The following is a 57,671-nucleotide window of genomic DNA, read 5'->3' as shown; positions in this document are numbered from 1 at the left end:
GAAGACCGTCGGGCGGTCGACTCCCTTGTGCAGCACGGTGATCCGCTGCTGGAAGGTGCCCTTCGACGGATCGCGGTGGTCGACCGGCTGGGTGTAGTTGAGGACGAAGTAGCGGTAGCCGGCGTAGGGCTTCTCCTGGATCAGGCTCATGCCCGGAATGGCCAGGAGCTGGTTCAGGATGTCGGCTTCCGTGCTGCTTGCGGGGCCGTTCGTGGCCTCCGGCTGGGCCGCGGTAGCCACCCCCGCCGTGCTCAGCGTGCCGATGGACACTGTGAGCGCGAGCAGCCATCTGAGCGCCTTGCGCATGCACCCTCCCAATGAGACAGATGTTCGCCGGAAGCTATCGGAGCAACTCGGGTGCACACCAGGGCAGCAGGGAAAATACCTGAACGCGTTTCAGGAGTTCAGCACAGGATCCAGTCCGTGTGCACCGACTTCGACCCCACCGATCCGGCGACCCGCACGCACCGGTGGCCCGCGTGCACGGTGACCGGGCCGGCGTGCCGGGAGTAGCGGCCCTTGTCGGTGACCGGACGGTTGCCGCGGGCCTGCACCGTCACCGACATCGGCCGCTTGGGGCCGGGGTACCTGGCGACGGTGAGGGCGCAGACGTAGCCGTCGCGCTTGTGGACGTGGACGGTGCCGGTGGCGAAGGAGAGCGTTCTGACCTCGCGGCCCGCGCAGGCGGTGGCCGCCTGGGCGGTGCCGGGCGCGGCGAACGCCAGCAGCACCGCCCCGGTCAGCACGGCCACGAGCGCCAGCGGCCTCCGGCGTGTCACACCACTGTCCACAGTCCCCCCTGACGCGAGCGTACAAGTGTACGGATGTACGGACGCGGCCCGTGGGCGGGGTGGTTGCGCCCGCGGACTCAGCGGGACGCGCTGACCGGCTCCTCCGGTTCGGCCGCGCCGACGAACGTCCGCCACAGCTCGGCGTACCGCCCGTCGCGGGCCAGCAGTTCCTCGTGCGTGCCGTCCTCGGCGACCCGGCCGTGGTCCATCACCACCACCCGGTCGGCGCGGGCGGCCGTCGTCAGCCGGTGGGCGACCACCAGTGTCGTACGGCGGCCCGCGAGCCGGTCGGTGGCCTGGTTGACCTGTGCCTCGGTGGCGAGGTCGAGCGCGGCGGTCGCCTCGTCGAGCAACAGCACGTCGGGATCGACGAGTTCGGCGCGGGCCAGCGCGATCAACTGACGCTGACCGGCCGACAGATTGCGTCCGCGCTCGGCGACCTCGTGCAGATAGCCGCCCTCAAGGGTGGCGATCATCTCGTGCGCGCCGACCGCCCGCGCGGCGGCCTCCACCTCGGCGTCGGTGGCGTCGGGGCGGCCGTAGGCGATGGCGTCGCGGACGGTGCCCGGGAAGAGGTACGCCTCCTGCGGCACGACCCCGAGCCGGTGCCGGTACGCGGTGAGGTCCAGCGCCCTGAGGTCCGTGCCGTCGACGGTCACCCGGCCGCCGGTCGGGTCGTAGAACCGGGCCACCAGCTTCACCAGGGTCGACTTGCCCGCGCCGGTCTCGCCGACGAAGGCGACGGTCTGTCCGGCCGGGACGCGCAGGTCGACGCCGGTGAGTGCCGCCTCGCCCGCGTCGGCGGCGCCGTACCGGAAGTGCACGTCCTCGAAGGCGATCTCGCCGCGCAGGGCGGGCACGTCGAGGGGCTCGGCGGCGGACTTCGTGGACGTCGGCTCCCGGAGCAGCTCCCGGATGCGGCCCAGGGAGACGGTGGCCTGCTGGTAGCCGTCGAAGACCTGGGAGAGCTGCTGGACGGGAGCGAAGAACAGGTCGATGTAGAGCAGGTACGCCACCAGGGCGCCCGTGGTCAGGGTGGCCGCCTCCACCCGGCCCGCGCCCGCGATCAGCACCGAGGCCGCGGCGACCGAGGACAGGAGCTGCACGAACGGGAAGTAGACCGAGATCAGCCACTGGCCGCGGATACGCGCCTGGCGGTAGCTGTCGCTGCGCCCGGCGAACCGCCGCCCGCCGTCCCGCTCGCGCCGGAAGGCCTGCACGATCCGCAGCCCGGCCACCGACTCCTGGAGGTCGGCGTTGACCACCGACACCCGCTCCCGGGCGAGCTCGTACGCCTTCACGCTCGCCCGGCGGAAGAAGAACGTGCCGACGACCAGCGGCGGCAGCGTCGCGAAGACGACCAGCGCCAGCTGTACGTCGATCACCAGCAGAGCGACCATGATGCCGAAGAAGGTGACGACCGAGACGAACGCCGTGACCAGACCGGTCTGGAGGAACGTCGACAGCGCGTCCACGTCCGTCGTCATCCGGGTCATGATCCGGCCGGTCAGCTCGCGCTCGTAGTAGTCCAGGCCGAGCCGCTGGAGCTGGGCGAAGATCTTCAGGCGCAGCGAGTACAGCACCCGCTCGCCGGTCCGCCCGGTCATCCGGGTCTCGCCGATCTGCGCCGACCACTGCACCAGCACGGCGAGCAGGGCGAGCAGCGAGGCCCCCCAGACGGCGCCCAGGGCCATCTGCGTGACGCCCTGGTCGATGCCGTGCCGGATCATGACCGGCAGCAGCAGGCCCATGCCGGCGTCCACGGCGACCAGGCCCAGGCTGACCAGGAGCGGCAGGCCGAAGCCGCGCAGCAGGCGGCGCAGGCCGTAGGAGTCCTCCGGGCTGACGGCCCGCCGCTCGTCGATGTCGGGGATGTCGTTCGCGGGCGGCAGCGCCGCGACCTGGGCGAGCAGTTCCGGGGTGGCGGGCATGCCGGCCATCGCCGCGTCCCGGGGCTCGCGGTCCCCCGCCCACAGCGTGGGCGTGATGCCCCGCTCGGCGTCGAACTCGGCGTCCAGCTCCTCTCTTACGGAGACGTCCTCCGGGGGAGCGGCGGGCTGGGCGTGGCCGGGCGAGACGCCGCCGAGCTCGTCGGGGTCGGTGAGCAGGCGCCGGTAGAGGGGGGACCGCTCCTGGAGTTCGTCGTGGGTACCGATGTCGGCGAGGCGGCCCTGGTCGAGGACGGCGATGCGGTCGGCGAGGTTCAGGGTGGAGCGGCGGTGGGCGATGAGGAGGGTGGTGCGGCCCTCCATGACCTGGGCCAGGGCCTCGTGGATCTCGTGCTCGACTCGGGCGTCCACGGCGGAGGTGGCGTCGTCCAGGACGAGCAGGCGCGGGTCGGTGAGGATCGCGCGGGCCAGTGCGACGCGCTGGCGCTGGCCGCCGGAGAGGGTCAGACCGTGCTCGCCGACCTTGGTGTCGTAGCCCTCGGGCAGCTCCGAGATGAAGCGGTCGGCCTGGGCGGCGCGGGCGGCGGCCTCGATCTGCTCGCGGGTGGCGTCGGGGCGGCCGTAGGCGATGTTGGCGCGGACGGTGTCGGAGAACAGGAAGGAGTCCTCGGGCACCAGGCCGATCGCGGCCCTGAGCGAGTCCAGGGTCAGCTCGCGCACGTCGTGGCCGCCGACGAGGACGGCGCCGTGGGTGACGTCGTAGAAGCGGGGCAGCAGCAGCGAGACGGTGGACTTGCCGGAGCCGGAGGAGCCGACGACGGCCAGGGTCTCGCCGGGGCGGATCTCGAAGGACAGCCCCTGGAGGACGGGGCGGCCGTCCTCGTAGCCGAAGGAGACGTCGTCGAACTCGACGGTGGCGGGCGCGTCGGCGGGCAGCTCCTTGGTGCCCCCGGTCAGGGTGGGTTCGGTGTCGATCAGCTCCAGGACGCGTTCGGTGCCGGCCCGGGCCTGCTGCCCGACCGTGAGCACCATGGCGAGCATGCGGACCGGGCCGACGAGCTGGGCGAGGTAGGCGGAGAAGGCGACGAACGTACCCAGCGTGATGTGCCCGCGCACGGCGAGCCAGCCGCCGAGGGCCAGCATGGCGACCTGGCCGAGTGCGGGCACGGCCTGGAGGGCGGGGGTGAACCTGGAGTTCAGCCGGATGGTGCGCAGCCGCCCGGCGAACAGCCTGCGGCCGACCTCGCGCAGCTTGGCGGTCTCCTGCTCCTCCTGTCCGAAGCCCTTCACCACGCGTACGCCGCTCACCGCGCCGTCGACCACGCCGGCCACGGCGGCGGCCTGTGCCTGGGCGTACCAGGTGGCGGGATGGAGCTTGGTGCGGCTGCGCCGGGCGATCCAGCCGAGGGCCGGGGCGACGGCGAGGGCAACCAGGGTCAGCGGCAGCGACAGCCAGGCCATGATCACCAGGGAGATCAGGAACAGCAGTACGTTGCCGATGGTCATCGGCAGCATGAAGAGCAGGCCCTGGATCAGCTGGAGGTCGCTGGTGGCGCGGCCGACCACCTGGCCGGTGGACAGCTCGTCCTGGCGTCTGCCGTCGAGCCGGGTGATCGTCTCGTACATCTCCGTCCGAAGGTCGTGCTGGACGTCGAGGGCGAGCCGGCCGCCGTAGTAGCGGCGGATGTAGGTGAGGACGTAGACGACCAGCGCGGCGGCGACCAGGGCGCCCGCCCAGGCGGTCATACGGCGGCTGTGGTCGCCGATCACGTCGTCGATGATCACCTTGGTGATCAGCGGCACGAGCGCCGTGACGGCCATGCCGGCGAGCGAGGCGCCGAGGGCGAGGACGACGTCCTTGGGGTAACGCCAGGCGTACCCGGCCAGTCTCCGCGCCCACCCCGGCTGCGCTGCCACGTCGGTGCCTCCCTCAAGAGCTGATCTTCCGGAAGACACCAACGCGGGCGGCGGCGGATTTCATCCCTCCGTAACAAACGCGCCCGCCGACGCGGGGGTCACCCGCCGGAGGGGACCGCCACGAACGCCTCCTTCGGTGTGGTGGTCGGCGCGTAGCGCACCGTGTTCGTCGTCGTGGGGACGAGGTCCTTGTGGATGGCCTTGGCGATGTTCTGGATGGTGGTGACGCCGTAGTTCATGGTGCTGTTGTCCTGGGTGAGCACCGTGATCATGTAATCGCGGCCGGCGCCGTCGAAGGTGCCGACGCTGTGTACCCGCCAGCCGTGGGTCGAGCGCGACAGCCAGCCGTTCTTGACGTGCACGGCGACGGATGACGGCGCCCCGGCGGGCGTGCCCCAGCGCTGGGAGGAGACGACCTGGCCCATGAGCTTGAGGAGGTAGGCGCGGGAGTTGTCGCTCAGCACGGAGTTCTTCGCCGTGATCAGGGCGAGCAGCTTCTGCTCGTCGCGCACGGTGATCTGGGTCAGTCCCCAGTAGCCGTTCGCGCCGGGCTTGGTCTGGGTCATGCCGGCCGCGGTCAGGAAGCCCTTCACCTTCGTCACGCCCAGCTGCTTCCACAGGGTGGAGGTGGCGTTGTTGTCCGACTTGGTGATCATGGCCTTCGCGAGCGCGGTCTCGCGGGCGGTGAGGTAGCGGTTGTGTTTCTTGGCGTCCCACAGCAGGGTGGCGAGGACGGTGACCTTGACCACGCTCGCGGAGTCGTAGGCGGTCGACTGGCGCAGCGTGCAGGTCGTGTTGGTGCCGCGGTCGCGCAGACCGACGGCGATGGTGCCCTTGCGGCTCTTCATGGCCGCGGTGATGTCCTTCTCCAACTTGGCTGCCAGGCCCGCCTTGCCGGACGTGCAGCTGACCGTGGGTGCGGCGGCCGCGGCAGGCGTCGCGGCGGCGATGCAGGGAATCAGCATCCCGGCGCCCACGCCCGCCGCGAGCACTCTGGCGCGTCGGGTTGTCGAGTGAGTCATGCACCCTTGACATACGGACTGCGGGGCATGGTTGCGCGAGTTGGTCGAAATTTGACCGGCCGTTACCCGAATACAGTCAGGGACTCGCGCACACGAGCACGAGCCCCTTTCCGGTTTGGCCGCGGCCTCAGTCCAGATGCGTGGGCGCGAACATCCGCAGGACGGCGGGGAGGACGACGACCGAAGGGCCCGGTTCGGCAAGGGCGTTCGACAGGTCGGCCGCCAGGGTCTCGGAGGTCGTGCGGACGCCGGGGACGCCGAAGGACTCGGCGAGGGCCACGTAGTCGGGGCGGGTCAGTTCCGTCGCCGTGGCCTGGCCGAAGGCGTCGGTCATGTACTCGCGGAGGATGCCGTAGCCGCCGTCGTCGACGATCAGCCAGGTGACGTTCAGGTCGTACTGGCGGGCAGTGGCCAGTTCCGCGATCGAGTACAGCGCGCCGCCGTCGCCCGACACCGCCAGGACCGGGCGGGTGCGGTCCGCGGCCGCCGCCCCCAGCGCCGCCGGGAAGCCGTAGCCGAGGCCGCCCGCGCCCTGGGCCGAGTGCATGGTGTTGGGGGACTTCGCGTCGAAGGCCGACCAGGCCCAGTACGCCAGGATCGTCATGTCCCAGAAGGACGGCGAGCCGGCGGGCAGGGCGCGGCGGACGGACGCCAGCACGTTCTGCTCCAGGGTGAGTTCCTGGGCGGCGATCCGGTCGCGGACCTTGCCCAGCACCTCGCTTACGCGGTCGGCGGCGCCCTCGTCGGCGCGCTCGTCCACGGTCTCCAGCAGGGCCTGGAGCGCCAGGCGGGCGTCGGCGTGGATGCCGAGGGCCGGGTGGTTGGACTCCAGTTTGCCGAGGTCGGCCTCGATCTGGATGACCCGGCCGCGCGGCTTGAACGTGTGGTAGTTGGAGGAGAGTTCACCGAGGCCGGAGCCGACCACCAGCAGGACGTCGGCGTCCTCCAGGAAGTCCGTGGTGTGCCGGTCCTCCAACCAGGACTGGAGGGACAGCGGGTGCTCCCAGGGGAAGGCTCCCTTGCCGCCGAAGGTCGTGACGACGGGGGCGTTCAGCCGCTCCGCGAGCGCCAGCAGCTTGCCGGACGCGTCGGCGCGGACCGCTCCCCCGCCCGCGACGACCGCCGGGCGAGCCGCCTTCGACAGCAGGTCGGCCGCCACCGCGGTGAGCTCGGGACGCGGGACCAGCTCCTCCGGGGTCGCGTCCAGCGCCGTCACCACCGGCAGGCTCGTCGCGTCCAGCAGCACGTCCTGCGGGATCTCCACCCACACGGGCCCGTGCGGGACCGTGAGCGCCGACTTCCAGGCGGCCGCGATGGCGGAGGGGATCTGGGACTGGGCACGGACCGTGTGGACCGACTTCACCACGCCACGGAACGAGGCGGCCTGGTCGGGCAGTTCGTGCAGGTAGCCGTGGCGGCCGCCGCCGAGCCCCGCCCTCGGGATCTGGCTGCTGATGGCCAGGACGGGGGCCGAGGCCGCCGCCGCCTCCTGGAGCGCGGCCAGCGAGGTCAGCGCTCCAGGGCCGGTCGACAGCAGCAGCGGTGCCGCCTCGCCGGTGATCCGGCCGAACGCGTCGGCGGCGAAGCCCGCGTTGTTCTCCACCCGCAGGCCCACGTACGTGAGGTCCGAGCGGCGCAGCGCGTCGAACATGCCGAGGGCGTGCTGGCCGGGCAGGCCGAAGACGGTCGTCGCGCCCAGCCCGGCCAGGGTCTCCACGACCAGGTCTCCGCCGTTGCGGCCGGGGGGAGAGTTGAGGGCGGCCTCCGTCTGCGCGGGTGTCGGGCGAAGTACCAGGTCGTGGTCGTGCGTCACGTCGCTTACGCGTCCTTCCGGGCCGCCGCGATCTGGCGGGTCATGATCGTGGTCAGTTCGTACGCCGTGTGGGAGGCGGCCACCGAGGTGATCTCGGCGTGGTCGTACGCCGGGGCCACCTCGACGACGTCGGCGGAGACCAGGTTGCAGGAGGCCAGGCCGCGCAGGATCTCCAGCAGTTCGCGGGAGGTCATGCCGCCCGCCTCGGGGGTGCCGGTGCCGGGCGCGTGCGCCGGGTCGAGGCAGTCGATGTCGATGGAGATGTACAGCGGGCGGTCGCCGATGCGCTGCCGCAGCTGGTCGGCCACCTCGTCGGCGCCGCGGCGGTAGACGTCGGCGGAGGTGACGATGCCGAAGCCCATCTTCTCGTCGTCGGTGAGGTCCTGCTTGCCGTACAGCGGGCCGCGGGTGCCGACGTGGGAGAGCGCCTCGGTGTCGAGGATGCCCTCCTCCACCGCCCGCCGGAACGGGGTGCCGTGCGTGTACTCGGCGCCGAAGTAGGTGTCCCAGGTGTCGAGGTGGGCGTCGAAGTGGAGCAGCGCGACCGGGCCGTGCTTCTTGGCGACGGACCGCAGCAGCGGCAGCGCGATGGTGTGGTCGCCACCGAGGGTCATCAACCGGGCGCCGGTGCCGAGGAGTTCGTCGGCGGCGGCCTCCATGGTCTCGACGGCCTCGTTGATGTTGAACGGGTTCACGGCGATGTCGCCGCCGTCCGCGACCTGGGCGAGGGCGAACGGGGAGGCGTCCTGTGCCGGGTTGTAGGGGCGCAGCAGCCGGGACGCCTCACGGATGGCGTTGCCGCCGAAGCGGGCGCCCGGCCGGTACGAGACGCCGGAGTCGAACGGCACACCCACGACGGCGACGTCGGCGGTGCCCACCTCGTCGAGGCGCGGCAGCCGGGCGAAGGTCGCGGGGCCGGCGTACCGCGGGACGCGGGAGGAGTCGACGGGACCGCGGGGCGTCTCGGTGCTGCTCATGCTGAAATGCCTTCTTTCTTGCGCTTCGTCGCGTATGTGATGGCTCGTGATCGACTCTACTGGTGAGCGGGGGCCGGTTCGGACGCGAGTTCGGAGGTGCGCCCGGCGAGCCGCTCGCGCCAGGCGGCGAGGACGGCCGCGTCGGTCGGCTTGGTCGCCAGGGAGACGATGACATAGGCGGCCAGGGAGGACAGCAGGCCGTAGTAGACGGGCTCATTGGCGAGGATGCCGAAGGTCGCCATGAGGCCGATGACCGCGGCGCCGCCGACGATCACGGAGGCGAGGGCGCCGTGCGCGGTGCCGCGCTTCCACAGCAGTCCGCCGAGGATCGGCACGAGCAGCCCGCCGACGAGCAGGTTGTAGGCGACGGTCAGCGCCTCGACGACGTTGTTGAGCGCGATGGCGGTGCAGATCACGCCGACGCCCATGATCAGGATGAAGACGCGGTTGCCCTTGACCTCGTCGTGCTCCTCCCCGTCGCGGCGGACGGCGCCGCGCAGCCGGGACCAGATGTCGTTGTTGGCGACGGTGGCGCAGGCGATCAGCGCGCCGGAGGAGGTGGACATCACCGCGGCCAGCGCGGCGGCGAGCACAAGGCCGCGGACACCGACGGGCAGGTCCGCCTTGACGATGGTGGCGAAGGCGTCGTCGGCGCTGCCGAGGTTGGGGTACAGCACCTTGGCGGCGGTGCCGATGACCGCGCCGGCGATCGCGTAGACCAGGCAGTAGGTGCCGGCGACGGTGCCGCCCCACTTGGCGGTGGTGTCGCTGCGGGCGGTGAACACGCGCTGCCAGATGTCCTGGCCGATCAGCATGCCGAAGGTGTAGATCAGGACGTACGTGAAGATCGTCTCGCCGCCGATGCCCAGCGGGTCGAAGTAGGAGGTCGGCAGCTTGGCCTTCATCTCGCTGAAGCCGCCCGCCTTGACGACGGCGATGGGCAGCAGCAGGAGCAGCACGCCGATCGTCTTCACCACGAACTGCACCATGTCGGTCAGCGTGATGGACCACATGCCGCCGAGGGTGGAGTAGGCCACGACGATCGTGCCGCCGAGGATGATCGCGACGGTGCGGTTCAGGTCGAACAGCACGTCGAAGATCGTGGCGTACGCGATGGTGGAGGTCACCGCCAGCATCAGGGTGTACGCCCACATCACGACGCCCGAGATGATGCCGGCCTTGCCGCCGTAGCGCAGGTCGAGCATCTCGGAGACGGTGTAGACCTTCAGCCGGGCGATGCGGGCGGAGAAGAAGACCGAGAGGGCGAGGATTCCGAGGCCGATGGTGAAGACCATCCAGGCACCGGAGAGGCCGTACTTGTAGCCGAGGCCCACGCCGCCGATGGTGGACGCGCCGCCGAGGACGATCGCCGCCATGGTGCCGGAGTACATCGCGGGGCCCAGGCGGCGGCCCGCGACCAGGAACTCGCTCTTGGACTTGGCGCGGCGCATGCCCCACCAGCCCATGGCCAGCATGCCGGCGAGATAGACGACGATCACTGTGTAGTCGACGGCCATGTGGGGCCCTCCTTCGCGCACATCCGGGTGGCGGTGTCGTGCAGATGTATGGGGTCGTGCAGATATGTGGGGGTGGACGTCGGCAAGGGCTCGCGGGGACATCGCCCGTACCCGTGGCTGCCGGTCCCCTAGACACTAGGTGGCCGAAAAGCGACTGCGAAGTGTACTTTTCATCCATTCGAGTCGCGGTCGTATGGAGGGAATGCACATCATGCCGGACGCATCCGTGTCACTGGCCCCGGCGGTCCCACCGACCCCACCGATCCCGCTGTCCGCGCTGCTGGCCCGGGAGGACCTCGCGCTGCGCCTGATCGCCGGCCCGGCCGACCGGGGCACCGTGATCCACTGGGCGCACACCTCCGAGATGGCCGACCCCTACCCGTACCTGCTGGGCGGCGAGCTGCTGCTGACGGCCGGCGTGCACGTCACCCCCGCGGACGCCACCGGCCCGTACTTCGACACGTATGTCTCCCGGGTGGCCGCGGCGGGCGGCGCGGCCATCGGCTTCGGCCTGGCGCCGGTGCACGACTCGGTGCCGCGCACGCTGGTGGCGGCCTGCGAGGCCCACGGCCTGCCGCTCCTGGAGGTCCCGACGCAGACCACCTTCTCCGGCGTCGCCCGCGCCGTCTGGCAGCTGATGGCGCAGGCCCGACTGGCGGAACTGCGCCGCGTCACGGAGGCGCAGCAGAGGCTCGCGGCCGCCGCCTCCCGCCCCGACCCCGTCCCCTCCGTCCTGCGCCAGCTGGCCCAGCGCCTGACCGGGTGGGCGGCCCTGTACGGCCCGGACGGCGCGGAGATCGCCTCGGCGGGCCGCGCCCCGCACGACGCCGCCCGCCAGGCGCTCGCCCATCTGACGGACGTGGTCCGCCCGGCCCCGGCGACCACGGCGCCCGCGGGCACGACCCCGCCGGGCACGCCCGTCCGGACGCCCACGACCCCGGCTCCGGCCCCGACCGGCCGGCCCGCCCCGGCAGCCGCCCCCGTGGGCCGGCCCGCGCCCTCCTCCGCCACCGACACCGTGGCCGGCAGCCATCTCGCCGCCTACGCCCTCGGGACCGGGCAGGGCTTCGTGCTCGGGGTGTCCTCGCCGCGCCGTGAACCCGGGGACCACACCATCGCGTCCGTGGCCGCCGTGCTGCTCTCGCTGCTCACCGGGGAGCACCGCAGCGGTACGGGGGCGGCCCGATCCTCGGCGCTGGTACGGGTGCTGCTGGGCGCGGCGCCCGAGGAGGTGGCACCGCTGCTCGGGACCGGACTGTGGGTCGTCGTGCACGCGCGGCCGGAGACCCAGGCGGCCGACGCCGTGGCCGCCGCCGCGCTCGGCGCCGCGCTGGGCTCGGCCCTGGTCGACCTCGCCGACGGGGTCGTACGGGTCCTCCTGCCCGCCGAGCGGGAGCCCGGCCCCCAGCCCGGCTGGGCCCTCGGGGTGAGCACCGCCGTGGGCCCCGGCGACTGGACGACGGCCGACGCCCAGGCGGCCCGCGCCCTGGCCCGCGCCCGCGCCACCCGCGCCGCCCTGGTCGGCCACGGCACCCGCCCCGGCCTGACCGACCTGCTCCCGCGGGACGAGGCAGACGCCCACGCCCAGGCGCTGCTCGCCCCGCTCGGCGAGGCTCCCGCGCTCATCGAGACGCTGCGCACCTGGCTGTCCCTGCACGGCAGTTGGGACCGCACCGCGGTCGCCCTGTCCGTGCACCGCAACACCGTCCGCCAGCGCATCGCCCGGTGCGCCGCCCTCCTCGGCACCGACCTGGACGACCCCGACGTCCGCATGGAACTGTGGTTCGCCCTGCGGCGGGCGTGACCCGCGTCCCAGCGGCCGGGACACCGGCGACGCGGGCAGTGCGCTGCACCACAATGGGAGCCATGCCGATATCCGGGACACCCAGCCGCGCCGAGCTCGTCGACCACCTCGTGAGGACCCGTATCGCAGGGGACGTCGCCACCCCTCGCGAGAACAACCTCTCCCACTACCGCAAGCTCGCGAACGGCGACCGCCACTTCTGGCTCGGTCTGGAGCTCGGCGACCGCTGGAGCGACGAGCAGGACGTGCTGGCGGTGATGGCGGAGCGCGTCGGCGTCAACGACGACCCGGAGCACCGCTACGGCCAGGACACCATCGACCCCGAGCTGACCGTCGACGCCCTGGAGCGGATGGCCGGCCGGCTGCGCAAGGCGGCCGACAGCCGTCAGCGGGTCCTGTTCGCCACCGGTCACCCCGGCGGCCTGCTCGACGTGCACCGCGCCACCGCCGCCGCCCTGCGCGCCGCCGGCTGCGAGATCGTGGTGATCCCGGACGGGCTCCAGACGGACGAGGGGTACGTCATGCAGTTCGCGGACGTGGCCGTCCTGGAACACGGCGCCACGCTGTGGCACACCCACTCCGGCGAGCCGATGCGGGCCGTGCTCACCGGTCTGGAGCGCGAGGGCCGCCCGCTGCCCGACCTGGTCGTCGCCGACCACGGCTGGGCGGGATACGCCGGTCAGCACGGCGTGGACTCGGTCGGCTACGCCGACTGCAACGACCCGGCCCTGTTCGTCGGCGAGGCCGAGGGGACCGTCCAGGTGACCGTGCCGCTCGACGACCACGTGGTCAGCCCCCGGTACTACGACCCGATGACGGCGTACCTGCTGGACCGGGCGGGCCTGGGCTAGGACCGCGGCACTGAGCCCCGGCAGGTTTCCCGGACCGGGGCACGCGGACCACGCCCTCCTGGATCACCGAGATCGCCAGCCGGCCGTCCTGGGTGTAGATGCGGGCCTGGCCGAGTCCGCGGCCGCCGTGCGCGGAGGGGGACTCCTGGTCGTACAGCAGCCACTCGTCGGCCCGGAACGGCCGGTGGAACCACATCGCGTGGTCCAGCGAGGCTCCGACCACGTCGCCGACCGCCCAGCCGCCGCGGCCGTGCGCGAGCAGCACGGAGTCCAGCAGCGTCATGTCGGAGACGTAGGTGGCGAGGACGACGTGCAGGAGAGGTTCGTCGATGTCGCCGTCGAGCTTGCCGTTGGCCCGGAACCACACCTGGGAGTGCGGCTCGCGCGGCTCGCCGAACCTGCCGTACGGCGGCTCGTCGGCGTAGCGCAGGTCGACGGCCTCGCGGGCCTCCAGGAACCGCTCCACGACCTGGCGCGGGAGGTGCTCGTAGCCGCGCATCCGCTCCTGCGAGGTGGGCAGGGTCTCCGGGTCCGGGGCGGGCGGCATGGGCGCCTGGTGCTCCAGCCCCTCCTCGTACGTCTGGAAGGACGCCGAGAGGTGGAAGACGGGCTGCCCGTGCTGGACCGCGACGACCCGGCGGGTGGTGAAGGAGCGGCCGTCGCGGATGCGGTCCACGGTGTAGACGATGGGCGCGCCCGGGTCGCCGGGGCGCAGGAAGTACGCGTGCAGCGAGTGCGCGTGCCGGTCCGCGGGAACCGTGCGCCCGGCGGCGACCAGCGCCTGCGCCGCGACCTGCCCGCCGAAGACGCGCGGGACGACCGCGTAGCGGGACTGGCCGCGGAAGATGTCCCGCTCGATCCGCTCCAGGTCGAGCAGATCGAGCAGGGACCGAAGTGCTGGGTTCATGCGCCGTCCTGCCCTTACAGGCCCATGTCCTTGGCGATGATCGACTTCATGATCTCGCTGGTGCCGCCGTAGATGCGGTTGACGCGGTTGTCCGCGTACAGGCGGGCGATCGGGTACTCGTTCATGTAGCCGTAGCCGCCGTGCAGTTGGAGGCAGCGGTCGATGACGCGGTGGGCGACCTCGGTGCAGAACAGCTTGGCGGAGGCGGCCTCGGCGGGGGTGAGTTCGCCGGCGTCGAGGGCGTCCAGCGCACGGTCGGCGACGGCCTGCGCCGCGTCCACCTCGGCCTGGCAGGCGGCCAGCTCGAACTTGGTGTTCTGGAAGTGGGCGACCGGCTTGCCGAAGACGGTGCGCTCCTGCACGTACTGCTTGGCGAACCGGACGGCGGCGCCGGCCTGCGCGTAGGCGCCGAAGGCGATGCCCCACCGCTCTGAGGGCAGGTTGGCGCCGAGGTAGGAGAAGCCCTTGTTCTCCTCGCCGAGCAGGTCCTCGACCGGCACCTTGACGTCGACGAACGCCAGCTCGGCGGTGTCGGAGGCCTTCAGGCCCAGCTTGTCGAGCTTGCGGCCCACCGAGTAGCCCTCGGACCGGGTGTCCACGGCGAACAGGGAGATGCCGTGGCGGCGGTCCTCGGCCGTCGGGGCGGCGGTGCGGGCGCAGACGATGACCTTGTCGGCGTGGACGCCGCCGGTGATGAAGGTCTTGGCGCCGTTGAGGACGTAGTGCGTGCCGTCCTCGCTCAGCCGGGCGGTGGTCTTCATGCCCGCGAGGTCGGAGCCGGTGCCGGGCTCGGTCATCGCGATGGCCCACATCTCCTCGCCGGAGACGAACCTGGGCAGGTAGCGCTTCTTCTGCTCGTCGGTGGCGAGCATCTTGAGGTAGGGCAGCGCGAGCAGGACGTGGACGCCGGAGCCGCCGAAGGTGACGCCCGCGCGGGCGGTCTCCTCGTACTGGACGGCCTCGAACCGGTGCGTCTGGAGTCCGGCGCCGCCGTACTCCTCGGGGACGTTGATGCCGAACAGGCCGAGCTCGGCGAGCCGGTGGTAGAACTCGCGCGGGACCTGGCCGGCGGCGCACCACTCGTCGTAGACCGGCACGACCTCGGCCTCGATGAAGGCGCGGAGGGTCTCCCGGAACGCCTCGTGATCCTCACTGAACACCGTACGACGCACGCCGCCACCTCCACACACGGACTGTCTAAGCGCTTGCTCACACCAACGTACCGGCGAGTACACAACGCCGTAAAGAGCGGCCCGGGTAACACAGGTCACGGAAGAGACGGCCCAGAGGGGCCGGGACGGGCAGGGGCGGCGGGGGCGAACCAACGCCACACCCCCGGGGGATGGGGCGCAGCCCCGTCACAAGCCGGGCCGCACCCGCAAACCGCTCAGCCCGCCGCAGGCGCGGGCGCCGACGCGAACGCCCCCCGCGCCATCCGATGCAGCAACTCCGCCGTGTCCCCCCGCCCCGGCAGGGCACCCGCCCGCCCCAGATGCGGCGTGGAGTTCAGCAGCCCGAACACCGAGTGCACGGCCGACCGCGCGGCCGGCTCGGCGAGATCCGGGTGGACCTGACGGACCACCTCCACCCACAGCTCGACGTACTGCCGCTGAAGCTGGCGCACCAGCTTGCGGTCGCTGTCCCGCAGGCGGTCCAGCTCCCGGTCGTGCAAGGTGATGAGGGGACGGTCGTCGAGCGCGAAGTCGATGTGCCCCTCGATGAGGGAGTCGAGCACCGCCTCCGGCCCGGCCACCCCGTCGGCCTCGGCCAGACGCCGCTTCGCCCCCGTCAGGAGCTGACCGCTGATGCCGACCAGCAGCTCGGCGAGCATCGCGTCCTTGCCCGCGAAGTGCCGGTACAGACCTGGCCCGCTGATGCCCACGGCGGCGCCTATCTCGTCGACGCCGACACCGTGGAAGCCGCGTTCGGCGAAGAGCCTCGCGGCTTCCTTGAGGATCTGCTCGCGGCGGGTGGGGGCGTCGGTTCGGGTGGCCATGGAAGTAATTGTAGACAGGGAGGTTAGCGCTCGTTAACCTGGAGGGAAACGCGTTAACGCTCATTAACAGCCGGGGGCACCGACCACCGGGTGAGGGGACCGCAAGGATGCACGAGGCACCGGAGCTGACGAGCGCGGCCGATCCCGCGTCGGAGGCCTGGCGGGCCAACGAGCAGGCACACCGCGCGCTCGCCGAGGAGCTGCGCGGCAAGCTCGCCGCCGCACGGCTCGGCGGCGGCGAGAGGGCGCGCGCCCGGCACACCGCGCGCGGGAAGCTGCTGCCGCGCGACCGCGTGGACACCCTCCTCGACGCCGGGTCGCCCTTCCTGGAACTGGCACCGCTGGCCGCCGACGGGATGTACGACGGCCAGGCACCGGCCGCCGGGGTCATCGCCGGCATCGGACGGGTCGCCGGCCGCGAGTGCGTGATCGTCGCCAACGACGCCACCGTCAAGGGCGGGACCTACTACCCGATGACGGTGAAGAAGCACCTGCGGGCCCAGGAGGTGGCCCTGGAGAACCGCCTGCCCTGCCTGTACCTGGTCGACTCCGGCGGCGCCTTCCTGCCCATGCAGGACGAGGTCTTCCCCGACCGGGAGCACTTCGGGCGGATCTTCTACAACCAGGCCCGGCTGTCGGGCGCCGGGATCCCGCAGATCGCCGCCGTCCTCGGCTCCTGCACGGCCGGCGGGGCCTACGTCCCGGCGATGAGCGACGAGGCCGTGATCGTCCGCAACCAGGGCACGATCTTCCTGGGCGGGCCGCCGCTGGTGAAGGCGGCCACCGGCGAGGTCGTGACCGCCGAGGAGCTCGGCGGCGGCGAGGTGCACTCCCGGATCTCCGGCGTCACCGACCACCTCGCCGAGGACGACGCCCACGCCCTGCGCATCGTGCGGAACATCGTGGCGACCCTCCCCGCGCGCGGCACCCTGCCCTGGGAGGTCACCGAGGCGGTCGAGCCCAAGATCGACCCCCACGGGCTGTACGGGGCGGTGCCCGCCGACCCCCGCACCCCCTACGACGTCCGCGAGATCATCGCGCGCGTGGTCGACGGCTCCCGCTTCGCCGAGTTCAAGGCCGAGTTCGGGCAGACCCTCGTCACCGGCTTCGCCCGGATCCACGGCCACCCGGTCGGGATCGTCGCCAACAACGGCATCCTGTTCTCCGAGTCCGCCCAGAAGGGCGCCCACTTCATCGAGCTGTGCGACCAGCGCGGGATCCCGCTGCTGTTCCTGCAGAACATCTCGGGCTTCATGGTGGGCAAGGACTACGAGGCGGGCGGCATCGCCAAGCACGGCGCCAAGATGGTCACCGCGGTCGCCTGCACCCGCGTGCCCAAGCTGACCGTCGTGGTCGGCGGTTCGTACGGCGCGGGCAACTACTCCATGTGCGGCCGGGCCTACTCCCCCCGCTTCCTGTGGATGTGGCCGAACGCCAAGATCTCCGTCATGGGCGGCGAGCAGGCCGCCTCCGTGCTCGCCACCGTCAAGCGGGACCAGCTCGAAGCCCGCGGCGAGGAGTGGCCCGAGCGGGACGAGGAGTCCTTCAAGGCCCCCATCCGCGCCCAGTACGAGCACCAGGGCAACGCCTACTACGCCACCGCCCGCCTCTGGGACGACGGCGTGATCGACCCGCTGGAGACCCGCCAGGTGCTGGGCCTGGCCCTGACCGCGTGCGCCAACGCCCCGCTGGGTGACCCCCAGTTCGGCGTCTTCCGGATGTGAGGGGGGACCTCGTGACCATGTTCGAAACGGTTCTGGTGGCCAATCGGGGCGAGATCGCCGTCCGGGTCATCCGTACGCTGCGCGCGCTCGGCGTGCGCTCGGTGGCCGTCTTCTCCGACGCCGACGCCGGCGCCCGGCACGTCCGGGAGGCCGACACGGCGGTCCGGATCGGCCCGGCGCCCGCGGCCGAGAGCTATCTGTCCGTCGAGCGGATCCTGGAGGCCGCCGCCCGCACCGGCGCGCAGGCCGTCCACCCGGGGTACGGCTTCCTGGCGGAGAACGCCGGGTTCGCGCGCGCCTGCGAGGAGGCCGGGCTGGTCTTCATCGGCCCTCCGGCCGACGCGATCTCCCTCATGGGCGACAAGATCCGCGCCAAGGAGACGGTGAAGGCCGCCGGGGTGCCGGTGGTCCCCGGCTCCAGCGGTTCCGGGCTCACCGACGCCCAGCTCGCCGACGCCGCCCGCGGGATCGGCATGCCGGTGCTGCTGAAGCCGTCCGCCGGCGGCGGCGGCAAGGGCATGCGGCTGGTGCGGGACGCCGGCCTGATCGACGAGGAGATCGCCGCCGCCCGCCGTGAGGCCCGCGCCTCCTTCGGCGACGACACCCTGCTGGTCGAGCGCTGGGTCGACCGCCCCCGGCACATCGAGATCCAGGTCCTGGCCGACGGCCACGGCAACGTGGTGCACCTCGGCGAGCGCGAGTGCTCCCTCCAGCGCCGCCATCAGAAGATCGTCGAGGAGGCGCCGAGCGTGCTCCTCGACGAGGAGACCCGGGCCGCGATGGGCGAGGCCGCGGTCCAGGCGGCCCGCTCCTGCGGGTACCGGGGCGCGGGCACGGTGGAGTTCATCGTCCCCGGCAAGGACCCGGCGTCGTACTTCTTCATGGAGATGAACACCCGCCTCCAGGTGGAGCACCCGGTCACCGAGCTGATCACGGGCCTGGACCTGGTGGAGTGGCAGCTGCGGGTGGCGGCGGGCGAGCCGCTGGCGTTCGCCCAGGAGGACGTCCGGCTGACCGGTCACGCGATCGAGGCCCGCCTGTGCGCGGAGGACCCGGCCCGCGGGTTCCTGCCCTCGGGCGGCACGGTGCTCGGGCTGCGCGAGCCGGAGGGAGACGGCGTGCGCACCGACTCCGGGCTCAGCGAGGGCACCGAGGTCGGCAGCCTGTACGACCCGATGCTGTCCAAGGTGATCGCCCACGGCCCGGACCGCGCCACCGCGCTCAGGAAACTGCGGGCGGCCCTCGCCGGGACGGTCACGCTGGGGGTGCAGACCAACGCCGGGTTCCTGCGCCGGCTGCTGGCCCACCCGGCCGTGGTGGCGGGCGAGTTGGACACCGGGCTGGTGGAGCGGGTGGCGGACGAGCTGATCCCCGCGGAGGTGCCGGAGGAGGTCTACGAGGCCGCCGCGGCCGTACGGCTGGAGGACCTGCGGCCGAAGGGCGGGGGCTGGACCGACCCGTTCTCCGTGCCGAGCGGCTGGCGGCTGGGCGGGGAGCCGAAGCCGACGGCGTTCCCGCTGCGAGCGGCGGGACTCGAACCCGTCACTCACCAGGTGCGCGGCACCCACACGGTCACCGACGACACGGTGTCCGTCACTCTCGACGGCGTCCGCCACACCTTCCACCGCGCCGCCGACTGGCTGGCCCGCGACGGCGACGCCTGGCACGTGCGCGACCACGACCCGGTGGCCGCCTCCCTCAGCCGCGCGGCCCACTCCGGCGCCGACTCGCTCACCGCCCCCATGCCGGGCACGGTCACGGTGGTGAAGGTCGCGGTCGGCGACGAGGTGGCCGCGGGGCAGAGCCTGCTGGTCGTCGAGGCGATGAAGATGGAGCACGTCATCTCCGCGCCGCACGCCGGCACCGTCACCGAGCTGGACGTCACACCGGGCACGACGGTCGCCATGGACCAGGTCCTGGCGGTCATCGCCCCCGTGGAGGAGGAGACGGCATGAGCACCTCGGACCGCTTGGGCACGTCGGACACCGGCCTCCCGATGGTGGTCCCGGCCCCCGACCTGCCCGCGCGGATCAGGATCCACGAGGTCGGACCGCGCGACGGACTGCAGAACGAGAAGGCGACCGTGCCGACCGAGGTCAAGGCGGAGTTCATCCGCCGCCTCGCCGACGCGGGCCTGACCACCGTGGAGGCCACCAGCTTCGTCCACCCGAAGTGGGTACCCCAACTGGCGGACGCGGAGGCGCTGTTCGCCCAGGTCAAGGATCTGAAGGGGGTGCGTCTGCCGGTCCTCGTGCCCAATGCGCGCGGGCTGGAGCGCGCGCTCGCCCTGGGGGCGGACCGCATCGCCGTCTTCGCCAGCGCCACCGAGTCCTTCGCCAAGGCCAACCTCAACCGCACGGTGGAGGAGTCGCTCGCGGTCTTCGAACCCGTCGTGGCCCGTGCGAAGGAGAAGGGCGCCCATGTCCGCGGCTACGTCTCCATGTGCTTCGGCGACCCCTGGGAGGGCGCCGTCCCGCTCCACCAGGTCGCCCACGTGTGCAGGGCACTGCTGGACATGGGCTGCGACGAGCTGAGCCTCGGGGACACGATCGGCGTCGCCACCCCGGGGCACGTCCTGGAGCTGCTGGCCACGCTCAACGAACAGCACGTGCCGACCTCCGCGCTCGGCGTGCACTTCCACGACACCTACGGCCAGGCCCTCGCCAACACCCTGGCCGCCCTCCAGCACGGCGTCACCACCGTCGACGCCTCCGCGGGCGGCCTCGGCGGCTGCCCGTACGCCAAGTCCGCCACCGGCAACCTCGCCACCGAGGACCTCGTGTGGATGCTGCAGGGTCTCGGCATCGAGACCGGAGTCGACCTCGGCCGCCTGACCGCCACCAGCGTGTGGATGGCCGATCAGCTGGGCCGCCCCAGCCCCTCCCGCACCCTCCGTGCCCTCTCCCACAAGGAGCAGTGATCGACGATGAACCACCGCCTCTCCCCCGAGCTGGAGGAACTCCGCCGTACGGTGGAGCAGTTCGCCCACGACGTCGTCGCCCCGAAGATCGGCGACTTCTACGAGCGGCACGAGTTCCCGTACGAGATCGTCCGGGAGATGGGCCGCATGGGCCTGTTCGGGCTGCCGTTCCCGGAGGAGTACGGCGGCATGGGCGGCGACTACCTGGCGCTGGGCATCGCGCTGGAGGAGCTGGCCCGGGTGGACTCCTCGGTCGCCATCACGCTGGAGGCCGGAGTCTCGCTCGGCGCCATGCCGATCCACCTCTTCGGCACCGAGGAGCAGAAGCGCGAGTGGCTGCCGCGGCTGTGCTCCGGCGAGATTCTGGGCGCCTTCGGCCTCACCGAGCCGGACGGCGGTTCGGACGCGGGCGCGACGCGTACGACGGCCCGGCTGGACCCGGACACCAACGAGTGGGTGATCAACGGCACCAAGTGCTTCATCACCAACTCGGGTACGGACATCACCGGGTTGGTGACGGTGACCGCGGTGACCGGCCACAAGCCCGACGGGCGCCCGCAGATCTCCGCGATCATCGTCCCCTCCGGCACGCCCGGCTTCACGGTGGCGCCCGCCTACTCGAAGGTCGGCTGGAACGCGTCCGACACCCGTGAGCTGTCCTTCGCCGACGTCCGGGTGCCGGCGGCGAACCTGCTGGGCGAACTGGGCCGCGGCTACGCTCAGTTCCTGCGGATCCTCGACGAGGGCCGGATCGCCATCGCGGCGCTGGCGACCGGGCTGGCCCAGGGCTGTGTGGACGAGTCGGTGAAGTACGCCAAGGAGCGGCACGCCTTCGGCAAGCCCATCGGCTCCAACCAGGCCATCCAGTTCAAGATCGCCGACATGGAGATGAAGGCCCACACCTCCCGCCTGGCCTGGCGCGACGCCGCCTACCGGCTGGTGGCCGGCGAGCCCTTCAAGAAGGAGGCCGCGCTCGCCAAGCTCTACTCCTCGACGATCGCCGTCGACAACGCCCGCGACGCCACCCAGGTCCACGGCGGCTACGGCTTCATGAACGAGTATCCGGTGGCCCGTATGTGGCGCGACTCCAAGATCCTGGAGATCGGCGAGGGCACGAGCGAGGTGCAGCGGATGCTGATCGCGAGGGAGCTGGGCCTGACGAGCTGACACCCCGCCGGCGCACGGGCCGCCGACCGGCACGGACGCGGCGACCCGCCCCCTGGACAGGAACTGAGGTTAGGCTAACCTACCTTCGAACCTGTCCGGCGGGCGCTCCGCCCCGTTCGAAAGCAGTCACACCCATGCCCAACGCCCGTGCCACCCATCTCTCCCGCCGCGGCATCCTCGCCGCGGGCGGCGCCCTCGGCCTCGGCGCCGTACTCGCAGCCTGTGGTGACGGCGACGCGAAAGGCGGCGGCTCGGGCGGCAAGTCGGCGGCCGGCGCGTCCGGCCCCTGGGCCTTCAAGGACGACCGCGGGCAGACCGTGAAGACCGACAAGACCCCCTCGCGGATCGTCGCCTTCGTCGGGGTCGCCGCCGCGCTGCACGACTACGGCGTCCGGGTCGAGGGCGTCTTCGGCCCGACGACGACCAAGGACGGCAAGGCCGATGTGCAGGCCGGCGACATGGACGTCAGCAAGGTGACGGTGCTCGGCAACGAGTGGGGCCAGTTCAACATCGAGAAGTACGCGTCCCTCGCCCCCGACCTGCTCGTCTCCACCATGTTCGACGACGCGGGCACCCTCTGGTACGTCCCGGAGGAGTCGAAGAAGAAGATCCTCGCCGTCGGCGCCCCCACCGTGGGGATCTCCGTATACGACCGGCAGCTGACGGAGCCGCTGGAGCGCATGCTCGCGCTGGCCGAGTCGCTCGGCGCGGACGTCACCGGCGACAAGGTGAAGCAGGCCAGGAAGCGGTTCGAGGACGCGGCCGTCCGGCTGCGCGCCGCCGCCCGGTCGAAGCCGGACATCAAGGTGCTGGCGGGCTCCGCGAGCCAGGACCTGTTCTACGTCTCCGGCACCAACCTCTCCATCGACCTGGAGTACTTCAAGGCCCTCGGCGTGAACTTCGTCGAGCCCCCGGAGAGCGCCAAGAAGCAGGGCGGCGGCTGGTACGAGTCCCTGAGCTGGGAGAACGCCAACAAGTACGCGGCGGACATCATCATGATGGACAACCGCACCTCGGCGATCCAGCCCGCCGACATCACCCAGGGCACCTGGAAGAAGCTGCCCGCGGTCAAGGCGAAGCAGGTCATCGCCCGCAACCCCGAGCCGATCCTGTCGTACGACAAGTGCGCCCCGCTGCTCGAGGACCTCGCGAAGGCCATCGAGACGGCGAAGAAGGTCGCCTGACCCGACCCGTGCCCCCGCGCACGCACCACCCCCCACACACAAGCACCCTGACGATGACTCAGGAGCACCCATGACGACGGCCGTGGCCGCCCCGTTCCGTTTCTTCTCCCTCCAGGTCGTACGGACGAGGCGGCTCGGCCCGTCTCTCGTCCGGGTCACCTTCGCCGGGCCCGATCTGATCGCCTTCCACTCCGACGGACTCGACCAGTCCCTCTCCCTGTTCCTGCCGCACCCGGGCCAGACCGAGCCGGTGGTGCCGCTCGAACTCGGGGACGGATGGTGGCAGGGCTGGCGCGACCTCCCCGGCGACGTACGGGCGGTGATGCGCTCGTACACCCTGCGGTCCCTGCGCCGCGGACCCGACGGGCCCGACGAGATCGACATCGACTTCGCCCTGCACGGCATGGAGCCCGGCGCCGCGGTGCCCGCCGGCCCCGCCGCCCGCTGGGCCGCCCGCGCCACTGCGGGCGACCGCGTCCTGCTGCTCGGTCCGGCGGTCGCGGACAACCGGGCGATCCGCTTCCGCCCGCCCGAGGACACCGATCTGGTGGTGATGTGGGGCGACGAGACCGCCGTGCCCGCGGCGACCGCGATCCTGGAGTCCCTGCCGGCCGGCACGCGGGTGCGCGCCTGGCTGGAGGTGTGGCACACGGGCGACATCCAGGACGTGGTGACCGACGCCGACGCCGAGGTCACCTGGCTGGTGCGCGAACCGGGCCGCCCGGAGGGGCCCCCGATGGCGCTCGACGCCCTGCGCGGCATCCGGTTCCCGGCCGGCGCGCGGCCCTACGTCTGGCTTGCGGGCGAGTCCGGGTGCGTCCGGGCGCTGCGCCGGCACTTCGTCGGCGAGCGCGGGACCGACCGGCGCCGCGTCACCTTCGTGGGCTACTGGCGGCACGGTCTGAGCGAGGAGCAGTTGCGCGCGCAGGAGTGACACCGGTCACGGCGGGGCAACACCCGACCTAGATCAACTTAGGTTAGGCTAACCTAAGCCGGGCCTGCGAACGGCGCTGCCTTCCCGTCCCGCTCGGACCGTCCCCACCCACCGGAGGACCCCCCACATGCGCTCACACCTGCTCAACGACCTGACCGCGGAGCACTACCGCCGGTCCGTGAAAGAAGGAGTGGAGCGGGTGGCCGCCCGACTGGCCACCACCGACCGGCCGTTCACGGGCGTGACCGCCGACGCCCTCGCCCCCCGCATCGAGCGGATCGACCTCGACCGGCCCCTGAACGACACCACGGCGGCCCTCGACGAGCTGGAGGAGGTCTACCTCCAGGACGCCGTCTACTTCCACCACCCCCGCTACCTCGCCCACCTCAACTGTCCGGTCGTCATCCCGGCGGTGCTCGGCGAGGCCATCCTGTCCGCCGTCAACTCCTCCCTCGACACCTGGGACCAGTCGGCGGGCGGCACCCTGATCGAGCGCAAGCTCATCGACTGGACGGCCGCCCGCATCGGCCTCGGCCCCGACGCCGACGGCGTGTTCACCTCCGGCGGCACCCAGTCCAACCTCCAGGCGCTGCTGCTGGCCCGTGAGGAGGCCAAGAGCGACGCCCTCTCCAAGCTGCGGATCCTCACCTCCGAGGCAAGCCACTTCAGCGTGCGGAAGTCAGCCCGACTGCTCGGCCTGGGCCCCGAGTCGGTGGTCTGTGTCCCCGTCGACCACGACCAGCGCATGCAGACCCTCACGCTCGCCCACGAGCTGGAGCGCTGCCGCCGCGACGGGCTGGTCCCGATGGCCGTGGTCGCCACCGCCGGCACCACCGACTTCGGCTCCGTCGACCCGCTGCCCGGGATCGCGGAACTGTGCGAGCGGTTCGGCACCTGGCTGCACGTCGACGCGGCCTACGGCTGCGGCCTGCTGGTCTCCCCCACCCGGCGCGACCTGCTCGCCGGCATCGAACGCGCCGACTCGGTCACCGTCGACTACCACAAGTCCTTCTTCCAGCCGGTGAGTTCCTCCGCCGTGCTGGTCCGGGACGCCTCGGTCCTGCGGCACGCCACCTATCACGCGGACTACCTCAACCCGCGTCGCGCGGTGACCGAGCGCATCCCCAACCAGGTCGACAAGTCCCTCCAGACCACGCGCCGCTTCGACGCCCTCAAACTGTGGATGACCCTGCGGGTGATGGGCGCCGACGGCGTCGGACAGCTCTTCGACGAGGTGTGCGACCTGGCCGCCGCGGGCTGGAAACTGCTCGCCTCCGACCCGCGCTTCGACGTCGTCGTCGAGCCGGCGCTGTCCACCCTGGTCTTCCGCTACATCCCGGCGGCCGTCACCGACCCGGCCGAGATCGACCGCGCCAACCTCTACGCCCGCAAGGCCCTGTTCGCCTCCGGCGCCGCGGCCGTCGCGGGCACCAAGGTCGCCGGCCGCCACTACCTGAAGTTCACCCTGCTCAACCCCGAGACCACCACCGACGACCTCACCGCCGTCCTCGACCTGATCGCCGGCCACGCCGAGCAGTACCTGGGAGAGTCCCTTGACCGCGCGTCCTGAAGCGACCGAAGCCCCCGAGGCCCCGGAACGGCCCCAGACCGCCTACGACTTCGTGGGCATCGGCCTGGGCCCCTTCAACCTCGGCCTGGCCTGCCTCACCGAGCCGATCGCCGAACTGAACGGCGTCTTCCTGGAGTCCAAGCCCGGCTTCGAGTGGCACTCGGGAATGTTCCTCGACGGCGCCCACCTCCAGACCCCGTTCATGTCGGACCTGGTCACCCTGGCCGACCCGACCTCCCCGTTCTCCTTCCTCAACTACCTGAAGGAGAAGGGCCGTCTGTACTCGTTCTACATCCGGGAGAACTTCTACCCGCTGCGCGTCGAGTACGACGACTACTGCCGCTGGGCGGCCTCCCGGCTGAGCAGCGTCCGCTTCGGCACGACGGTCACCGAGGTGACGTACGACGAGGGCGACGAGCTGTACACCGTGCGGACGCACACCGGAGCCGCGTACCGCGCCCGCCGGCTGGTGCTCGGCACGGGCACGCCCCCGTACCTTCCCGAGGCCTGCCGTGAGCTGCCCGGCGACCACCTGCACAACTCCCGCTATCTGGAGCACAAGGCGGCGCTCCAGCGCAAGGAGTCGATCACGCTGGTGGGCAGCGGCCAGTCCGCCGCCGAGATCTACTACGACCTGCTCGGCGAGATCGACGTCCACGGCTACCGGCTGAACTGGGTCACCCGCTCCCCGCGCTTCTTCCCGCTGGAGTACACCAAGCTCACGCTGGAGATGACCTCCCCGGAGTACATCGACTACTACCACGCGCTGCCGGAGGAGACCCGCTACCGCCTCACCGAGCAGCAGAAGGGGCTGTTCAAGGGCATCGACGGCACCCTGATCGACGACATCTTCGACCTGCTCTACCAGAAGAACCTCGGTGGCCCGGTCCCCACCCGACTGCTCACCAACTCCACGCTCACCGACGCGACCCACCACGACGGCGCGTACACCCTCACCTTCCGCCAGGAGGAACAGGGGAAGGACTTCGAGCTGCGCTCCGAGGGCCTGGTCCTGGCCACCGGCTACCGGTACGCCGAACCGGAGTTCCTGAAGCCGATCCGGGACCGGCTGCGCTACGACTCCCACGGCAACCACGACATCGGCCGCAACTACGCGATCGACGTCACCGGCCGGGGCGTCTTCCTCCAGAACGCCGGCGTGCACACCCACAGCGTCACCAGCCCCGACCTGGGCATGGGCGCGTACCGCAACAGCTGCATCATCCGCGAGCTGCTCGGCACCGAGCACTACCCGGTCGAGAAGACCATCGCCTTCCAGGAGTTCGCCGCATGACCTTCACGATCCGTCCGCTCGACCCGCTGAAGGACGCCGAGCTGCTGCACGGCTGGGTCACCCATCCCAAGGCGGCGTTCTGGATGATGCAGGACGCGAAGCTCACGGACGTCGAGCGCGCCTACATGGAGATCGCCGCCGACCGCCACCACGACGCCTTCCTCGGCCTGCACGACGGCGAGCCCGCCTTCCTGATGGAGAGGTACGACCCGGCCCATCGCGAGCTGGTGGGGCTGTACGAGCCGGAACCGGGCGACGTCGGCATGCACTTCCTGGTCGCGCCGACCGACACGCCGGTGCACGGGTTCACCCGGGCCGTGCTCACCGCCGTGCTGCGGCACCTGTTCGAGGATCCGTCGACGCGCCGGGTCGTGGTGGAGCCCGACGTGCGCAACAAGGCCGTGCAGAGACTGAACACGGCCGTCGGATTCGTGCCGGAGCGCGAGATCAACAAACCAGAGAAGACGGCGTTGCTGAGCTTCTGCACCCGGGAGCAGTTCACCGCGGCGACAGGGGTGACGGCATGACCCTCGCCGACGCCGTGTCCCACCTCTCCCCGGAGCGCTGGGAGAGCGCCAACCGCCTGCTCATACGCAAGGCGCTCGCCGAGTTCACGCACGAGCGGCTGCTCGCTCCCCGGCCTGACGGAGACCACTGGGCCGTCCACACCGACGACGGCCTCACCCGCTACCGCTTCACCGCCGTCCGCCACGCCCTCGACCACTGGCAGGTGGACCCGGACTCGATCGCCCGCGACCGCGACGGCACCGAACTGCCGCTCGCCGCACTGGACTTCTTCATCGAGTTCAAGGCGTCGCTGGGGCTGAGCGACGAGATCCTCCCGGTCTACCTGGAGGAGATCTCCTCCACCCTGGCGAGCACCTGCTACAAGCTCGCCAAGCCGCGGCTCACCTCGGCCGAGCTGGCGAAGGGCTCCTTCCAGGACATCGAGAGCGGCATGACCGAGGGCCACCCCTGCTTCGTCGCCAACAACGGGCGGCTCGGCTTCGGGGGCCACGAGTACCTGTCGTACGCCCCCGAGACCGCGAGCCCCGTCCGGCTGGTGTGGCTGGCCGCGCACCGCTCACGGGCGGCTTTCACGGCGGGCGTCGGCATCGGCTACGAGGCCTTCCTGCGCGAGGAGCTGGGCGCGGAGACCGTCGAGCGCTTCCACGCCCGCCTCACCGGCCAGGGCCTCGACCCCGCCGACTACCTGCTCATCCCCGTCCACCCCTGGCAGTGGTGGAACAAGCTCACCGTCACCTTCGCCGCCGAGATCGCCCGCCGGCACCTGGTCTGCCTGGGCGAGGGCGACGACGAGTACCTGGCCCAGCAGTCCATCCGGACCTTCTTCAACCGGACGAACCCGCACCGGCACTACGTCAAGACCGCGCTGTCCGTGCTCAACATGGGCTTCATGCGCGGACTGTCGGCCGCCTACATGGAGGCCACCCCGGCCATCAACGACTGGCTGGCCCAGCTCATCGCCGACGACCCGGTGCTGAAGTCGACCGGCCTGACGATCATCCGCGAGCGGGCGGCCGTCGGCTACCGGCACCTGGAGTACGAGGAGGCGACGGACCGCTACTCGCCGTACCGGAAGATGCTGGCCGCGCTGTGGCGCGAGAGCCCGGTGCCCTCACTGCGGGACGGCGAGTCCCTGGCCACCATGGCCTCGCTGCTGCACGTGGACCACGAGGGGGCGTCCTTCGCGCGTGCGCTGATCGAGCGCTCCGGACTGTCCCCGACGCAGTGGCTGCGCGGCTACCTGCGCGCCTACCTCACCCCTCTCCTGCACAGCTTCTACGCCTACGACCTGGTGTTCATGCCGCACGGCGAGAACGTGATCCTGGTGCTGGAGGACGGCGAGGTGCGGCGGGCGGTCTTCAAGGACATCGCCGAGGAGATCGCGGTGCTGGACCCGGACGCCGCGCTGCCGCCCCAGGTACGGCGGATCCGGGTGGAGGTCCCGGACGACCAGAAGCTGCTGTCCCTCTTCACGGACGTCTTCGACTGCTTCTTCCGCTTCCTGGCCGCGGGCCTCGCCACCGAGGGCATCCTGGAGGAGGACGGCTTCTGGCGGACGGTCGCCGAGGCGGTCCGCGAGTACCAGGAGTCGGTGCCCGAACTCGCCTGGAAGTTCCGGCAGTACGACCTGTTCGCCCCCGAGTTCGCGCTGTCCTGCCTCAACCGGCTCCAACTGCGCGACAACCGGCAGATGGTGGACCTCGCGGACCCCTCCGGGGCGCTCCAGCTGGTCGGGACCCTGCGGAACCCCCTCGCGGGGCGGTGAGCCCCGGCGCGGACGGACGGGCACCCCGGAGTACGGTCCTCCGGGGTGCCCGTCGTCGTTTGTCCCCCCGCTGTTCCTACTGTGCGGGCCAGGGCACCTGCGGGGAGCGGTAGTACCCGATCCCGAGCGCGTCCCAGCGCGGCGCCTGGGCCGCCAGGCGCGTCCTGTAGGTGTTCCAGTCGTGCGTGGCCGCGGGCGACCAGCCGAGTTCGGCGACGCCGGGCAGCCGGGGGAAGGCCATGGCGTCGATGTGCGCGGAGGTGGACAGGGTCTCCGACCACAGCGGGGCCTCGACACCGCGCACCGCTGAGGCGGGCGCGCCGGGCAGGTAGCTGCCCGGGTCCCAGTCGTAGGACCGCTGCACCTCGACGTAGCCGGCCCAGGCCAGTCCGAGCGGGGTGTCCTTGGTGTACTTCATGTCGAGGTACACCCGGTCGGCCGGGGACAGGATCAGCCCGGTGCCGTTCTGCGCGGCCTGGGCGACCTGGGCCTTCTCCGCGGCGCTGGTGGAGTCCAGGCCCCAGTACTGGGCGAGCGCGCCCTTGGCCGGGGTGGTGCCGGTCAGCTGGTGCCAGCCGATCACCGTCTTGCCGTACTTGGCGACGATCGGCTGCACCCGGTTCATGAACTTCACGTAGTCGTCATGGCTCGTGGAGTGCGCCTCGTCGCCGCCGATGTGCAGGTAGCGGCCGGGGGTGAGGGCGGCCAGCTCGCGGATGACGTCGTCCACGAAGTCGTACGTGACGTCCTTGGACACGCACAGCGAGCTGAACCCGACGTTGGTGCCGGTGTACAGCGGCGGTGCCACGCCGTCGCAGTTCAGCTCCGCGTAGGAGGAGAGGGCCGCGTTGGTGTGGCCGGGCATGTCGATCTCGGGCACGACCTCCAGATGGCGGGAGGCCGCGTAGCGGACGATCTCCTTGTAGTCGGCCTTGGTGTAGTGGCCGCCCTCGCCGCCGCCGACCTGCGTGGAACCGCCGTGGGTCGCCAGGCGCGGCCAGGAGTCGATGGCGATGCGCCAGCCCTGGTCGTCGCTCAGGTGCAGATGCAGTTTGTTGATCTTGTAGAGGGCGAGTTCGTCGATGTAGCGCTTGACCTGCGTGACGGTGAAGAAGTGCCGGGAGACGTCGAGCATGGCGCCCCGGTAGGCGTAGCGCGGGCTGTCCTTGATGGTGCCGCCGGCGACCAGCCACGGGCCCGGCTGCACGGACTTCTTCTCGACGACCGGGGGCAGCAGCTGCCGCAGGGTCTGCACACCGTGGAAGAGGCCGGCCGGCTCCCCGGCGGTGATCGTCACCCCGCTCGCCGCGCTGTCCAGCCGGTAGCCCTCGGCGCCGTACGACCCCTTGGCCAGCCGGAGCCGAATGCCGCCCTGGCCCTGTGTGGTCAGCGGCAGGCGGTAGCCGGTGGAGGGCCGCAGGACGTCCGCGAGGTACTCGCCCACCTTGCGCGCCCCACGGGAGACGTCGACGCGGATGCGGGTGCCCGCCGTGATGCGGTACGGGGATCCGCCCGCCTGGACGGAGGCGGGGGCCGGGACCACCTGGCCCAGCGGCGTCGCGGCCGCCGCGGGCGCCGCCTTCCCGGCGGGCGCGGCGCCCACGGTGAAGGCTCCGGCGGCCGCGGCGAGCAGCAGCGCGCCCAGGGCCCGGCTCGTCCTGGGCATCCGGATTCTGCGGGGAGTCGTGCTGTGGTGCCGTCTCACATGCGCTCCCTTCGTTCGGCTCGGGGACTCCATGAGCCCCGACGGTATAGACCACTCTCTCGCAGATGGGGTGAAACAATCTCCCCATGACGGAAATCATCCAGAGCGACGGCACGTGGGTCCTGGACGGCGACGCCCTGAGACTGACCCCGGGACGGGACAAGAACGTCGGTCTGCTGCGCCGGACCCTGGGTGAGATCCGCGTACCGCTCGCCGCTCTGGCGGGCGTTTCGTTCGAGCAGGGCAAGCGGTCCGGGCGGCTCAGGCTGCGGTTGCGCGACGGCGCCGATCCACTGCTGCACGCGACCGCGGGCCGGCTGACCGAGCCCCACGACCCCTATCAGCTGCTGGTCGAGTCCGAGCGCTACGGGGTCGCCGAATACTTCGTGGACGTGGTCCGTGACGCCCTGCGGCTGGAGCAGGTGCCCCCGGTCCCGGTGACGGAGTACCTGCTGCCCGGTCCCGCGCTGCCGCTCTCGGTGTCGGCCGGGGACGGTACGGCGAGCTTCGACGGCGAGCGGGTGCGTCTGGAGTGGAACTGGAAGACGGAGGACGCCAAGGCCGCGGGCGGGGCCCGCACGATAGCGCTCGCCGACATCACCGCGGTGGAGTGGCTGCCCGCCGCCGGGCTGGAGAACGGCTTCCTGCGCCTCACCGTGCGGGGCGCGCCCGCCGGCGTCCCGCCCAAGCACGACCCGAACGCCGTGGAACTGTGGGGTTTCAAGAAGGACCCGCTGATGGCGCTGGTCGCGGCGGCCGTGCAGGCCCGGCTGCCGCATCCGGCCGCACCATTGGACGCGGCCGTGGACGGCGGGCCCGCCGCGGTGGAGACCGCGGTCCCCGACCGGGGCGCGGACGGGGACGGGGAGGACCACGACGCCCTGCTGCGGCGGCTGCGCGAGCTGGGCGAACTGCACCGCACGGGAGTGCTCACGGACGAGGAGTTCACCCTGGCCAAGCAGGCGGTCCTCAGACGCATGTGAGAACCGCTCCGGACGCCACAGCCACCTCACCCCTACGATCCCACCGACACCCCCTGCCCGAAATCGGGCAGGTTTCTTGCGAAAGCCCGCCCCTTACTCCAGAATCCACCGGGTGCACGACGAACTTCTTGATCACCTGACGCGGTCCACGCCCCTGAACCGGGGCGAGGCGCTGCGGGTGGTCCAGGACGTGCTCGCCTACTTCGACGAGACGACCGAGGAGTTCGTCCGTCGCCGCCACCGCGAGCTCCAGGCCCAGGGCCTGGTGAACGCGGAGATCTTCGAACGGATCCTGGCGGACCTGAAATACCGGGCGGTGGCACCGCCGGAACTCTCCCTCCGGCAGCTGCGCCGGATCGTCTACGGCTGAGGGATACCTGTACATGTGCGGAATCGTCGGATACATCGGCAAGCGTGACGTCGCCCCCCTGCTCCTGGAAGGCCTTCAGCGCCTGGAGTACCGCGGCTACGACTCCGCGGGCATCGCCGTCACCTCGCCGAAGACGGCCGGCCTGAAGATGGTCAAGGCCAAGGGCCGGGTCCGCGACCTGGAGGCCAAGGTCCCGGCTCGCTTCAAGGGCACCACCGGCATCGCCCACACCCGCTGGGCCACCCACGGCGCCCCCTCCGACGTGAACGCCCACCCGCACATGTCGGCCGACAACAAGGTCGCCGTCGTGCACAACGGCATCATCGACAACGCCTCCGACCTGCGCCGCAAGCTCCAGGCGGAGGGCGTGGAGTTCCTCTCCGAGACCGACACCGAGGTGCTCACCCACCTCATCGCCCGCTCCGAGGCCGAGACGCTGGAGGAGAGGGTCCGCGCCGCCGTCCGCCAGGTCGAGGGCACCTACGGCATCGCCGTCCTGCACGCCGACTTCAACGACCGCATCGTGGTGGCCCGCAACGGCTCGCCGGTCGTGCTCGGCATCGGCGAGAAGGAGATGTTCGTCGCCTCCGACATCGCCGCGCTGGTCACCCACACCCGCCAGATAGTCACCCTCGACGACGGCGAGATGGCCACCCTCAAGGCCGACGACTTCCGTACGTACACCACCGAGGGCACCCGCACCACCGCCGAGCCGACCACCGTGGAGTGGGAGGCCGCCTCCTACGACATGGGCGGCCACGACACCTACATGCACAAGGAGATCCACGAGCAGGCCGAGGCCGTGGACCGGGTGCTGCGCGGCCGGATCGACGACCGGTTCGCCACCGTGCACCTCGGCGGCATCAACCTCGACGCGCGCGAGGCGCGCGCGGTGCGCCGGGTCAAGATCCTCGGCTGCGGCACCTCCTACCACGCGGGCATGATCGGCGCCCAGATGATCGAGGAGCTGGCCCGCATCCCCGCCGACGCCGAGCCGGCCTCCGAGTTCCGCTACCGCAACGCGGTGGTCGACCCCGACACGCTGTACATCGCGGTCTCCCAGTCCGGTGAGACGTACGACGTGCTGGCGGCCGTGCAGGAGCTCAAGCGCAAGGGCGCGCGAGTGCTCGGCGTCGTCAACGTGGTGGGCTCCGCCATCGCCCGCGAGGCGGACGGCGGCATCTACGTGCACGCCGGGCCCGAGGTCTGCGTGGTGTCCACCAAGTGCTTCACCAACACCTGCGTCGCCTTCGCGCTGCTCGCCCTGCACCTGGGCCGCATCCGCGACCTGTCGGTGCGCGACGGCAAGCGGATCATCGAGGGCCTGCGCAGGCTGCCGGCGCAGATCTCCGAGATCATGAAGCAGGAGGAGGAGATCGAGCGGCTGGCCCGGGACTACGCCGACGCCCGCTCGATGCTCTTCATCGGCCGGGTCCGGGGCTACCCGGTGGCCCGTGAGGCCTCCCTGAAGCTCAAGGAGGTCTCCTACATCCACGCCGAGGCCTACCCGGCCTCCGAGCTCAAGCACGGCCCGCTGGCCCTGATCGAGCCCGCCCTGCCGACGGTGGCGATCGTGCCGGACGACGACCTGCTGGAGAAGAACCGCGCGGCCATGGAGGAGATCAAGGCCCGCAGCGGCCGGATCCTCGCCGTCGCCCACCAGGAGCAGGAGAAGGCCGACCAGACGATCGTCGTGCCCAAGAACGAGGACGAGCTGGACCCGATCCTCATGGGCATCCCCCTCCAACTCCTCGCCTACCACACGGCGTTGGCCCTGGGCCGGGACATCGACAAGCCCCGCAACCTGGCCAAGTCGGTGACGGTGGAGTAGCAGAGCGCCCCAAAGGGGCCCGGGGCTGCATCGACATGCGGCTCCGCTGTGGGGGCGCGACCAGCCCCCACGCACCCTCACAGGCAGAACAACAGACCGGACCCCCGCGTGTGCCACCCATCACGCGGGGGTCCGTCTCCATCGCCGGGGAGTATCCCAACCCCCCAGCCCGCGCGGCTAACCGGTGGCCGTCACCCCCCGGCCGGCAGCGCGTCGCGGAAGTTCCGTGGGCCAGTGGGCGAGCGCCGCCGTGGCCGCGTACCAGGCGACGGCTCCCGCCGCCACGGCGAACCAGCCGCCCACCTTCGCCAGGCCGCCGTTGTCGGCGAAGAGCGCGATGGCGAGCAGCACCAGGGAGACGAAGAACAGCCCGTAGGTGCCCTGTCCGAGCACGTCGCCGCCGGCGAGCGTCAACGTCAGGGCCACGAGGGCGAACAGGAGCAGGAAGAGCCCCGCGCCGTTGCCGGAGACCTGGCCGCCCGCCGAGACGGCCCAGGTGAACCAGAGGGCGCCGAGCGCGCAGTAGGCCGTACCGGTCGCGGTGTCGCGATCGCGGAAGGCCAGCAGTCCGGCGACGAACAGCGCGACGCCGCCCACATAGTGAGCGAGTGTCACCGAGTCGTTCGCCGTCACTCCGTTGATGACTTCGGTGTACCCGAGGCCGAAGGCCAGCAGGGTGACACCGAGGGCGAGTCGGCCGAGGATGGTGGTCGTGGTGCTTCCCGCAGAGACGTCGTTGGCCACGGCAAGCTCCCTTCATGCCTGCGCAGTTGTGCGGTGACCGGTATATGCCCTTCACAAGGGCACAAACACCTCTACGTGCGAGTAGCTTACGGAAAGCACCTGGCTGGAAAGGGAAGTTGGCCGACGTGAGCCCGGCCGGGTCGGAACCGGCTAAGGAATGACGACGACCGGCCGCCGCGCGCGCTTGGCGAGCCGGCCCGCGACCGAGCCGAACAGGCGCCCCACGAGCCCGTGCGTGGAGCCGACGACGATCGCGTCCGCCTCGTACTCCTTGCCCACCTCTTCGAGTTCGTGGCAGATGTCGCCGCCGCGCTCGACGAGGATCCAGGGCACCTCCGCCAGGTACTCCGCACAGGCGAGTTCGAGGCCGAGGACCTCGGTGCGGTGGTCCGGCACGTCCACGAAGACGGGGGGCTCGCAGCCCGCCCACACCGTGGTGGGCAGCCGGTTGGCGACGTGCACGATGATCAGCCCCGAGTGGGTGCGCAGCGCCATGCCGATCGCGTAGGCGAGGGCGCGCTCACTGGAGGTGGATCCGTCGAAGCCGACGACGACGCCGTGCTTGAACGCCGGATCGCAGGGATGGCGTGACTCTTCCGCCGCCAGGGGATCGGCCGCCGTGGGGTCGGCGAGCGGTCGCTTGCGGTCCGCGGGTTCGAAGAATTCGTGACCGGCCATGGCTGTCTCGGCGATGTGATCCTTTGTCGGGGACGACAGTCTGCGGCGAAGCTGTGTCCGGGAATGGTCTTCCCGTCCCCGTACCCCCAAGGGTACGGCGGCACGCCTCCTTAGCCCAGATCCCGCGCACTCTCCGTGGCGGTTCACCGGAGCATGCACGAGCCACGCCCGTAAGGCAATGGTTGGTGCCCCGTACAGGCGGTTTGTGCGGGATTCACCTTCCGGGACGGGCGGGATCACGGTAACGGCGGGGCGCCACCCGGGGGTCGGGCGGGGTGCCGTACGGCCGCGCGGGACCCGCGCGATGCCGCACAGTGACCGACCGATCGAACACGCGTTGATCCCGGAGAACCGCCGCCCCAGGGAGCACGCCGTTGTCCGGACCCCGCACCGTCCCCGACCGACACCCGTTCCCCGCGCAGGACACCACACCGGGCATCGCACGGAACAGCGGTCAGCGCGCCGCGGCCCGCGCGGAGGGCGGCGCCGTGGACGAGGTGGTGCGCTGGGCCGTCTTCAGCTGCGCACTCGTCCCCGTGGTCCTGCTCTGGTACGGCACCTCGTTCGCCGGCGCCGCCGGTGCCGCACTGGGCCTCGGGGCCGTCACCGGGGCCTGTCGGGCACTGCTGCGCCACTCCGAGCGCGTGGCGGCCCGGCTGCGCGCCGAGGAGCGCGCCCCGCACCAGGACCTCCACCACAGAGCGGGGAACGGGGCGCACCAGGGCGGCAGGCACCCGGACGGAACGGCACCGGTCGGCTGACCGGTTTTTGCGCACGCGACCGTAGCTTTTCAGCCAACTTCTCGTATCCGTGCATTCCCCGGCCGAAGTACCCCTCACCCCCCGTTCGACCTGCACGGAAAGGACCTCCGCAGTACCGCGCACCCTACGGGGATTGGCCACCACGACGAGGCGCACTTCCCTGCACGCTCCCCGAGTGCAACGCTTCGTGATCGAATGCTTCACGCCAAGTTGCCATGTCGACAATGTGCCGGGTGACGAACTGGTCAACACGGCACGGCGGGACGCAGTAGATTCGATCTTGACTGTCTTACGGCGGGGGACTCGTGCAGGACCGAGGGGAAACGTGCAGGAGCGACACAACCGAGGAGCCGCGACCACCGAGGGGGGCTTAGCAGTATGAGCCACGACTCCACTGCCGCGCCGGAAACCGCGGCCCGGAAGCTGTCCGGGCGACGCCGCAAGGAGATCGTCGCGGTGCTGCTGTTCAGCGGCGGCCCCATCTTCGAGAGTTCCATACCGTTGTCGGTGTTCGGGGTTGACCGCCAGGACGCCGGCGTACCGCGCTACCGACTGCTGGTGTGCGGCGGCGAGGAAGGCCCACTGCGGACCACAGGGGGCCTGGAACTCACCACACCGCACGGCCTGGAGGCGATCTCACGGGCGGGCACGGTCGTCGTGCCGGCCTGGCGCTCGATCACCTCGCCGCCGCCGGAGGAGGCGCTCGACGCGCTGCGCCGGGCGCACGAGGAGGGGGCCCGCATCGTGGGCCTGTGCACCGGGGCGTTCGTACTCGCCGCGGCCGGGCTGCTGGACGGCCGGCCGGCGACCACGCACTGGATGTACGCGCCGACGCTGGCCAAGCGCTATCCGTCGGTGCACGTGGATCCCAGAGAGCTGTTCGTCGACGACGGCGACGTGCTGACGTCGGCGGGTACGGCGGCCGGGATCGACCTGTGCCTGCACATCGTGCGCTCGGACCACGGCAACGAGGCGGCGGGCGCGCTGGCCCGGCGCCTGGTGGTCCCGCCTCGCCGGAGCGGAGGCCAGGAACGCTACCTGGACCGCTCTTTACCGGAGGAGATCGGCGCCGACCCGCTCGCCGAGGTCGTCGCCTGGGCGCTGGAGCACCTCCACGAGCAGTTCGGCGTGGAGACGCTGGCGGCACGGGCGTACATGAGCCGGCGTACGTTCGACCGCCGCTTCCGCTCCCTGACCGGCAGCGCGCCGTTGCAGTGGCTGATCACCCAGCGGGTGCTCCAGGCGCAGCGACTGCTGGAGACGTCCGACTACTCGGTCGACGAGGTGGCGGGCCGCTGCGGCTTCCGCTCCCCCGTGGCACTGCGCGGCCACTTCCGGCGGCAGCTGGGCTCGTCCCCGGCGGCGTACCGGGCGGCCTACCGGGCGCGGCGGCCGCATAACGAGCGGCCGGGAGACGGCGACCTCGGGTCGGGGACGGCCGGCCTGCCGGGCGGCCCGGGACCGCACTCCGCGGCCCCTGCCGGGCCCGCGTCGCCGCTGTCCTCCTTCCACCCGGACGGCCAGGTGCCCCACCAGGCGCGCCGCACGGCGGCCCTGTCGGCGAGCGTTCCGGGCCAGCGCGGCGGCTCCTGACCCACGGCGGCCGGGTGGACGGGCCTCCTGGTCCCGTCCACCCGGCCGCTCCGGCGCGGTTCCGCGCCGGCCGTTGTCCGACAAGGGCACCGCACGGTCGGTCCGGGTCGCGGCGGGGCGCCGTAAGGTGAGACACATGAACGATCGCATGGTGTGGATCGACTGCGAGATGACCGGCCTCTCGCTGTCCGACGACGCGCTCATCGAGGTGGCCGCCCTCGTCACCGACTCCGAGCTGAACGTACTCGGCGAGGGAGTCGACATCGTCATCCGGCCGCCGGACTCGGCGCTGGAGACGATGCCGGAGGTGGTGCGTGAGATGCACACCGCGTCCGGCCTGCTCGCCGAGCTGGCCGGCGGCACGACGCTCAAGGACGCCGAGGAGCAGGTCCTGGCCTACGTACGGGAGTACGTCAAGGAGCCCGGCAAGGCCCCGCTGTGCGGAAACTCGGTCGGCACCGACCGCGGCTTCCTGCTGCGCGACATGCCGACGCTGGAGGGCTTTCTCCACTACCGGATCGTGGACGTGTCCTCGATCAAGGAGCTGGCCCGGCGCTGGTACCCGCGGGCGTACTTCAACAGCCCGGAGAAGAACGGCAACCACCGCGCCCTGGCCGACATCCGCGAGTCCATCGCGGAGTTGCGCTACTACCGCGAGGCCGTCTTCGTCCCGCAGCCCGGTCCCGACTCCGACACCGCCAAGACGATCGCGGCGAAGCACGTCCTGCCTGCTCAGCAGGCATAGCGGGACCCCGCGAAGGGGCGCCGCGAAACCTGTGCGCGAGCACCCCTTCCGACCCTGTAGACTTCTTCTCGGCCGGTCGGGGAAACCGCAGAATCCCTCGGACCGGTCATGGTGGGTGTAGCTCAGCTGGTAGAGCACCTGGTTGTGGTCCAGGATGCCGCGGGTTCGAGTCCCGTCACTCACCCTTCACCAAGAGGCCGGTGACCTGATATCCCAGGTCACCGGCCTCTTGCGTACCCGCTCAGCGGATGGCCGGCGCAGACCGAATCGGCCGTGGTGTGGGCGTGCCCGGTCAGGACGCCGACCATCCCAGGGTGAGCGTCGAGCAGGGCGGCCAGGTGCCCTGGCACGTCAGCGCATGGGCGCCGACGGTGGTTCCGCCTCCCCCGACCGCCGCAGGGCGACCTGACGGGTCGGTAAGCTCGGCGACCGTGAACCGACGGCAGCGCAAGAAGCTCTCCGGGCGCCTCGTCACGGCGGTCATGCTGGGCGACACCGCCCGCGCGGAGGCGCTGCTGCGGGCCGGCGCCGATCCGGAGCGAGCGGACAGGGAGGGCACCACCCCGCTCTATATGGCGTCCGTGCAGGGGCAGGGCGAGATGGCCCGCCTGCTCCTCGCGGCCGGGGCCTGTCCGGACACCGAGAGCGGGCGCGGATCGGAGGGCACGCCGCTGTGCGCGGCCGCCTGCTGGGGGCACACCGAGACCGTGCGCGAACTGCTGGCGCACGGTGCCGATCCGAATCTTCGTGAGGATCACGGTACGGGCCGCTCTCCCCTGGAGTGGGCGGTCGCCGATTCCCATTCCGAGACCGTCGCCCTTCTGGTCGCGGCGGGAGCCACCCGGCCCGGCGGCCCGAGGCACGCTACGACGACGTCCGCACCACCAGCTCCGTAGGCAGTACGAGCTGCCGCCGCTCCAGCCCCCGGGACACCGCCGGGCGGCGGTCGGCGATCTCGTTCAGCAGGAGGTCGATCATCGCGCGGCCCATCTCCTCGATGGGCTGGCGGACGCTGGTCAGGGGCGGATCCATGTGGCGGGCGATGGCGGAGTCGTCGTAGCCGACCAGGGCGACGTCGTCGGGGATGCGGCGGCCCGCCTCGCGCAGCACCTGGCGGGCGCCGGCCGCCGTGACGTCCGAGGCGGCGAAGACGGCGTCCAGGTCGGGGCGGTGCTCCAGCAGGCGCGTCATCGCGCGGCGGCCGCCGCCCTCGGTGAAGTCTCCCTGGGCCACGAGGAGTTCGTCCACCTCCAGGCCCGCGTCCCGCAGGGCGTCGCGGTAGCCGTTGACGCGGCGCTGGGCGCCGTAGACGTCCAAGTGGCCGGTGATGTGGGCGACGGTGCGGCAGCCGCGGGCCATCAGGTGCTCCACGGCGGAACGGGCGCCTCCGTAGTTGTCGGAGTCCACCGAGGTCAGGGTCTCGCCCGCCGACCGCGGACCGCTGATCACGGCCGGGATCTCCAGCTGGGCCAGCATGTCCGGCAGCGGGTCGTCGGCGTGCACCGAGACCAGCAGGACGCCGTCCACCCGGTGCGCGGCCAGGTACTGGGCCAGCCGCTGCCGCTTCTGGTCGCTGCCGGCGAAGATCAGCAGCAACTGCATCTCCGTGTCCGACAGTCCGGCGCCGACACCCCGCAGCATGTCCGAGAAGTACGGCTCGGCGAAGAAGCGGGTCTCCGGCTCGGGCACGACGAGGGCGATCGCGTCGGTGCGGTTGGCGGCGAGGGCGCGGGCGGCCGTGTTGGGGACGTAGCCGAGTTCGGCCACCGCCGCCTCGACTGCGGCCCGGGTGGCGTCGCTGACCCGGGGCGAGCCGTTGATCACCCGCGAGACGGTGCCGCGGCCGACGCCGGCCCGCGCGGCGACCTCTTCGAGGGTCGGCCGACCGCCGCTCCGGCCCCGCGCTCCGTGGCCTGTCATTGGCTCCGCCCTTCCGCCGTCGAAACCGCCTTGGCCTGGAATGTAACAGTCTCCCGAGCGCGGACGCCGTGCCCGGGGCCCGCCGCGGCGGGCCCCGGGGGACGGGACGACTCCGCATACCCGGGTCGAGGACCTCACCCCTCCCGCGTTAGCTAACAGGCCGATAACCGAACGCATTTGTCCTCGCTCACACCCTTGACACCCCCGCTCGAACCCGCGACTCTTCAACACATCACTGGTGGGAGCGCTCCCACAGTACCTGACACATACACAACCCGCACGTTCCCCGCCCGAGCCGCAGCGAGTACAAAACGGGCCCAACATGCAGTTGGCCGGGGGGTCGGCACGTCAGGGCAACAGGAGGACGCAATGCGAGCACGTTTCCTCGCCCATTCTCGGCTTCGTCCGAGTGGGGGCACCCCCATCGCCCGCAAGGCGGTGGTCCTGGCGGCAGCCGCGTCGCTGGGGGCCGGACTGCTGGCCGGCTGCTCCAGCGACAGCGGAGACAAGGCCGGCTCGTCGACCGGCGGTGGCGACGGCGGTGGTGCCAAGGTCACGATCACGATGGGCCTCTTCGGCACGATGGGGTTCAAGGAGGCCGGCCTCTACACCGAGTACGAGAAGCTGCACCCCGACATCAAGATTCAGGAAAACGTCGTCGAGCGCAACGAGAACTACTACCCGGCGCTCGTCAACCACCTCACCACCAACAGCGGCCTGATGGACGTCCAGGCCATCGAGGTCGGCAACATCGCCGAGGTCGTCGCCACCCAGGCGGCCAAGTTCGAGGACCTCTCCAAGTCCTCGGGCGTGGACAAGAGCAACTGGCTGGACTGGAAGTGGCAGCAGGCCACCACCAAGGACGACCAGACCATAGGCCTGGGCACCGACATCGGCCCGATGGCGATCTGCTACCGCAAGGACCTCTTCGAACAGGCCGGACTGCCCACCGACCGCGAGGAGGTCGGCAAGCTCTGGGCGGGCGACTGGAACAAGTTCGTCACGGCGGGCGAGACGTTCAAGAAGAAGGCGCCCAAGGGCACCTACTTCATGGACTCCCCCGGCGGTCTGATCAACGCGATCCTCAGCAGTGAGGAGGAGAAGTTCTACGACGCCTCCGGCAACGTGATCTACAAGACGAACCCCGCCGTCAAGGCCGCCTTCGACCTGACCGCCAAGGCCGCCCAGGAGGGTCTGGTCCAGTCGCAGACGCAGTTCCAGCCGACCTGGGACCAGACGATCGCGAACAACAAGTTCGCCACCATGGCCTGCCCGCCGTGGATGCTCGGCTACATCAAGGGCAAGTCGCAGCAGGACGCGGCCGGCAAGTGGGACGTGGCCGTGCCGCCGAAGGGCGGCAACTGGGGCGGTTCCTTCCTGGCCGTGCCCAAGAGCGGCAAGCACGTGAAGGAGGCGACGGAGTTCATCGCCTGGCTGACGGCTCCCGAGCAGCAGGCGAAGCTGTTCGCCGTCCAGGGCAGCTTCCCGAGCGCGCCGGGCGCCTACACCATGCCGTCGGTGACCGACGCGAAGAACGAGATGACCGGTGACGCACCCATCGGCAAGATCTTCGCCGAGGCCGCCAAGTCCATCCCGGTCCAGGTGATCGGCCCGAAGGACCAGATCATCCAGCAGGGTCTGACGGACAACGGCGTCATCCTGGTGACGAAGGGCAAGTCGCCCGCCGATGCGTGGAAGACGGCCACGAAGACCATCGACAACAACCTGGAGAAGTGACCGGTATGGCCACCCGGCACGACACCGCCGCGCCCCCCGAGAAGGAGGGGGGCGCGGCCCCGGGCCGCCCGGCGGGGTCCGACACCGCCGACGCGGAGCACCGGCGCCGGGCGCGGCTGTCCCGCCGCTGGCAGCGGGACATGCGGTGGAGCCCGTACGCGTTCGTCTCGCCGTTCTTCCTCCTGTTCGTCGCCTTCGGGCTGTTCCCGCTGCTCTACACGGCGTGGGCCTCGCTGCACACCGTGGAGTTGACGGCGCCGACCGACATGGAGTGGGCGGGGCTGCGCAACTACACCCGGATCTTCGACGACGACTTCTTCTGGAACGCGGCGCGGAACACCCTGACCATCGGCATCATCTCCACGGTCCCGCAGTTGCTGATGGCGATGGGCCTGGCGCACATCCTGAACTACCGGCTGCGCGCCTCGACCTTCTACCGGGTCGCGATGCTCGCGCCGTACGCGACCTCGATCGCCGCCGCCTCGCTGGTCTTCGTGCTGCTCTTCGGCCGCGACTACGGCATGATCAACTGGGTGCTGCACTCGGTCGGCTTCGACAACATCGACTGGCAGAACGACAAGTGGCCCTCCCAGATAGCCGTCTCCACGATCATCATCTGGCGCTGGACGGGCTACAACGCGCTGATCTACCTCGCGGCGATGCAGGCCATCCCGAACGACCTGTACGAGTCGGCGGCCCTGGACGGCGCCAACCGGTTCCGGCAGTTCTTCCACGTCACCCTGCCCCAGCTGCGTCCGACCATCCTGTTCACCGCCGTGGTGTCGACCATCGGCGCCAGCCAGGTCTTCGGCGAACCGCTGCTGTTCGACGCCAACAAGGGCGCCTCCGGCGGTGCCGAGCACCAGTTCCAGACGCTGGGCCTGTACCTGTACGAGCAGGGCTGGGTGAACCAGCACCTGGGCCGGGCCTCCGCGATCGCCTGGACGATGTTCCTGATCCTGATCGTGATCGGCGTGGTCAACTACGTCATCTCGCGCCGGCTGCGCGCCAGTAGTTAAGGAGACCGGCCGTGACGACGACGACCCTGACCGAACCCGAGACGCCGACCGCCGGGCCGCGCCGGACGCGCCGGTCCAAGGCCGCCCGCGCGGGCGGGCAACTGCACGCCGGCCCGATCGCGTACGTGATCCTGGCCCTGTTCACCATCGGGTCGCTGTTCCCGCTGGTGTGGACGGCGATCGCCGCGTCCCGGAACAACAACCGGCTGGCGCAGACCCCGCCGCCCTTCTGGTTCGGCTCGAACCTGATGCACAACCTCCAGGTCGCCTGGACGGACGCCAACCTGGGCAAGGCGTTCGTCAACACCACGATCGTGGCGGGGATCTCCGCGGCGACGGTCGTGTTCCTGTCCACGATCGCCGGCTTCGCCTTCGCCAAGCTGCGCTTCAGGGGCCGGGGCGCGCTGATGCTGATCGTGATCGGCACGATGATGGTGCCGCCGCAGCTCAGCATCATCCCGCTGTACATGATGGTGGCCAAGCTGGACTGGACCGACCAGTTGCAGGCGGTGATCCTGCCGTCGCTGGTCAGCGCGTTCGGTGTGTTCTTCATGCGGCAGTACCTGCTCCAGGCGCTGCCGGACGAGATCATCGAGGCCGCCCGGGTGGACGGCGCGAGCAGCTGGCGCGTGGTGTGGCACGTGGTGTTCCCGGCGGCGCGGCCCGCGATGGCCGTGCTGGGGATGCTGATGTTCGTGCAGACCTGGAACGACTTCCTGTGGCCCTTCCTGGTGCTGACCCAGACCGGCAACCCGACCGTGCAGGTCGCCCTCGCGGGTCTGGGCCGCGGCTACACCCCCGACCAGTCACTGATCATGGCGGGCGCGCTGCTCGGCACGCTGCCGCTGCTGCTGGTCTTCGCGATCTTCGGCAAGCAGATCGTGGGCGGCATCATGCAGGGCGCGGTCAAGGGCTGACGCCCGCGGCCCGTCCTCGCACGCGCGGCGGCCAGGCCGCCGCGCACACCCCCGCCTTTCCGGGGGCCGGGTCACCGTGGTCCCGGCCCCTCGTCCCTCTGTCCACGCCGACCCCTGTCCACCCTCCCCTTTCGAACCGTCGGTCTTTCACGACCATCTATGGGAGCGCTTCCATGCCTGAGTCCGCACAGCCGGTGACCCCGGTGACCTTTCCGCCCGCCTTCCTCTGGGGCGCCGCGACCTCCGCGTACCAGATCGAGGGGGCGGTGCGGGAGGACGGCCGTACGCCCTCCATCTGGGACACCTTCAGCCATACCCCAGGCAAGACCGCCGGTGGCGAAACCGGTGACATCGCTGTCGACCACTACCACCGCTACCGCGATGACGTGGCCCTGATGGCGGACCTGGGCCTGAACGCCTACCGCTTCTCCGTCTCCTGGCCGCGCGTGCAGCCGACCGGCCGGGGCCCCGCCGTCCAGGTGGGCCTGGACTTCTACCGCCGGCTCGTGGACGAACTGCTGGAACGCGGGATCAAGCCGGCGGTCACCCTCTACCACTGGGACCTGCCGCAGGAACTGGAGGACGCCGGCGGCTGGCCGGAGCGCGAGACCGCGCTGCGCTTCGCGGAGTACGCGCAGATCGTCGGTGAGGCGCTCGGCGACCGGGTGGAGCAGTGGATCACCCTCAACGAGCCGTGGTGCACCGCCTTCCTGGGCTACGGCTCCGGGGTGCACGCGCCGGGCCGCACCGAGCCCGCGGCCACACTGCGCGCGGCCCACCACCTGAACCTGGCGCACGGCCTGGGCACGCAGGCGCTGCGGTCGGTGATGCCGGCCCGCAACTCGGTCGCGGTCAGCCTCAACTCCTCGGTGGTCCGCGCCGTCTCGCAGGACCCGGCGGACCTGGCGGCGGCCCGGAAGATCGACGACCTGGCCAACGGGGTCTTCCACGGCCCGATGCTGCACGGGGCGTACCCGGCCACGCTGCTGGAGGCCACCTCGTCGGTCACGGACTGGTCCTACGTCCTGGACGGCGATCTGCAGACCGCCCACCAGCCGCTGGACGCGCTCGGCCTCAACTACTACACGCCGGCCCTGGTGTCGGCGGCGGACACGACGCTGGAGGGCCCGCGGGCCGACGGCCACGGGGCGAGCGCGCACTCGCCGTGGCCCGGCGCGGACGACGTGGCGTTCCACCAGACGCCGGGCGACCGCACCGAGATGGGCTGGACGATCGACCCGAGCGGCCTGCACGAGCTGATCATGCGCTACTCCCAGGAGGCACCGGGGGTGGCGCTGTACGTCACCGAGAACGGCGCCGCCTACGACGACAAGGTGGACGCCGACGGCCGCGTGCACGACCCGGAGCGCATCGCCTACCTGCACTCCCACCTGGCGGCGGTGCGCAGGGCCATCACGGACGGCGCCGACGTCCGCGGGTACTACCTGTGGTCCCTGATGGACAACTTCGAGTGGGCCTACGGGTACGGCAAGCGGTTCGGCGCGGTCTACGTCGACTACAGCACCCTCGCCCGGATCCCGAAGTCCAGCGCCCACTGGTACGGAAGGGCGGCCCGCACCGGGGAGCTGCCGCCGCCGGACGCCGCCTGACGGCCCGTCCGGCTCCCAGCGCGCCCCGGCCGGATCGGGGGTGAACCGGCCGGGGCGCTTCGCCGCGCACGACGCGGGTGCTCAGGGAAGGGACCGGGGACGTCCTGGGCGCGCGGGGCGCGCGGCGGATCTCCCCGGCCGGCGGCGGCGCACCGCTCCCCGGTGGCCCGAGCGCACCGGGGAGCGCGGGTCGAGCTGGATCCGGATCCGCACCTCCGCGCCGCCGAGCACGGAGGAGCCGATGCGGACGTCCCCGCCGGTGGACTCAGCGAGCCGGCGCACGATGTCCAGGCCGAGCCCCGTGGAGCCGTCGTTCCCCGATCCGCGCCCGCGCAGCATCGCCGCCTGCGGGTCGGGTATGCCGGGCCCGGCGTCGGAGACGAGCACGATCACCGCGTCGTCGCCGTTGTGCACGTCGACCGCGAACGCCGTGCCCTCGGCGGTGTGCCGGAAGACGTTGCCGAGCAGGGCGTCCAGCGTGGCCGCGAGGTCGGCGCGGGCCACGGGTATGCGCACCGGCCGCTCGGCCCCGGCCACCCGCCACTTGCGGCCCTCGTCCTCGGCGAGCGCCGACCAGAACTCCATCCGTTCCCGGACGACTTCGGCCGCGTCGCACCCGGCGCCCGGACCGGCGGCCGCCGTCTGCGGCTTGGCCTCGCGGGCGGTGCGGATGATCGTGTCGACCTCGCGCTCCAGCTGGGCGACCGCCGTCCGGGTCTGCTCGGCGGCGGGTCCGGCTCCGAGCGAGGCCGCGTTCAGCCGCAGCACGGTCAGCGGCGTACGCAGCCGGTGGGACAGGTCGGCCGCCAGTTCGCGTTCGTTCGCGAGCAGTTGGACGACCTGGTCGGCCATGGAGTTGAACGCGACCGCCGCGAGCCGCAGTTCGCTCGGTCCCTCCTCGGGCACCCGGGCGCCCAGCCTGCCCTCACCCAGTTCGTGCGCGCCCTCGACCAGCCGCTGCGCGGGCCGCACCATCCGTACGCCGAGCCGGTCGGCGACGGCGACCGAGCCGACGACGAGCGCGGCCCCCACACCGGCGAGCACCGCCCAGGCCGTGCCCACGCCGTTGCGGACCTCGGACTCGGGGACGTAGACCTCGACGACGGCGATGGCACCGGAGCTCAGCGCGACCGGCTGGAGCAGGGTGGACCCGCCGGGCACCTCGGCGGTGGAGGCGCGGCCCATGGCCCGCACGGTCGCGATGTCCTCGCCGGTGGCCCGGGCGCGGCCGATCTCGACGGCCGCCGCGCCGTCGACGGCCGGTACGTGCACGGCCATGCGGGCGTTGGAGCCGGCCGAGGCGACGACCCGCTCCAACTGATCGCGCTCGGTGGTGATGGACAGGGCGGGGGCGACCGCGGCGGCCTGGCGCTCGGCGTTGGAGAAGGCGCGGTCCCGGGCCATCTCCTTGATGACCAGGGCGAGCGGGACGGCGAAGGCGATCACGACCATCGTGGTGACCGCGAGGCAGACCTTGACCAGTGCCCATCTCATCGCGGCTGCTCCGCTCCGGGCGGCTCCAGCTTCACGCCCACGCCCCGCAGGGTGTGCAGATAGCGGGGCCGGGCGGCCGTCTCGCCCAACTTCCGCCGCAGCCAGGACAGATGGACGTCTATCGTCTGGTCGTCGCCGTAGGACTGCCGCCACACCTCGGCCAGCAGCTCCTTGCGCGCCACGACCACTCCCGGCCGCCCGGCGAGGAAGGCGAGCAGGTCGAACTCACGGCGGGTCAGATCCAGCCGCACCCCGTCCAGCTCGGCCTGGCGGCGCAGCGGGTCGACGGTCAGGCCGCCGACCCGGAGCACGGGGGACGGCGGGTGCTCCCCGGTGGCGGAGCGGGCCCGGCGCAGTACGGCGGCCATGCGCGCGGACAGGTGCTCGACGGAGAACGGCTTGGTCAGGTAGTCGTCCGCCCCGGCGTTGAGCAGCCGGACGATCTCCGCCTCGTCGTCCCGGGCGGTGGCGATGATGACGGGCACGTCGGTGATGCCGCGCAGCATCTTCAGCGCCTCCGAGCCGTCCAGATCGGGCAGTCCGAGGTCCAGCACGACCACGTCGAAGCGGAGGTGGGCGACCTCACGCAGCGCCTCCAGCGCCGTACCGACGCTGCGCACGGTGTGCGAGGCGTCGGTCAGGTGCCGGATGAGCGCCGAGCGTACGAACGGGTCGTCCTCGACCACGAGAACACTTGCCATGCGCCGCACCGTACGCCATGGGGGGCGGTCCCGGCGGGGGCCTGTGGACAACTCAGTGAGCGCCCCCGCCGCTTGTGGACAACCTCACCCCGATCGGGTTCCCGCCACACCATGGGGACGGGTGAGGCAGGATGGCGGCGATGCTCAGAGGACTCGTACACCTGCTGGCGTGGTCGCTCGCCACGGGCGCGGCGGCCACCCTGTCGTGGTGGGGCGTCCACACGGTGATGGCGGGCACGGCCTACGATCCGCCGCGCGCCCTGCCCATCACGGCGGTGGAGGCGACCGGGCAGGAGTCGGCACCGGCCGCCTCGCCCACCCCTCGGCCGACCACGCCCAGGAGCCCCTCGGCCAGTCCGAGCAAGCCGTCCGGCGAGCGGACGGTGACTCCGAGCCCCTCCCGGCCGACGCGCCCCGCGAGCACTCCCGTCCCCTCCCCCACCGCCTCCGGCCAGGTGAAGAGCTACGACACCGACGGCGGCCGGGTGGTCTTCGACCTCGGCGAGATCTCGGCGAACCTGGTCTCGGCGACTCCGGGCACGGACTGGTCGATGCAGGTGTGGAAGACGGAGACGTAGATCCGTGTGGAGTTCACCTCGGACGCCGACCGGGTGTCGGTCATCTGCGCCTGGCACGACGGGCCGCCGCACGTGGAGATCGGCGACTACTAGAGGAGCACGCCCGGTTCGGCCCGCCCGGCAGGCTGGTACGCCCGGTTCGGCCCGCCCGGCAGGCCGGTACGCCCGGTTCGGCCCGCCCAGTAGGCCGGTACGCCGGTACGGCTGATACGCCCAGTTCCGCCGATCCGGCCGGTTCAGCGGAAGGCGGACGGCGGCGGGGCCGGTGAGGCGACTGCCGCGGCGTCGGTGACGGGTACCGCCCCGCCGGTGAAGTCGGTGAGGGCGCGGCCGTGTTCGACGCGGCCGGGGTGCGGGTCGGTGGCGGCCCTGCGGGTCAGTTCGGCGACCGGCAGCGGCAGGTCGGAGGCCACCAGCACGGCGTTGCCGAAACGCCGGCCGCGCAGCACGGTCGGATCGGCGACCAGCGCGAGTTCGGTGAACCGGGCGGCGGCGGTGGCGATCTGGCCGCGCAGATGGGTCAGCGGCGGGCCGTCGGCGAGGTTGGCGGCGTAGACACCGCCCGGCCTCAGTGCCCTGCGCACCCCGTCGAGGAACTCCGTCGAGGTGAGGTGGGCGGGCGTGCGGGCGCCGCTGAACACGTCCGCGATGACCAGGTCGGCCCAGCCGTCCGGCACTTTGGCGAGGCCCTCACGGGCGTCCACCGACCGCACCCGAAGACGGGCTGCGGAAGCCAACGGCAGCTCGCGGCGCACCAGTTGGACGAGAGCCGCGTCGCGTTCGACCACCTGCTGGGTGGAGCGGGGCCGGGTGGCGGCGACGTACCGGGCGAGGGTGAACGCCCCGCCGCCGAGGTGCACGGCGTTTACGGGCCGGCCGGCGGGCGCGGCGAGGTCGATCACGTGCCCGAGCCGCCGCTGGTACTCGAAGGAGAGGTACGCCGGGTCGTCGAGGTCGACGTAGGACTGCGGGGCGCCGTCGATCAGCAGGGTCCAGCCCCGTGCCCGCTCCCGGTCGGGTATGAGCTGCGCGAGCCCGCCGTCGACCTGTTCGGCGACGGCTTCGGCGGCTCCTCGCCCGCGGCGGGCGCTCCTGGACCTTCCCATCCGCCCATTGTCGCAAGCGGTGCGGTGTGCCACCCACAGGTGGCGGGAGCCGTGGGCGAACGTTCCGGCGGGCGGGACGCAGGGGGTCAGCAGCAGCTGTCCGCGGCCTCGATCATCCGGGCCGCCTCCCCCAGGGCCCGGCGCAGTACCGCGGGGTCCGTCGCGAGGTCGGCCTCGTCGGGCGGGACCAGCCAGTCCGAGCCCTCCACCGGCGGCTCCGGGGCCAGCCGCAGGCCCCGTCCGTCGGTCCCGGTGCAGGTGCTCCCGGGCACGTCCCAGGCCGCGGCCGTGCCCGCCGGCACCACGAAGCCGAGCGTGCCGCCCCCGTCGTCGTGCAGTACGGGCCCCACCGCGTCCCCCGGCCCGCGGCGCAGGATGTCCACCGCCTCCAGCCCCTGCCGGGCCGGCACCGTGACCACGTCGCACGTGGCCTGCGTACAGGAATCGACACTCCGCGGGGTTTCCATCCCGGCCTCCATCACGAAAATCCCTCCTCGTGAACGAGCGGGTCGGGAGCCTGGCGGCTCCCGGTCCACGGGGTTCAACGCGGCAGGGCGTCAACGGCTACGGGCGAAGTCCGCCGTGAAGGGTGGCACTTCATGGCAGATCACGGATGAGATATCCGGTTTGTAGCCAAACACAGCGTGTCCGGACGGACACAGCAGGTACTTTCTTGCTCGCCGGAAACAGGGCGTCATCCATGCGACCGGGACGACTCGGGCGACGGGTGACCCGCCGACCGGACGACTCGGGCAACTTCCCCCTGTGTCCGGCATGGTTCGACGGTTCGCATGAGAGGGCCCGGCCATGACGTCGTCGACGGTGACCTCGTCTCAGTCCCCCCGCCCGCCACGACCGAATCTCGCCTTCCGGCAGCTGCGCGGACAGCGCTCGCCGGCCGAGTTCGCCGCGGCGGTACGGAGGGCCGCTCACGAGATCGGTGAGCGGGTCAGCTGTGACGCGCGCTACATCGGCCGGGTGGAGGCGGGTGAGATCCGATGCCCCAACTACGCCTATGAACGTGTGTTCTTGCACATGTTTCCCGGCCGCACGCTGACCGACCTGGGGTTCGCTCCCCGGTCGGCCGTTCGGGGACGCGCCTCCCGCGCGCCGCACGAGGAACGGGAGGTATACGACCCGTACCACTCCGCCGATTCGCCGGATCCGCACGACCTGCACGACCCGTACCACCCGCACGACCCGTACCACCCGCACGACCCGTACCACCCGCACGACCCGTACCACCCGCACGAAGACCACGAGAACCACGAGGAGAGCGACGTGCTGCGTCGCGCATTCATGACCCGCGGGGGCGCCACGGTGGCCGCCGCCTCGCTGGGCCCCCTGGGACCCGCCTTCGACGCCTCGGCCGCGGATCGCCCCGCGCACCGGGCCGGCGCGAGCGACGCCGGGGCCGTCGAAGAGGCCGTCCGCCGGATCCGGTTGCTCGACGACCGGCACGGAGCGGACGGTCTCTACCGCCGCGCGGCCGCTCCGCTGCGCGCCGCCTACGCGCTGCTCGACGTCGGCGCGACCCGGCAGACCACCGCCGACCGGCTGCACTCGGGCGCCGGTGAACTGGCCATCTCGGTGGGCTGGCTGGCCCACGACTCCGGGCGTTTCGACGACGCGCGCTCGCACTACGCCGAGGCACTGGCGACCGCGCGCATGACCGGGGACCCGGCCCTGGAGGCACACGCCTTCTGCAACACGGCGTTCCTCGCGCGGGACGCGGGACGGCCCCGCGAGGCGGTGCGGGCCGCGCAGGCCGCGCAGCGCGTCGGACGCGGGCTGGGCTCGGCGCGGCTGATGTCGCTGCTCGCGCTGCGCGAGGCGGGCGGCTGGGCCGGGCTCGCCGACCGCACCGGCTGCGAGCGGGCGCTCGCCCGGGCGCAGGCCCTGTACGAGCGGGGCGCCTCGGACGCCGACCCCGAGTGGATGAGCTTCTACGGCGAGGCCGAGCTGGCGGGGCTCGAGGCACAGTGCTGGTCCACGCTGGGCGACTGGCCGCGGGCGGCCCGGCACGCGCGGCGTGCCGCGCGGCTCCAGGATCCCCACTTCATGCGGAACATCGCGCTCTACACGGCCGAACTGTCCGACGACCTCGCGCGCGGGGGGCGGCCGGACGAGGCGGCCGCCGCCGGAATGCGGGTCCTGGACCTGCTGGACCAGGTCCAGTCGTCCCGCATCCAGACGATGCTGGCGGGAACGGCACGGGTACTGCTGCCGCACCGCCGGGCGAGCGGGGTGTCCGATTTCCTGGAGAGGCACGCGAGCGCCCCTCGACCGGTGTGACGCGGCAGCGAGCCGGCCGCGCGTGCCCTGTCACGTCACCCGCTCCCTCCCACGGCCTTCGGGTGAGAGCCCCGCGCACAGGTCAGTCAGAGGCCCGGCCCCGCGCCCGTGGGGATGGATGCGCCCAGTCGCAGCGCGGCGTGCCTCCCCCGGCCCTTCGCCGGCAAGACCCCGAACACGGGCCAGCCGAGCGACCGGCGTCACGTCGCGGAGACGCGTGCGACCACCCGGGCCGCGTGGTTCCTCCCACGGCTCTTCGGGCGGGCGTCCCGGGCCCCCTGCCTCACCAGCGGCAGCGGGGCCGACGGTCACGAAAGGTGGCCCACGTCGTTCCAGCTCTCGAGGGCCGGCTCTCCGTAGGCCCAGCCCAGTACCGAGAGCGACGTGGGGTTGAGGCGGATGCGTGCCGCGAAGTCGAGTGGCAGGCCGAGCCACCGCGCGGCGATCGAGCGCAGGATGTGCCCGTGCGCGAAGACCAGCACGTCACGGTCCTCGTCGCGCGCCCAGGCCACCACCTCGTCGGCACGGGAGGTCACCTCGGCGAGCGTCTCCCCGCGCGGGACGCCGTCACGCCAGATCAGCCAGCCGGGCCGCTCGGCCCGGATCTCCTGCGGCGTCAGGCCCTCGTACGCGCCGTAGTCCCACTCCATCAGCGTGTCCCAGCACATCGCGCGGTCGCCGAACCCGGCGAGTTCGCACGTCTCACGCGCGCGTGCCAGCGGGCTGGTGCGGACCTCGACCCCGGGCAGGCCGTCGAACGGCGCCCTCTGGAGCCGTTCCCCGAGCAGCTTGGCGCCGCGCCGGCCCTCCTCCAGGAGGGGAACGTCGGTCCTGCCGGTGTGCCTGCCGGACAGCGACCACTCGGTCTGTCCGTGCCGGGCCAACAGGATGCGCGGTGCCATGGAGAACCTTCCGGAAAAACTCAGATCTTCGGACGGAATCCCTCCATCATCGCGCACGCCGTCCGGGGGCAACCCGGGGGGCGGTCTGGGCGTCTATCAGGGCCGGGGGCACCCCGAGGTGGCCGGGTCGGGCACCGTAAAGTGGCACGACCGTCCGGGCACCGCCGGGCAGTGCAGCGACGAAGGGGGAGGGGCATCGGATGCCGCAGACCGAGGCACCGGCACGGCGCACCGAGACGGCCCCGCGCACCCGGCTGCGCTGGTGGACCGAACTGCCGCTGATCCTGCTGGTGTACGGCTGCTACTCGGCGGGCCGGCTGCTGGCCCGCGGCGACGTCTCCACGGCCGTCGACCACGGCCTGGCGATCCTGCGCGTCGAGAAGCTGCTGCGCCTCAACGCGGAGCACCCCCTCAACCGCCTGTTCACCCGTGAGCCGTGGCTGGGCGTCCCCGCCGACTTCTGGTACGCGTCGCTGCACTACCTGGTGACCCCTGTGATCCTGGTGTGGCTGTTCAGGGCGCGCACCACGCACTACCGGGCGGCCCGCACCTGGCTGATGACGTCCACGTTCATAGGACTGATCGGTTTCACCCTGCTGCCCACCTGCCCGCCCCGCCTGCTCTCCCCGGAGCACGGGTTCGTGGACACGATGGCCCAGTACAGCTCGTACGGCTGGTGGGGCGGTGAGGCCAGCGCGCCGCGCGGCCTGGGCGGTATGACCAACCAGTACGCGGCCATGCCGAGCCTGCACGTGGGCTGGGCCCTGTGGTGCGGAGTGATGTTGTGGCGCCACGGCGGCACGCGCACGGCGAGGGTCGCGGGCGTCGCCTATCCGCTGCTGACCGCGCTGGTCGTGATGGGCACCGCCAACCACTACCTCCTGGACGCGGTCGCGGGCGTGGCCGTCATGGGCGTCGGGATGCTGCTCGCGCCGTTCGTGATGCGGGGCGCGGACCGTGCCAAGGCACTGCTGTCGCCGCGCGCCACGGCCGTCACGGGGGACTCCGGTGCCGCGGGCTCCCCGGTTGTCAGTGGCGGATGCCAGACTTCGGCGGGTGAGCGAATTCCACGGCAGCGCGAAACACGGTTCGGTCCCGGAGCCGAACCGGGTGCCGTCCCCGAGGACGCGGGAGACGGCGCTCCAGCCTGGGGTCTCCCCCGCCCGAGCGAAGTCGAGAGCCTGGGGAAGGCTCGCTGAGCTGCGCGGGCCCGGCGTACCGGCCCGCGCCCTCGACGCCCGGGCCCTGGCCGCGCTGGCCGCGAACCCCGGCTGCGGCCGTCGCGCGATCCTGGACGGCGCGGGCGTGGACAAGGCGGCGCTCGCGGAAGCGCTGGGCGCTCCCGCCGTGTTCGGGCAGTCGCAGTTCGCCTTCATGCGGGGCAACGCGTTCGAGGCGCGGGTGAAGGCGGACGGCGGCGCCGAGCTGCTGAGGCTGGCGCACACCAGGCTGGACCCGGGCGCGGAACCGCCGGGGGAAGGCCGGGTGCCCGACCTGTCCGCCGTCGGCCCCGAGGGGCGTACGGCGCGTACGGCGCTGGCGCTGCGCGAGGCCACGCGGGCGGGCGCCTGGACGCTGCTCGACCATCCGATGCTCGCCCTGGAGGTGGCGGGCTCACCCGCCTACCTGGAGCCGGACGCGGTGGTGGTGCACCCGGACGGCAGCTGGACGGTGGTGGAGATCAAGTCCTTCCCGATGCTGGACGGCTCCGCCGACCCGGCGAAGGTGGGCGCGGCCGCCCGGCAGTCGGCGGTGTACGTGCTGGCGCTGGAGGACGTCGCCGCGCGCCTCGACCCCGTCCCGCGCGTACGGCAGCGGGTGCTCCTGGTGTGCCCCAAGGACTTCTCCAACCTGCCCACCGCGTCCGCCGTCGACGTCCGCAAGCAGCGCGCGGTGACCGCCCGCCAGCTGACCCGGCTGACCCGTGTCGAGGACATCGCCGACGCCCTGCCCGAGGGCGTGTGTTTCTCCCCCGAGCTGCCCCCGGAGGAGCTGACGGCCGCGGTGGAGGCGGTCCCGGCGACGTACGCGCCCGAGTGCCTGGCCACGTGCGAGCTGGCCTTCCACTGCCGTGCCCAATCCCGCGCGCAGGGCGCGGTGACCGCGCTGGGCCGCTCGGCCCGCGCCGACCTGGGCGGGCTGTCGACGGTCGAGGACGTGCTGGCGGCCGCCCACGGCGAGGCGGGCGACCCGGACGACCCGGCGGTGGCCGCGCTGCGCCGGGCCGCCGCGCTGCGGGCCGAGGCCCTGGAGCCGACCGGGCGGGAGGCGGCGTGTCGCTGATCGCCACCCTTGGCCGTCTGGAGGCGGTGCGGACCGGTCGGGCCCAGCCCGCCGCGACCGTCCGGCACCGGCATCTGTCCGAGCGGCCGCTGGTGTTCGTGCCGCTCACCACCGCCGGTGAGGCGGGTGCCCCGCTCGGGGCACTGGTCGGCACGGACCGTGACGCGCCGCGGCTGCTGGCCGTGCCGCAGCCGCGCGACCGCGACCTGCGGTTCGCGTTCCTCGCCGAACTGGCCGACGTGGTCCTGCCGTACATCGACTCCTGCGCCGACGCCGTCGAGGCCGCCGAGCGCAGCGAGACCGATCCGGAGAGCGGCAAGCGGGTCAAGGTCGAGGTGGAGCTGTGCGCGGACGCGCCCCAGCTGATCGTGCCGAGCCGCGCGGGCATCGACTTCGTACGGCTGCTCGGACGCTCCATGCGTTTCCGCCGCACCGCCGAGCAGGACCCGGAGACGCCGCATCCGGCGCCGCCGCGCGTGCCGTTGCTCGGTCGGTGGCTGACCCACTTCGGGGAGCGGGCCCGGGTGCCCGGCTCCTCGCTGCTTCCGGCGATGACCGACCTGCTGGCCCAGCACTGGACGACCGGCCAGTCCAGCCTGGAGGACCAGCACCTGGGGGCGCTGCTCGCGTGGATCGACCCGCCGGACGGCGCGTGGGGCGCCGGAGCCGCGCTGCGGGCCGAGCTGGCGCGCACCGCCGACGGCCAGTTGGAGTGCCCGCCCGCGGGCCCCGCCACCGACCCGGCCTTCGACAACAGGCTGCTGGCGCCCGCGATCGAGCGCTACGACCGCGCGCGTACCGCCCTCGCCGCCGCCGAGGACGGCTTGGAGGCGGACGAGCGGCTGGGCGCCGTCTCCGCGGCCGAGCAGGGGATCCGCGACCTGGTCGAGAAGTGCGCCCTCCCCACCTGGGAGAACGTCTGGCGCGGTCTGGACCTGCTGCGGGCGCTGCCCGAGGGAGCGCACGTCGAGGAGCGCTGGACGCGCGACCGCTGGTCGTTCACCGGCCACCGCGACCGGGTGCGGGCCGGCGAGCCGCCGCAGCCGCGCCGCGACGACGCGGTCACCGCGGCGAACAAGCTGGCCACGCGCGAACGGGAGCAGGCCCGTCTGGAGGCGCAGGAGGCGCTGGACGACCCGCTGGTCATGGCGGGGCGGCGGCTGGCCGGAGAGGCGTTCGCGGGCGAGGTCACGGACGTCGTCCCGGCCTGGAGCGAGGGCAAGCGGCCCAGTCCGCGGCCGCTGGTCACCGTGCGCACCGACGACCGGCCGCACCTGGGCGAGCGGGCCAGGGCGTACCGCTCGCTGGACGGCAAGCCGCAGTCGGCCGAGTTCGTCGCCTGCGAGGAGGACACCGCCGAGGGGACGCTCGTCGTCCTGCGGATCCTGGACAGGATGGGCCGCGGCAAGGAACCCGCGCCCGGTTCCGTGCCGGAGAAGGGCGACCGCGTGTGCTTCACGCTCTTCGAGCACGAGCAGCGCGGCGGCGCGAAGCTGCCCGACCCGGAGCAGACCCCATGGACGCACGGCGGCCCGCCGGGCGAGGAGAGCACGCCGGAGGTCCCGGACCCGGTGACCGAGGAGGATCATCTGTGACCGCGCCCGCCCAGGACCCCGCGATCGGCCCCGGCGGCCTCCGGGCGCCCTTCGACCCCGGGGCGGCGGCCGCCCGCGCGACCGACGCGATCCTCCGCGACACCCTGCACGGCTCGGACCGCGGGGTCGTCGTCGACTCCCCGCCCGGCGCGGGGAAGTCGACGCTGGTCGTGCGCGCGGCGCTGGAGCTGGCCGCCGCCGGACGGCCGCTGATGGTGGTCGCGCAGACCAACGCCCAGGTCGACGACCTGGTGCTGCGGCTGGCGGAGAAGAATCCCGAACTGCCGGTGGGCCGGCTGCACAGCAGTGACGCCGACCCGTACGACAAGGCGCTCGACGGCCTGCCGAACGTACGGAAGTCGGCGAAGGCGGCCGACCTCGCCGGACTCGACGTGGTCCTGTCGACCGCCGCGAAGTGGGCGCATGTGAAGGTCGACGAGCCGTGGCGGCACGCGATCGTCGACGAGGCGTACCAGATGCGCTCGGACGCCCTGCTCGCGGTCGCCGGGCTGTTCGAGCGGGCGTTGTTCGTGGGCGATCCGGGTCAGCTGGACCCGTTCGCGATCGTCGGCAGCGAGCAGTGGGCGGGCCTGTCCTACGACCCGTCGGCGTCCGCGGTGACGACGCTGCTGGCCCACAACCCGCAGCTGCCCCAGCACCGGTTGCCGGTGTCCTGGCGGCTTCCGGCGTCGGCGGCGCCGCTGGTCTCCGACGCGTTCTACCCGTACACGCCGTTCCGCAGCGGCACGTCGGCCGGGGACCGGCGGCTGACGTTCGCGGTCCCCTCGGACGGCTCGGGTCCCGACCGGGTGCTCGACGAGGCCGCCGAGTCCGGCTGGGGCCTGCTGGAGCTGCCCGCGCGGCACACTCCGCGCACCGACCCGGAGGCGGTGCGTGCGGTGGCGGCGGTCGTACGGCGGCTGCTGGAGCGGGGCGGGGCGGCCGTCTCGGAGCGGTCGCCGGACCCGGCGCCGCTGACCGCCGACCGGATCGCCGTCGGCACGGCGCACCGCGACCAGGCGGCCGCCGTGCGCGCGGCGCTGGCGGAACTGGGCGTGACGGATGTCACCGTGGACACGGCGAACCGCCTCCAGGGCCGTGAGTTCGACGTCACGGTCGTGCTGCACCCGCTCTCCGGACGCCCCGACGCCACCGCGTTCCACCTGGAGACCGGCCGCCTGTGCGTCCTCGCCTCCCGCCACCGGCACGCCTGCGTCGTGGTCTGCCGCGCGGGGGTGACCGACCTCCTGGACGACCACCCGTCGACCGAACCGGTCCAACTGGGCGTGACGGTGAAGTTCCCGGACGGCTGGGAGGCGAACCACGCGGTACTCGCCCACCTGCGGGAACACCGAGTCGCCTGGCGACCGTGACCGCCACACGGCCCCCGCCGGACGGAGTCCGGCACACCGCCGAAGGCGGCAGACGAACACAGCCCGGACGGCTGGGAGGCCAACCACGCGGTACTCGCCCACCTGCGGGAACACCGAGTCGCCTGGCGACCGTGACCGCCACACGGCCCCCCGCCGGACGG

General features: G+C 72.1%; 46 protein-coding genes, 1 tRNA gene and 2 pseudogenes (1 of these 49 cut by a window edge). 30 read left to right on the top strand and 19 right to left on the bottom strand.

Annotated features, from left to right (window positions below):
* The 7 genes from ACWC91_RS03985 to ACWC91_RS03955 all read right to left on the bottom strand — a co-directional run.
* Nucleotides 1-306, bottom strand: the start of a protein-coding gene (locus ACWC91_RS03985; protein ID WP_225075255.1) for a S28 family serine protease. The gene continues 1,146 nt to the left of window position 1, outside the view; 306 of the gene's 1,452 nt are visible here — the first part of the coding sequence; the start codon lies at nt 304-306; its stop codon lies off the left edge, out of view.
* Nucleotides 307-404: 98 nt separating this feature from the next.
* On the bottom strand, nt 405-791 hold the full coding sequence (locus ACWC91_RS03980) for a hypothetical protein (RefSeq protein ID WP_225075256.1): 387 nt from the start codon (nt 789-791) through the stop codon (nt 405-407).
* A 77-nt stretch (nt 792-868) separates the two neighbouring features.
* Entirely contained in the window at nt 869-4,597 is a 3,729-nt protein-coding gene (locus tag ACWC91_RS03975) for an ABC transporter ATP-binding protein (protein WP_450643867.1), read from the bottom strand.
* A 98-nt stretch (nt 4,598-4,695) separates the two neighbouring features.
* Nucleotides 4,696-5,562, bottom strand: coding sequence for a serine hydrolase (locus tag ACWC91_RS03970; RefSeq protein WP_450643868.1), 867 nt, complete (start codon nt 5,560-5,562; stop codon nt 4,696-4,698).
* A 184-nt stretch (nt 5,563-5,746) separates the two neighbouring features.
* Complete coding sequence (locus tag ACWC91_RS03965; RefSeq protein WP_450643866.1) at nt 5,747-7,432, bottom strand: thiamine pyrophosphate-binding protein; 1,686 nt, start codon at nt 7,430-7,432, stop codon at nt 5,747-5,749.
* 5 nt (nt 7,433-7,437) lie between these two features.
* A complete protein-coding gene (gene speB, locus ACWC91_RS03960; RefSeq protein WP_225075260.1) occupies nt 7,438-8,409 on the bottom strand; it encodes an agmatinase in 972 nt (323 codons plus the stop codon).
* A 56-nt stretch (nt 8,410-8,465) separates the two neighbouring features.
* Nucleotides 8,466-9,926, bottom strand: a complete 1,461-nt coding sequence (locus ACWC91_RS03955) for a sodium:solute symporter (RefSeq protein WP_281154926.1) — start codon at nt 9,924-9,926, stop codon at nt 8,466-8,468.
* Between the two features lie 193 nt (nt 9,927-10,119).
* Between ACWC91_RS03955 and ACWC91_RS03950 the strand changes: the two genes are divergently transcribed.
* Entirely contained in the window at nt 10,120-11,730 is a 1,611-nt protein-coding gene (locus ACWC91_RS03950) for a PucR family transcriptional regulator ligand-binding domain-containing protein (protein WP_376501348.1), read from the top strand.
* Between the two features lie 62 nt (nt 11,731-11,792).
* Nucleotides 11,793-12,581, top strand: a complete 789-nt coding sequence (locus tag ACWC91_RS03945) for a phosphatase (protein WP_225075263.1) — start codon at nt 11,793-11,795, stop codon at nt 12,579-12,581.
* A gap of 34 nt (nt 12,582-12,615) precedes the next feature.
* Here the strand turns inward: ACWC91_RS03945 and ACWC91_RS03940 are convergent.
* From ACWC91_RS03940 to ACWC91_RS03930, 3 genes and pseudogenes are all read right to left on the bottom strand, one after another.
* Nucleotides 12,616-13,488, bottom strand: a pseudogene (locus ACWC91_RS03940) (acyl-CoA thioesterase); the annotation flags it as partial.
* Nucleotides 13,489-13,502: 14 nt separating this feature from the next.
* Nucleotides 13,503-14,660 (bottom strand): acyl-CoA dehydrogenase family protein, encoded by a 1,158-nt coding sequence (locus ACWC91_RS03935; RefSeq protein WP_225075265.1) that lies wholly within the window; start codon nt 14,658-14,660, stop codon nt 13,503-13,505.
* A gap of 215 nt (nt 14,661-14,875) precedes the next feature.
* Nucleotides 14,876-15,484, bottom strand: coding sequence for an SACE_7040 family transcriptional regulator (locus tag ACWC91_RS03930; protein ID WP_141360666.1), 609 nt, complete (start codon nt 15,482-15,484; stop codon nt 14,876-14,878).
* 107 nt (nt 15,485-15,591) lie between these two features.
* On the opposite strand from ACWC91_RS03930, the gene ACWC91_RS03925 reads away from it, so the two are divergent.
* The 10 genes from ACWC91_RS03925 (at nt 15,592) to ACWC91_RS03880 (ending at nt 28,570) form a co-directional block, all read left to right on the top strand.
* Complete coding sequence (locus tag ACWC91_RS03925) at nt 15,592-17,208, top strand: carboxyl transferase domain-containing protein (protein WP_450725788.1); 1,617 nt, start codon at nt 15,592-15,594, stop codon at nt 17,206-17,208.
* 17 nt (nt 17,209-17,225) lie between these two features.
* Complete coding sequence (locus tag ACWC91_RS03920) at nt 17,226-19,163, top strand: ATP-binding protein (RefSeq protein WP_450644707.1); 1,938 nt, start codon at nt 17,226-17,228, stop codon at nt 19,161-19,163.
* Nucleotides 19,160-20,128 (top strand): hydroxymethylglutaryl-CoA lyase, encoded by a 969-nt coding sequence (locus ACWC91_RS03915; protein ID WP_225075267.1) that lies wholly within the window; start codon nt 19,160-19,162, stop codon nt 20,126-20,128. The genes ACWC91_RS03920 and ACWC91_RS03915 overlap by 4 nt, the downstream gene beginning before the upstream one ends.
* Nucleotides 20,129-20,134: 6 nt before the next feature.
* Nucleotides 20,135-21,295 carry an acyl-CoA dehydrogenase family protein gene (locus ACWC91_RS03910; RefSeq protein WP_225075268.1) on the top strand — a complete coding sequence of 387 codons (1,161 nt, stop codon included), beginning with the start codon at nt 20,135-20,137 and terminating at the stop codon, nt 21,293-21,295.
* Between the two features lie 134 nt (nt 21,296-21,429).
* Nucleotides 21,430-22,479 carry an ABC transporter substrate-binding protein gene (locus ACWC91_RS03905; protein WP_450644703.1) on the top strand — a complete coding sequence of 350 codons (1,050 nt, stop codon included), beginning with the start codon at nt 21,430-21,432 and terminating at the stop codon, nt 22,477-22,479.
* Nucleotides 22,480-22,549: 70 nt separating this feature from the next.
* Complete coding sequence (locus tag ACWC91_RS03900; protein ID WP_450725786.1) at nt 22,550-23,413, top strand: siderophore-interacting protein; 864 nt, start codon at nt 22,550-22,552, stop codon at nt 23,411-23,413.
* Nucleotides 23,414-23,540: 127 nt separating this feature from the next.
* Nucleotides 23,541-24,983, top strand: a complete 1,443-nt coding sequence (desA, locus tag ACWC91_RS03895) for a lysine decarboxylase DesA (RefSeq protein WP_450642794.1) — start codon at nt 23,541-23,543, stop codon at nt 24,981-24,983.
* Entirely contained in the window at nt 24,967-26,277 is a 1,311-nt protein-coding gene (locus tag ACWC91_RS03890; protein ID WP_263637568.1) for a lysine N(6)-hydroxylase/L-ornithine N(5)-oxygenase family protein, read from the top strand. Before desA ends, ACWC91_RS03890 begins: the two co-directional genes overlap by 17 nt.
* On the top strand, nt 26,274-26,804 hold the full coding sequence (locus ACWC91_RS03885) for a GNAT family N-acetyltransferase (protein WP_281155607.1): 531 nt from the start codon (nt 26,274-26,276) through the stop codon (nt 26,802-26,804). The genes ACWC91_RS03890 and ACWC91_RS03885 overlap by 4 nt, the downstream gene beginning before the upstream one ends.
* Nucleotides 26,801-28,570 carry an IucA/IucC family protein gene (locus ACWC91_RS03880; protein WP_450642792.1) on the top strand — a complete coding sequence of 590 codons (1,770 nt, stop codon included), beginning with the start codon at nt 26,801-26,803 and terminating at the stop codon, nt 28,568-28,570. The genes ACWC91_RS03885 and ACWC91_RS03880 overlap by 4 nt, the downstream gene beginning before the upstream one ends.
* Before the next feature lie 76 nt (nt 28,571-28,646).
* Here ACWC91_RS03880 and ACWC91_RS03875 read toward each other — a convergent pair whose 3' ends face one another.
* Entirely contained in the window at nt 28,647-30,236 is a 1,590-nt protein-coding gene (locus ACWC91_RS03875; protein WP_450642790.1) for a beta-N-acetylhexosaminidase, read from the bottom strand.
* Between the two features lie 125 nt (nt 30,237-30,361).
* Here ACWC91_RS03875 and ACWC91_RS03870 point away from each other — a divergent pair, with 125 nt between their 5' ends.
* The 3 genes from ACWC91_RS03870 to glmS all read left to right on the top strand — a co-directional run bounded on the left by ACWC91_RS03870 (nt 30,362) and on the right by glmS (nt 33,459).
* Nucleotides 30,362-31,258, top strand: a complete 897-nt coding sequence (locus ACWC91_RS03870) for a DUF4429 domain-containing protein (RefSeq protein WP_225075275.1) — start codon at nt 30,362-30,364, stop codon at nt 31,256-31,258.
* Nucleotides 31,259-31,370: 112 nt separating this feature from the next.
* Nucleotides 31,371-31,628 carry a hypothetical protein gene (locus tag ACWC91_RS03865; RefSeq protein WP_225075276.1) on the top strand — a complete coding sequence of 86 codons (258 nt, stop codon included), beginning with the start codon at nt 31,371-31,373 and terminating at the stop codon, nt 31,626-31,628.
* Between the two features lie 13 nt (nt 31,629-31,641).
* Complete coding sequence (glmS, locus tag ACWC91_RS03860; protein WP_225075277.1) at nt 31,642-33,459, top strand: glutamine--fructose-6-phosphate transaminase (isomerizing); 1,818 nt, start codon at nt 31,642-31,644, stop codon at nt 33,457-33,459.
* A gap of 177 nt (nt 33,460-33,636) precedes the next feature.
* On the opposite strand, the gene ACWC91_RS03855 is transcribed toward glmS, so the two are convergent.
* On the bottom strand, nt 33,637-34,203 hold the full coding sequence (locus ACWC91_RS03855; RefSeq protein ID WP_225075278.1) for a GPR1/FUN34/YaaH family transporter: 567 nt from the start codon (nt 34,201-34,203) through the stop codon (nt 33,637-33,639).
* Nucleotides 34,204-34,353: 150 nt separating this feature from the next.
* Nucleotides 34,354-34,881 carry a universal stress protein gene (locus ACWC91_RS03850; protein ID WP_225075279.1) on the bottom strand — a complete coding sequence of 176 codons (528 nt, stop codon included), beginning with the start codon at nt 34,879-34,881 and terminating at the stop codon, nt 34,354-34,356.
* A gap of 437 nt (nt 34,882-35,318) precedes the next feature.
* On the opposite strand from ACWC91_RS03850, the gene ACWC91_RS03845 reads away from it, so the two are divergent.
* The 5 genes from ACWC91_RS03845 to ACWC91_RS03825 all read left to right on the top strand — a co-directional run bounded on the left by ACWC91_RS03845 (nt 35,319) and on the right by ACWC91_RS03825 (nt 38,876).
* On the top strand, nt 35,319-35,642 hold the full coding sequence (locus ACWC91_RS03845; protein ID WP_450642798.1) for a hypothetical protein: 324 nt from the start codon (nt 35,319-35,321) through the stop codon (nt 35,640-35,642).
* Between the two features lie 378 nt (nt 35,643-36,020).
* Nucleotides 36,021-37,235, top strand: a complete 1,215-nt coding sequence (locus ACWC91_RS03840; RefSeq protein WP_450642789.1) for a GlxA family transcriptional regulator — start codon at nt 36,021-36,023, stop codon at nt 37,233-37,235.
* A gap of 136 nt (nt 37,236-37,371) precedes the next feature.
* Entirely contained in the window at nt 37,372-37,980 is a 609-nt protein-coding gene (orn, locus tag ACWC91_RS03835) for an oligoribonuclease (protein ID WP_225075281.1), read from the top strand.
* Nucleotides 37,981-38,091: 111 nt separating this feature from the next.
* Nucleotides 38,092-38,164, top strand: a tRNA-His gene (locus ACWC91_RS03830).
* A 247-nt stretch (nt 38,165-38,411) separates the two neighbouring features.
* Nucleotides 38,412-38,876, top strand: coding sequence for an ankyrin repeat domain-containing protein (locus tag ACWC91_RS03825; RefSeq protein WP_225075282.1), 465 nt, complete (start codon nt 38,412-38,414; stop codon nt 38,874-38,876).
* On the opposite strand, the gene ACWC91_RS03820 is transcribed toward ACWC91_RS03825, so the two are convergent.
* Nucleotides 38,845-39,900, bottom strand: a complete 1,056-nt coding sequence (locus ACWC91_RS03820) for a LacI family DNA-binding transcriptional regulator (RefSeq protein WP_450642787.1) — start codon at nt 39,898-39,900, stop codon at nt 38,845-38,847. The two genes, ACWC91_RS03825 and ACWC91_RS03820, sit on opposite strands and share 32 nt — an antisense overlap.
* 369 nt (nt 39,901-40,269) lie before the next feature.
* Here ACWC91_RS03820 and ACWC91_RS03815 point away from each other — a divergent pair, with 369 nt between their 5' ends.
* The 4 genes from ACWC91_RS03815 to ACWC91_RS03800 all read left to right on the top strand — a co-directional run bounded on the left by ACWC91_RS03815 (nt 40,270) and on the right by ACWC91_RS03800 (nt 45,183).
* Nucleotides 40,270-41,637, top strand: coding sequence for an ABC transporter substrate-binding protein (locus ACWC91_RS03815; RefSeq protein ID WP_225075284.1), 1,368 nt, complete (start codon nt 40,270-40,272; stop codon nt 41,635-41,637).
* Nucleotides 41,638-41,642: 5 nt separating this feature from the next.
* A complete protein-coding gene (locus tag ACWC91_RS03810) occupies nt 41,643-42,656 on the top strand; it encodes a carbohydrate ABC transporter permease (RefSeq protein ID WP_225075323.1) in 1,014 nt (337 codons plus the stop codon).
* Between the two features lie 11 nt (nt 42,657-42,667).
* Nucleotides 42,668-43,573, top strand: a complete 906-nt coding sequence (locus ACWC91_RS03805; protein WP_141360645.1) for a carbohydrate ABC transporter permease — start codon at nt 42,668-42,670, stop codon at nt 43,571-43,573.
* A 173-nt stretch (nt 43,574-43,746) separates the two neighbouring features.
* Nucleotides 43,747-45,183 carry a GH1 family beta-glucosidase gene (locus ACWC91_RS03800; RefSeq protein WP_225075286.1) on the top strand — a complete coding sequence of 479 codons (1,437 nt, stop codon included), beginning with the start codon at nt 43,747-43,749 and terminating at the stop codon, nt 45,181-45,183.
* An 81-nt stretch (nt 45,184-45,264) separates the two neighbouring features.
* On the opposite strand, the gene ACWC91_RS03795 is transcribed toward ACWC91_RS03800, so the two are convergent.
* Both ACWC91_RS03795 and ACWC91_RS03790 read right to left on the bottom strand, forming a co-directional pair.
* A complete protein-coding gene (locus ACWC91_RS03795; protein WP_376506063.1) occupies nt 45,265-46,677 on the bottom strand; it encodes a sensor histidine kinase in 1,413 nt (470 codons plus the stop codon).
* Complete coding sequence (locus ACWC91_RS03790; protein ID WP_225075288.1) at nt 46,674-47,378, bottom strand: response regulator transcription factor; 705 nt, start codon at nt 47,376-47,378, stop codon at nt 46,674-46,676. The genes ACWC91_RS03795 and ACWC91_RS03790 overlap by 4 nt, the downstream gene beginning before the upstream one ends.
* Nucleotides 47,379-47,518: 140 nt before the next feature.
* Here ACWC91_RS03790 and ACWC91_RS03785 point away from each other — a divergent pair.
* A pseudogene (locus ACWC91_RS03785) lies at nt 47,519-48,049 on the top strand (hypothetical protein).
* Nucleotides 48,050-48,192: 143 nt separating this feature from the next.
* Here the strand turns inward: ACWC91_RS03785 and ACWC91_RS03780 are convergent.
* Nucleotides 48,193-49,062, bottom strand: a complete 870-nt coding sequence (locus tag ACWC91_RS03780; protein WP_281155601.1) for a spermidine synthase — start codon at nt 49,060-49,062, stop codon at nt 48,193-48,195.
* Nucleotides 49,063-49,148: 86 nt separating this feature from the next.
* The gene (locus ACWC91_RS03775; RefSeq protein ID WP_172632958.1) at nt 49,149-49,529 is read right to left on the bottom strand and encodes a hypothetical protein; all 381 of its coding nucleotides are present in this window, start codon (nt 49,527-49,529) and stop codon (nt 49,149-49,151) included.
* A 340-nt stretch (nt 49,530-49,869) separates the two neighbouring features.
* Here ACWC91_RS03775 and ACWC91_RS03770 point away from each other — a divergent pair, with 340 nt between their 5' ends.
* Entirely contained in the window at nt 49,870-51,357 is a 1,488-nt protein-coding gene (locus ACWC91_RS03770; protein WP_450642784.1) for a hypothetical protein, read from the top strand.
* A gap of 308 nt (nt 51,358-51,665) precedes the next feature.
* Here ACWC91_RS03770 and ACWC91_RS03765 read toward each other — a convergent pair whose 3' ends face one another.
* A complete protein-coding gene (locus tag ACWC91_RS03765) occupies nt 51,666-52,259 on the bottom strand; it encodes a histidine phosphatase family protein (protein ID WP_376506057.1) in 594 nt (197 codons plus the stop codon).
* Between the two features lie 200 nt (nt 52,260-52,459).
* On the opposite strand from ACWC91_RS03765, the gene ACWC91_RS03760 reads away from it, so the two are divergent.
* From ACWC91_RS03760 to ACWC91_RS03745, 4 genes are read left to right on the top strand one after another with little or no spacing between them, the layout of a single operon-like run.
* Nucleotides 52,460-53,458: a phosphatase PAP2 family protein gene (locus tag ACWC91_RS03760; protein WP_450642783.1), complete on the top strand. Its 999-nt coding sequence runs from the start codon at nt 52,460-52,462 to the stop codon at nt 53,456-53,458.
* Nucleotides 53,370-54,542: a hypothetical protein gene (locus ACWC91_RS03755; RefSeq protein ID WP_374113901.1), complete on the top strand. Its 1,173-nt coding sequence runs from the start codon at nt 53,370-53,372 to the stop codon at nt 54,540-54,542. Before ACWC91_RS03760 ends, ACWC91_RS03755 begins: the two co-directional genes overlap by 89 nt.
* Nucleotides 54,533-56,137: a hypothetical protein gene (locus ACWC91_RS03750; RefSeq protein WP_450642781.1), complete on the top strand. Its 1,605-nt coding sequence runs from the start codon at nt 54,533-54,535 to the stop codon at nt 56,135-56,137. The genes ACWC91_RS03755 and ACWC91_RS03750 overlap by 10 nt, the downstream gene beginning before the upstream one ends.
* Nucleotides 56,138-56,160: 23 nt before the next feature.
* On the top strand, nt 56,161-57,510 hold the full coding sequence (locus ACWC91_RS03745) for an AAA domain-containing protein (RefSeq protein WP_450725801.1): 1,350 nt from the start codon (nt 56,161-56,163) through the stop codon (nt 57,508-57,510).
* The last annotated feature ends 161 nt before the right edge of the window (nt 57,511-57,671 follow it).

The sequence above is a fragment of the Streptomyces sp. NPDC001204 genome (assembly GCF_053598035.1).
This window is presented reverse-complemented; position numbering and strand designations above follow the sequence as displayed.

Coding starts and splice junctions, on each gene's coding strand:
- ACWC91_RS03970 (WP_450643868.1), bottom strand. CDS start 5,562: ATGCTGATTCCCTGCATCGCCGCCGCGACGCCTGCCGCGGCCGCCGCA.
- speB (WP_225075260.1), bottom strand. CDS start 8,409: ATGAGCAGCACCGAGACGCCCCGCGGTCCCGTCGACTCCTCCCGCGTC.
- ACWC91_RS03955 (WP_281154926.1), bottom strand. CDS start 9,926: ATGGCCGTCGACTACACAGTGATCGTCGTCTATCTCGCCGGCATGCTG.
- ACWC91_RS03950 (WP_376501348.1), top strand. CDS start 10,120: ATGGAGGGAATGCACATCATGCCGGACGCATCCGTGTCACTGGCCCCG.
- ACWC91_RS03945 (WP_225075263.1), top strand. CDS start 11,793: ATGCCGATATCCGGGACACCCAGCCGCGCCGAGCTCGTCGACCACCTC.
- ACWC91_RS03930 (WP_141360666.1), bottom strand. CDS start 15,484: ATGGCCACCCGAACCGACGCCCCCACCCGCCGCGAGCAGATCCTCAAG.
- ACWC91_RS03925 (WP_450725788.1), top strand. CDS start 15,592: ATGCACGAGGCACCGGAGCTGACGAGCGCGGCCGATCCCGCGTCGGAG.
- ACWC91_RS03920 (WP_450644707.1), top strand. CDS start 17,226: ATGTTCGAAACGGTTCTGGTGGCCAATCGGGGCGAGATCGCCGTCCGG.
- ACWC91_RS03915 (WP_225075267.1), top strand. CDS start 19,160: ATGAGCACCTCGGACCGCTTGGGCACGTCGGACACCGGCCTCCCGATG.
- ACWC91_RS03910 (WP_225075268.1), top strand. CDS start 20,135: ATGAACCACCGCCTCTCCCCCGAGCTGGAGGAACTCCGCCGTACGGTG.
- ACWC91_RS03905 (WP_450644703.1), top strand. CDS start 21,430: ATGCCCAACGCCCGTGCCACCCATCTCTCCCGCCGCGGCATCCTCGCC.
- ACWC91_RS03900 (WP_450725786.1), top strand. CDS start 22,550: ATGACGACGGCCGTGGCCGCCCCGTTCCGTTTCTTCTCCCTCCAGGTC.
- desA (WP_450642794.1), top strand. CDS start 23,541: ATGCGCTCACACCTGCTCAACGACCTGACCGCGGAGCACTACCGCCGG.
- ACWC91_RS03885 (WP_281155607.1), top strand. CDS start 26,274: ATGACCTTCACGATCCGTCCGCTCGACCCGCTGAAGGACGCCGAGCTG.
- ACWC91_RS03880 (WP_450642792.1), top strand. CDS start 26,801: ATGACCCTCGCCGACGCCGTGTCCCACCTCTCCCCGGAGCGCTGGGAG.
- ACWC91_RS03875 (WP_450642790.1), bottom strand. CDS start 30,236: ATGCCCAGGACGAGCCGGGCCCTGGGCGCGCTGCTGCTCGCCGCGGCC.
- ACWC91_RS03870 (WP_225075275.1), top strand. CDS start 30,362: ATGACGGAAATCATCCAGAGCGACGGCACGTGGGTCCTGGACGGCGAC.
- glmS (WP_225075277.1), top strand. CDS start 31,642: ATGTGCGGAATCGTCGGATACATCGGCAAGCGTGACGTCGCCCCCCTG.
- ACWC91_RS03850 (WP_225075279.1), bottom strand. CDS start 34,881: ATGGCCGGTCACGAATTCTTCGAACCCGCGGACCGCAAGCGACCGCTC.
- ACWC91_RS03840 (WP_450642789.1), top strand. CDS start 36,021: ATGAGCCACGACTCCACTGCCGCGCCGGAAACCGCGGCCCGGAAGCTG.
- orn (WP_225075281.1), top strand. CDS start 37,372: ATGAACGATCGCATGGTGTGGATCGACTGCGAGATGACCGGCCTCTCG.
- ACWC91_RS03820 (WP_450642787.1), bottom strand. CDS start 39,900: ATGACAGGCCACGGAGCGCGGGGCCGGAGCGGCGGTCGGCCGACCCTC.
- ACWC91_RS03815 (WP_225075284.1), top strand. CDS start 40,270: ATGCGAGCACGTTTCCTCGCCCATTCTCGGCTTCGTCCGAGTGGGGGC.
- ACWC91_RS03810 (WP_225075323.1), top strand. CDS start 41,643: ATGGCCACCCGGCACGACACCGCCGCGCCCCCCGAGAAGGAGGGGGGC.
- ACWC91_RS03800 (WP_225075286.1), top strand. CDS start 43,747: ATGCCTGAGTCCGCACAGCCGGTGACCCCGGTGACCTTTCCGCCCGCC.
- ACWC91_RS03795 (WP_376506063.1), bottom strand. CDS start 46,677: ATGAGATGGGCACTGGTCAAGGTCTGCCTCGCGGTCACCACGATGGTC.
- ACWC91_RS03790 (WP_225075288.1), bottom strand. CDS start 47,378: ATGGCAAGTGTTCTCGTGGTCGAGGACGACCCGTTCGTACGCTCGGCG.
- ACWC91_RS03780 (WP_281155601.1), bottom strand. CDS start 49,062: ATGGGAAGGTCCAGGAGCGCCCGCCGCGGGCGAGGAGCCGCCGAAGCC.
- ACWC91_RS03775 (WP_172632958.1), bottom strand. CDS start 49,529: ATGGAAACCCCGCGGAGTGTCGATTCCTGTACGCAGGCCACGTGCGAC.
- ACWC91_RS03770 (WP_450642784.1), top strand. CDS start 49,870: ATGACGTCGTCGACGGTGACCTCGTCTCAGTCCCCCCGCCCGCCACGA.
- ACWC91_RS03765 (WP_376506057.1), bottom strand. CDS start 52,259: ATGGCACCGCGCATCCTGTTGGCCCGGCACGGACAGACCGAGTGGTCG.
- ACWC91_RS03760 (WP_450642783.1), top strand. CDS start 52,460: ATGCCGCAGACCGAGGCACCGGCACGGCGCACCGAGACGGCCCCGCGC.